The 52,386-nt window shown below is 67.2% G+C and carries 65 protein-coding genes and 2 tRNA genes (2 of these 67 only partly in view); 47 read left to right on the forward strand and 20 right to left on the reverse strand.

Annotation, left to right across the window (positions count from 1 at the left end; all coding sequences use genetic code 11):
- The 7 genes from ACO2Q1_RS02350 to ACO2Q1_RS02380 all read left to right on the forward strand — a co-directional run.
- A protein-coding gene (locus tag ACO2Q1_RS02350) for a cbb3-type cytochrome c oxidase subunit I (RefSeq protein WP_423327937.1) crosses the window boundary here: on the forward strand, positions 1-901 show its 3' end. 1,637 nt of this gene lie to the left of the window's left edge; the window shows 901 of its 2,538 coding nt (coding positions 1,638-2,538); its start codon lies off the left edge, out of view; the stop codon is at positions 899-901.
- 1 nt (position 902) lies between these two features.
- On the forward strand, positions 903-1,211 hold the full coding sequence (locus ACO2Q1_RS02355) for a hypothetical protein (protein WP_423327938.1): 309 nt from the start codon (positions 903-905) through the stop codon (positions 1,209-1,211).
- Positions 1,212-1,319: 108 nt separating this feature from the next.
- Positions 1,320-2,132, forward strand: coding sequence for a TIGR02587 family membrane protein (locus ACO2Q1_RS02360; RefSeq protein ID WP_423327939.1), 813 nt, complete (start codon positions 1,320-1,322; stop codon positions 2,130-2,132).
- 80 nt (positions 2,133-2,212) lie between these two features.
- A complete protein-coding gene (locus tag ACO2Q1_RS02365; RefSeq protein ID WP_423327940.1) occupies positions 2,213-2,515 on the forward strand; it encodes a hypothetical protein in 303 nt (100 codons plus the stop codon).
- 200 nt (positions 2,516-2,715) lie between these two features.
- Positions 2,716-3,153 (forward strand): DUF2231 domain-containing protein, encoded by a 438-nt coding sequence (locus ACO2Q1_RS02370; RefSeq protein ID WP_423327941.1) that lies wholly within the window; start codon positions 2,716-2,718, stop codon positions 3,151-3,153.
- Positions 3,150-4,451, forward strand: a complete 1,302-nt coding sequence (locus ACO2Q1_RS02375; RefSeq protein WP_423327942.1) for a PQQ-dependent sugar dehydrogenase — start codon at positions 3,150-3,152, stop codon at positions 4,449-4,451. Before ACO2Q1_RS02370 ends, ACO2Q1_RS02375 begins: the two co-directional genes overlap by 4 nt.
- A 16-nt stretch (positions 4,452-4,467) precedes the next feature.
- Positions 4,468-4,734: a SemiSWEET family sugar transporter gene (locus tag ACO2Q1_RS02380; protein WP_423327943.1), complete on the forward strand. Its 267-nt coding sequence runs from the start codon at positions 4,468-4,470 to the stop codon at positions 4,732-4,734.
- Between the two features lie 73 nt (positions 4,735-4,807).
- Here the strand turns inward: ACO2Q1_RS02380 and ACO2Q1_RS02385 are convergent, their stop codons facing one another.
- A complete protein-coding gene (locus ACO2Q1_RS02385; protein WP_423327944.1) occupies positions 4,808-5,455 on the reverse strand; it encodes a hypothetical protein in 648 nt (215 codons plus the stop codon).
- 86 nt (positions 5,456-5,541) lie between these two features.
- Positions 5,542-6,576: an alpha/beta hydrolase gene (locus ACO2Q1_RS02390; RefSeq protein WP_423327945.1), complete on the reverse strand. Its 1,035-nt coding sequence runs from the start codon at positions 6,574-6,576 to the stop codon at positions 5,542-5,544.
- 229 nt (positions 6,577-6,805) lie between these two features.
- Between ACO2Q1_RS02390 and ACO2Q1_RS02395 the strand changes: the two genes are divergently transcribed.
- Together ACO2Q1_RS02395 and ACO2Q1_RS02400 are read left to right on the forward strand one after the other, a co-directional pair.
- Complete coding sequence (locus ACO2Q1_RS02395; protein WP_423327946.1) at positions 6,806-7,606, forward strand: SDR family oxidoreductase; 801 nt, start codon at positions 6,806-6,808, stop codon at positions 7,604-7,606.
- A 60-nt stretch (positions 7,607-7,666) separates the two neighbouring features.
- Entirely contained in the window at positions 7,667-8,230 is a 564-nt protein-coding gene (locus ACO2Q1_RS02400) for a type 1 glutamine amidotransferase domain-containing protein (protein ID WP_423327947.1), read from the forward strand.
- Between the two features lie 119 nt (positions 8,231-8,349).
- Here the strand turns inward: ACO2Q1_RS02400 and ACO2Q1_RS02405 are convergent, their stop codons facing one another.
- Positions 8,350-8,517: a hypothetical protein gene (locus ACO2Q1_RS02405; RefSeq protein WP_423327948.1), complete on the reverse strand. Its 168-nt coding sequence runs from the start codon at positions 8,515-8,517 to the stop codon at positions 8,350-8,352.
- A gap of 253 nt (positions 8,518-8,770) precedes the next feature.
- On the opposite strand from ACO2Q1_RS02405, the gene ACO2Q1_RS02410 reads away from it, so the two are divergent.
- Complete coding sequence (locus ACO2Q1_RS02410; RefSeq protein WP_423327949.1) at positions 8,771-9,481, forward strand: Crp/Fnr family transcriptional regulator; 711 nt, start codon at positions 8,771-8,773, stop codon at positions 9,479-9,481.
- On the opposite strand, the gene ACO2Q1_RS02415 is transcribed toward ACO2Q1_RS02410, so the two are convergent.
- Together ACO2Q1_RS02415 and ACO2Q1_RS02420 are read right to left on the reverse strand one after the other, a co-directional pair.
- On the reverse strand, positions 9,464-9,637 hold the full coding sequence (locus ACO2Q1_RS02415) for a hypothetical protein (RefSeq protein ID WP_423327950.1): 174 nt from the start codon (positions 9,635-9,637) through the stop codon (positions 9,464-9,466). The two genes, ACO2Q1_RS02410 and ACO2Q1_RS02415, sit on opposite strands and share 18 nt — an antisense overlap.
- A gap of 67 nt (positions 9,638-9,704) precedes the next feature.
- Positions 9,705-10,490 carry an SDR family NAD(P)-dependent oxidoreductase gene (locus ACO2Q1_RS02420; protein ID WP_423327951.1) on the reverse strand — a complete coding sequence of 262 codons (786 nt, stop codon included), beginning with the start codon at positions 10,488-10,490 and terminating at the stop codon, positions 9,705-9,707.
- Between the two features lie 122 nt (positions 10,491-10,612).
- Between ACO2Q1_RS02420 and ACO2Q1_RS02425 the strand changes: the two genes are divergently transcribed.
- From ACO2Q1_RS02425 to ACO2Q1_RS02440, 4 genes are read left to right on the forward strand one after another with little or no spacing between them, the layout of a single operon-like run.
- Positions 10,613-11,182, forward strand: coding sequence for an SRPBCC family protein (locus ACO2Q1_RS02425; RefSeq protein WP_423327952.1), 570 nt, complete (start codon positions 10,613-10,615; stop codon positions 11,180-11,182).
- Positions 11,183-11,207: 25 nt separating this feature from the next.
- Positions 11,208-12,383, forward strand: coding sequence for a zinc-dependent alcohol dehydrogenase (locus ACO2Q1_RS02430; RefSeq protein ID WP_423327953.1), 1,176 nt, complete (start codon positions 11,208-11,210; stop codon positions 12,381-12,383).
- A gap of 25 nt (positions 12,384-12,408) precedes the next feature.
- A complete protein-coding gene (locus ACO2Q1_RS02435) occupies positions 12,409-12,837 on the forward strand; it encodes a DUF6766 family protein (protein ID WP_423327954.1) in 429 nt (142 codons plus the stop codon).
- Between the two features lie 18 nt (positions 12,838-12,855).
- A complete protein-coding gene (locus ACO2Q1_RS02440) occupies positions 12,856-13,116 on the forward strand; it encodes a hypothetical protein (protein WP_423327955.1) in 261 nt (86 codons plus the stop codon).
- 136 nt (positions 13,117-13,252) lie between these two features.
- Here the strand turns inward: ACO2Q1_RS02440 and ACO2Q1_RS02445 are convergent, their stop codons facing one another.
- The 4 genes from ACO2Q1_RS02445 to ACO2Q1_RS02460 form a co-directional block, all read right to left on the reverse strand.
- Positions 13,253-13,606: a hypothetical protein gene (locus ACO2Q1_RS02445; protein ID WP_423327956.1), complete on the reverse strand. Its 354-nt coding sequence runs from the start codon at positions 13,604-13,606 to the stop codon at positions 13,253-13,255.
- Positions 13,593-14,195 carry a cysteine hydrolase family protein gene (locus tag ACO2Q1_RS02450; RefSeq protein WP_423327957.1) on the reverse strand — a complete coding sequence of 201 codons (603 nt, stop codon included), beginning with the start codon at positions 14,193-14,195 and terminating at the stop codon, positions 13,593-13,595. Before ACO2Q1_RS02450 ends, ACO2Q1_RS02445 begins: the two co-directional genes overlap by 14 nt.
- Positions 14,196-14,201: 6 nt before the next feature.
- A complete protein-coding gene (locus ACO2Q1_RS02455; RefSeq protein ID WP_423327958.1) occupies positions 14,202-14,705 on the reverse strand; it encodes a ferritin-like domain-containing protein in 504 nt (167 codons plus the stop codon).
- A 214-nt stretch (positions 14,706-14,919) separates the two neighbouring features.
- Positions 14,920-15,519 carry a DUF4142 domain-containing protein gene (locus ACO2Q1_RS02460; protein WP_423327959.1) on the reverse strand — a complete coding sequence of 200 codons (600 nt, stop codon included), beginning with the start codon at positions 15,517-15,519 and terminating at the stop codon, positions 14,920-14,922.
- A gap of 176 nt (positions 15,520-15,695) precedes the next feature.
- Here ACO2Q1_RS02460 and ACO2Q1_RS02465 point away from each other — a divergent pair, with 176 nt between their 5' ends.
- On the forward strand, positions 15,696-16,136 hold the full coding sequence (locus ACO2Q1_RS02465; protein ID WP_423327960.1) for a hypothetical protein: 441 nt from the start codon (positions 15,696-15,698) through the stop codon (positions 16,134-16,136).
- Positions 16,137-16,523: 387 nt separating this feature from the next.
- On the opposite strand, the gene cas2 is transcribed toward ACO2Q1_RS02465, so the two are convergent.
- Together cas2 and cas1 are read right to left on the reverse strand one after the other, a co-directional pair.
- Positions 16,524-16,829: a CRISPR-associated endonuclease Cas2 gene (gene cas2, locus ACO2Q1_RS02470; protein WP_423327961.1), complete on the reverse strand. Its 306-nt coding sequence runs from the start codon at positions 16,827-16,829 to the stop codon at positions 16,524-16,526.
- A gap of 38 nt (positions 16,830-16,867) precedes the next feature.
- The gene (gene cas1 / locus ACO2Q1_RS02475; protein ID WP_423327962.1) at positions 16,868-17,695 is read right to left on the reverse strand and encodes a type II CRISPR-associated endonuclease Cas1; all 828 of its coding nucleotides are present in this window, start codon (positions 17,693-17,695) and stop codon (positions 16,868-16,870) included.
- 209 nt (positions 17,696-17,904) lie between these two features.
- Here cas1 and ACO2Q1_RS02480 point away from each other — a divergent pair, with 209 nt between their 5' ends.
- Both ACO2Q1_RS02480 and ACO2Q1_RS02485 read left to right on the forward strand, forming a co-directional pair.
- On the forward strand, positions 17,905-18,327 hold the full coding sequence (locus tag ACO2Q1_RS02480) for a DUF2924 domain-containing protein (protein ID WP_423327963.1): 423 nt from the start codon (positions 17,905-17,907) through the stop codon (positions 18,325-18,327).
- Positions 18,324-19,943, forward strand: a complete 1,620-nt coding sequence (locus ACO2Q1_RS02485; RefSeq protein WP_423327964.1) for a recombinase family protein — start codon at positions 18,324-18,326, stop codon at positions 19,941-19,943. The genes ACO2Q1_RS02480 and ACO2Q1_RS02485 overlap by 4 nt, the downstream gene beginning before the upstream one ends.
- A gap of 400 nt (positions 19,944-20,343) precedes the next feature.
- Here the strand turns inward: ACO2Q1_RS02485 and ACO2Q1_RS02490 are convergent.
- Positions 20,344-20,433 (reverse strand) — tRNA-Ser (locus ACO2Q1_RS02490).
- A 135-nt stretch (positions 20,434-20,568) separates the two neighbouring features.
- Between ACO2Q1_RS02490 and msrA the strand changes: the two genes are divergently transcribed.
- Complete coding sequence (gene msrA / locus ACO2Q1_RS02495) at positions 20,569-21,216, forward strand: peptide-methionine (S)-S-oxide reductase MsrA (protein ID WP_423327965.1); 648 nt, start codon at positions 20,569-20,571, stop codon at positions 21,214-21,216.
- On the opposite strand, the gene ACO2Q1_RS02500 is transcribed toward msrA, so the two are convergent.
- The 5 genes from ACO2Q1_RS02500 to flgF all read right to left on the reverse strand — a co-directional run bounded on the left by ACO2Q1_RS02500 (position 21,217) and on the right by flgF (position 24,752).
- Positions 21,217-21,729, reverse strand: coding sequence for a hypothetical protein (locus tag ACO2Q1_RS02500; protein WP_423327966.1), 513 nt, complete (start codon positions 21,727-21,729; stop codon positions 21,217-21,219).
- Positions 21,730-21,806: 77 nt separating this feature from the next.
- A complete protein-coding gene (flgH, locus tag ACO2Q1_RS02505; RefSeq protein ID WP_423327967.1) occupies positions 21,807-22,565 on the reverse strand; it encodes a flagellar basal body L-ring protein FlgH in 759 nt (252 codons plus the stop codon).
- Positions 22,566-22,573: 8 nt separating this feature from the next.
- Entirely contained in the window at positions 22,574-23,200 is a 627-nt protein-coding gene (locus ACO2Q1_RS02510; protein ID WP_423327968.1) for a flagella basal body P-ring formation protein FlgA, read from the reverse strand.
- Between the two features lie 14 nt (positions 23,201-23,214).
- The gene (gene flgG, locus ACO2Q1_RS02515) at positions 23,215-24,003 is read right to left on the reverse strand and encodes a flagellar basal-body rod protein FlgG (RefSeq protein ID WP_423327969.1); all 789 of its coding nucleotides are present in this window, start codon (positions 24,001-24,003) and stop codon (positions 23,215-23,217) included.
- 11 nt (positions 24,004-24,014) lie between these two features.
- A complete protein-coding gene (flgF, locus tag ACO2Q1_RS02520; protein ID WP_423327970.1) occupies positions 24,015-24,752 on the reverse strand; it encodes a flagellar basal-body rod protein FlgF in 738 nt (245 codons plus the stop codon).
- Between the two features lie 179 nt (positions 24,753-24,931).
- Between flgF and ACO2Q1_RS02525 the strand changes: the two genes are divergently transcribed.
- Genes ACO2Q1_RS02525 through ACO2Q1_RS02540 form a run of 4 tightly spaced genes read left to right on the forward strand, consistent with a single transcriptional unit; the run spans position 24,932 to position 28,171 of the window.
- A complete protein-coding gene (locus ACO2Q1_RS02525) occupies positions 24,932-25,576 on the forward strand; it encodes a flagellar basal body-associated FliL family protein (RefSeq protein WP_423327971.1) in 645 nt (214 codons plus the stop codon).
- Positions 25,573-26,607, forward strand: a complete 1,035-nt coding sequence (gene fliM, locus ACO2Q1_RS02530; protein WP_423327972.1) for a flagellar motor switch protein FliM — start codon at positions 25,573-25,575, stop codon at positions 26,605-26,607. Before ACO2Q1_RS02525 ends, fliM begins: the two co-directional genes overlap by 4 nt.
- Positions 26,607-27,224: a DUF6468 domain-containing protein gene (locus ACO2Q1_RS02535; RefSeq protein WP_423327973.1), complete on the forward strand. Its 618-nt coding sequence runs from the start codon at positions 26,607-26,609 to the stop codon at positions 27,222-27,224. Before fliM ends, ACO2Q1_RS02535 begins: the two co-directional genes overlap by 1 nt.
- Positions 27,225-27,265: 41 nt before the next feature.
- Positions 27,266-28,171, forward strand: coding sequence for a MotE family protein (locus ACO2Q1_RS02540; RefSeq protein ID WP_423327974.1), 906 nt, complete (start codon positions 27,266-27,268; stop codon positions 28,169-28,171).
- Positions 28,172-28,204: 33 nt separating this feature from the next.
- On the opposite strand, the gene ACO2Q1_RS02545 is transcribed toward ACO2Q1_RS02540, so the two are convergent.
- Entirely contained in the window at positions 28,205-28,546 is a 342-nt protein-coding gene (locus tag ACO2Q1_RS02545; protein ID WP_423327975.1) for a zf-TFIIB domain-containing protein, read from the reverse strand.
- Positions 28,547-28,812: 266 nt separating this feature from the next.
- Between ACO2Q1_RS02545 and ACO2Q1_RS02550 the strand changes: the two genes are divergently transcribed.
- From ACO2Q1_RS02550 to ACO2Q1_RS02575, 6 genes are all read left to right on the forward strand, one after another.
- A complete protein-coding gene (locus ACO2Q1_RS02550) occupies positions 28,813-29,055 on the forward strand; it encodes a DUF3297 family protein (protein WP_423327976.1) in 243 nt (80 codons plus the stop codon).
- Positions 29,056-29,132: 77 nt separating this feature from the next.
- Positions 29,133-30,587, forward strand: a complete 1,455-nt coding sequence (locus ACO2Q1_RS02555; protein ID WP_423327977.1) for a M20/M25/M40 family metallo-hydrolase — start codon at positions 29,133-29,135, stop codon at positions 30,585-30,587.
- Between the two features lie 10 nt (positions 30,588-30,597).
- Positions 30,598-30,682 (forward strand) — tRNA-Leu (locus ACO2Q1_RS02560).
- Positions 30,683-30,771: 89 nt separating this feature from the next.
- Positions 30,772-31,308, forward strand: coding sequence for a lipocalin family protein (locus tag ACO2Q1_RS02565; RefSeq protein WP_423327978.1), 537 nt, complete (start codon positions 30,772-30,774; stop codon positions 31,306-31,308).
- 30 nt (positions 31,309-31,338) lie between these two features.
- A complete protein-coding gene (locus ACO2Q1_RS02570; RefSeq protein ID WP_423327979.1) occupies positions 31,339-32,367 on the forward strand; it encodes an SAM-dependent methyltransferase in 1,029 nt (342 codons plus the stop codon).
- The gene (locus tag ACO2Q1_RS02575) at positions 32,364-32,768 is read left to right on the forward strand and encodes a DUF2177 family protein (protein WP_423327980.1); all 405 of its coding nucleotides are present in this window, start codon (positions 32,364-32,366) and stop codon (positions 32,766-32,768) included. The genes ACO2Q1_RS02570 and ACO2Q1_RS02575 overlap by 4 nt, the downstream gene beginning before the upstream one ends.
- Before the next feature lie 6 nt (positions 32,769-32,774).
- Here the strand turns inward: ACO2Q1_RS02575 and ACO2Q1_RS02580 are convergent, their stop codons facing one another.
- Positions 32,775-33,377 carry a response regulator transcription factor gene (locus tag ACO2Q1_RS02580; RefSeq protein WP_423327981.1) on the reverse strand — a complete coding sequence of 201 codons (603 nt, stop codon included), beginning with the start codon at positions 33,375-33,377 and terminating at the stop codon, positions 32,775-32,777.
- A 323-nt stretch (positions 33,378-33,700) separates the two neighbouring features.
- On the opposite strand from ACO2Q1_RS02580, the gene ACO2Q1_RS02585 reads away from it, so the two are divergent.
- The 19 genes from ACO2Q1_RS02585 (at position 33,701) to mmsB (ending at position 49,974) form a co-directional block, all read left to right on the forward strand.
- Positions 33,701-34,390 (forward strand): TorF family putative porin, encoded by a 690-nt coding sequence (locus ACO2Q1_RS02585; protein ID WP_423327982.1) that lies wholly within the window; start codon positions 33,701-33,703, stop codon positions 34,388-34,390.
- 40 nt (positions 34,391-34,430) lie between these two features.
- Positions 34,431-36,368 carry a methyl-accepting chemotaxis protein gene (locus tag ACO2Q1_RS02590; protein WP_423327983.1) on the forward strand — a complete coding sequence of 646 codons (1,938 nt, stop codon included), beginning with the start codon at positions 34,431-34,433 and terminating at the stop codon, positions 36,366-36,368.
- Positions 36,368-36,646 carry an STAS domain-containing protein gene (locus tag ACO2Q1_RS02595; protein WP_423327984.1) on the forward strand — a complete coding sequence of 93 codons (279 nt, stop codon included), beginning with the start codon at positions 36,368-36,370 and terminating at the stop codon, positions 36,644-36,646. Before ACO2Q1_RS02590 ends, ACO2Q1_RS02595 begins: the two co-directional genes overlap by 1 nt.
- Positions 36,643-37,008, forward strand: coding sequence for a response regulator (locus ACO2Q1_RS02600; RefSeq protein ID WP_423327985.1), 366 nt, complete (start codon positions 36,643-36,645; stop codon positions 37,006-37,008). Before ACO2Q1_RS02595 ends, ACO2Q1_RS02600 begins: the two co-directional genes overlap by 4 nt.
- A gap of 1 nt (position 37,009) precedes the next feature.
- On the forward strand, positions 37,010-39,379 hold the full coding sequence (locus ACO2Q1_RS02605; protein ID WP_423327986.1) for a chemotaxis protein CheA: 2,370 nt from the start codon (positions 37,010-37,012) through the stop codon (positions 39,377-39,379).
- 2 nt (positions 39,380-39,381) lie between these two features.
- The gene (locus tag ACO2Q1_RS02610; protein WP_423327987.1) at positions 39,382-39,843 is read left to right on the forward strand and encodes a chemotaxis protein CheW; all 462 of its coding nucleotides are present in this window, start codon (positions 39,382-39,384) and stop codon (positions 39,841-39,843) included.
- On the forward strand, positions 39,840-40,712 hold the full coding sequence (locus ACO2Q1_RS02615) for a CheR family methyltransferase (RefSeq protein WP_423327988.1): 873 nt from the start codon (positions 39,840-39,842) through the stop codon (positions 40,710-40,712). The genes ACO2Q1_RS02610 and ACO2Q1_RS02615 overlap by 4 nt, the downstream gene beginning before the upstream one ends.
- Complete coding sequence (locus ACO2Q1_RS02620) at positions 40,709-41,752, forward strand: protein-glutamate methylesterase/protein-glutamine glutaminase (RefSeq protein ID WP_423327989.1); 1,044 nt, start codon at positions 40,709-40,711, stop codon at positions 41,750-41,752. Before ACO2Q1_RS02615 ends, ACO2Q1_RS02620 begins: the two co-directional genes overlap by 4 nt.
- A 7-nt stretch (positions 41,753-41,759) precedes the next feature.
- A complete protein-coding gene (locus tag ACO2Q1_RS02625) occupies positions 41,760-42,149 on the forward strand; it encodes a response regulator (protein ID WP_423327990.1) in 390 nt (129 codons plus the stop codon).
- Entirely contained in the window at positions 42,149-42,688 is a 540-nt protein-coding gene (locus ACO2Q1_RS02630) for a chemotaxis protein CheD (RefSeq protein ID WP_423328237.1), read from the forward strand. Before ACO2Q1_RS02625 ends, ACO2Q1_RS02630 begins: the two co-directional genes overlap by 1 nt.
- The gene (locus ACO2Q1_RS02635; protein WP_423327991.1) at positions 42,688-43,023 is read left to right on the forward strand and encodes a hypothetical protein; all 336 of its coding nucleotides are present in this window, start codon (positions 42,688-42,690) and stop codon (positions 43,021-43,023) included. Before ACO2Q1_RS02630 ends, ACO2Q1_RS02635 begins: the two co-directional genes overlap by 1 nt.
- Positions 43,024-43,028: 5 nt before the next feature.
- Complete coding sequence (locus ACO2Q1_RS02640) at positions 43,029-43,628, forward strand: response regulator (protein WP_423327992.1); 600 nt, start codon at positions 43,029-43,031, stop codon at positions 43,626-43,628.
- Positions 43,625-44,098: a chemotaxis protein CheE gene (locus tag ACO2Q1_RS02645; RefSeq protein ID WP_423327993.1), complete on the forward strand. Its 474-nt coding sequence runs from the start codon at positions 43,625-43,627 to the stop codon at positions 44,096-44,098. The genes ACO2Q1_RS02640 and ACO2Q1_RS02645 overlap by 4 nt, the downstream gene beginning before the upstream one ends.
- Positions 44,099-44,184: 86 nt before the next feature.
- Entirely contained in the window at positions 44,185-45,687 is a 1,503-nt protein-coding gene (locus ACO2Q1_RS02650; RefSeq protein WP_423327994.1) for a CoA-acylating methylmalonate-semialdehyde dehydrogenase, read from the forward strand.
- A 168-nt stretch (positions 45,688-45,855) separates the two neighbouring features.
- The gene (locus ACO2Q1_RS02655; RefSeq protein WP_423327995.1) at positions 45,856-47,031 is read left to right on the forward strand and encodes an acyl-CoA dehydrogenase family protein; all 1,176 of its coding nucleotides are present in this window, start codon (positions 45,856-45,858) and stop codon (positions 47,029-47,031) included.
- Between the two features lie 54 nt (positions 47,032-47,085).
- Positions 47,086-47,364: a type II toxin-antitoxin system Phd/YefM family antitoxin gene (locus ACO2Q1_RS02660; RefSeq protein ID WP_423327996.1), complete on the forward strand. Its 279-nt coding sequence runs from the start codon at positions 47,086-47,088 to the stop codon at positions 47,362-47,364.
- Complete coding sequence (locus ACO2Q1_RS02665) at positions 47,345-47,758, forward strand: type II toxin-antitoxin system VapC family toxin (RefSeq protein WP_423327997.1); 414 nt, start codon at positions 47,345-47,347, stop codon at positions 47,756-47,758. Before ACO2Q1_RS02660 ends, ACO2Q1_RS02665 begins: the two co-directional genes overlap by 20 nt.
- Before the next feature lie 4 nt (positions 47,759-47,762).
- Complete coding sequence (locus ACO2Q1_RS02670; RefSeq protein ID WP_423327998.1) at positions 47,763-48,812, forward strand: enoyl-CoA hydratase/isomerase family protein; 1,050 nt, start codon at positions 47,763-47,765, stop codon at positions 48,810-48,812.
- A gap of 265 nt (positions 48,813-49,077) precedes the next feature.
- Entirely contained in the window at positions 49,078-49,974 is an 897-nt protein-coding gene (gene mmsB, locus ACO2Q1_RS02675) for a 3-hydroxyisobutyrate dehydrogenase (protein WP_423327999.1), read from the forward strand.
- A 1-nt stretch (position 49,975) separates the two neighbouring features.
- Here mmsB and ACO2Q1_RS02680 read toward each other — a convergent pair whose 3' ends face one another.
- A protein-coding gene (locus ACO2Q1_RS02680) for an efflux RND transporter permease subunit (RefSeq protein WP_423328000.1) crosses the window boundary here: on the reverse strand, positions 49,976-52,386 show its 3' portion. It continues 757 nt past the right edge of the window; only the last 2,411 of its 3,168 coding nucleotides appear in the window; its start codon lies off the right edge, out of view — the gene reads right to left on this strand; it ends in the stop codon at positions 49,976-49,978.

Here is a 52,386-nt window from a genome sequence, read left to right on the forward strand (position 1 = left end):
CCTCTATCCCCTGTGGGAGCAGAAGAATCTGGCCCGCGACGTTGAGGCGGGACGCTATTTCCTGCCGAACGCCCCGACCGGAGGGCGCGAGACCCTGGTCACCTCTACCCTGAACGCGGAGCCCCAATATCTTCAGCGGATGCCCACGCCCTCGGGCTGGCATGTCTGGGCGGCGGCGTTCACGGCGGGCCTCTTCCTGCTGTTGACCATACAAGCCTACGTCGCCTCGGCCGTCAGCGGGGTGCTGGCGGTGTGGTGTGTCATGCGCTGGTGCTGGATGCTGGACAGGCCTCAGGTCGCGGAGACGGTCGATATCGGAGCGGGCATCCGCGTCCCGACCTACGCCAGCGGTCCGTCCAGTCACGGCTGGTGGGCCATGGTGATCACCCTGATCGTGGCGGGAATGGTGCTGGCCATGGCGGCTTTCAGCTACATTTTTTTGTGGAGTCGAAACCCGGACGACTGGATGGCGCCGCCTGACCTGACGTCGCTGTTGGTGACGGTCGGCGGCTATGTCGCCGGCGGTGGGTTGGCCTGGGCTTCCTGTCGGGCCTTGGCGTTCGATCGCCCGCGCAGCTCCGTCATCGCCACCCTGCTGATGATCCTCGCCGCTGCGCTGATCAGCGGCGGTTGGTGGGTGGATCTGCAAAGCTGGATCGCCGCCGGGCTCAAGGCGTCCGCGACAGGGCAGGGGGCGACCGTCTTCTTTCTCCTGTCCTGGCAGGGCTTCTTCGTCGCCATCGTCGCCCTGATGGCCCTCTACGCCGGGCTTCGCTGGATCGCCGGCCATGTCGAGGCCAGGCGCCCGTCGACCTTCGAACTGATCGGCCTGTTCCTCGCCTACACGGCGGGGCAGGGGGGCTTCATGACCCTTCTCGTTCGCCTGTTTCCAGGAGGCTGAGATGCGGGCCTGGGTATGGATGACAAGCGGCCTACTGGTCTGGGCGGCGCACTTCCTAGGCGTCTACAGCCTGGCCAGCCTGGCCGACGTGGTCGCCACGACCGACGATCCGGTCTGGCGTGCTGCGACCTTGGCCTTCAGCCTTGGGTGCGCTCTCACGACGGCGGGGTTGTTGTGGCTCGCCGTGCGCCGGCTCCGGCGGTCAGAGACCGAACGCTTGCGCTTTCAGAACCAACTGGCGGCCTTAGGCGCAGGCGTCAGCTTCGTCGCGATCTGCTGGCAGGCGCTGCCCACGGTGATCGGATACTGACCAAGGCACGATCAAGGGTCTCTGTCATCGGGATGAATGGGGCCAGGTTGGGGAGCAAAGTCTGCTCGAAAGCGTTGCCGGACCATGACCGCGACTGCGCGACTTCCCGTGATCGACGTCAAGCGAGAGCGCGCCTACGCCGCAGCGCTCGGTCGAGCATTCGCCGGGGCCCTGGTGTTCAACATCCCGCTCCTGATGACGATGGAGATGTGGCTCCAGGGCGTAGCCATGGATCGCTGGCGGCTGTTGGCCTTCATGCTGGCGAGCCTGCCGTTGCTGTTCGGCCTGGCCTATTACGCGGGCTTCTCAAAGGCGCGGGGGCTGGGAGCGGATCTTCTCGACACGGCGGTCGCCTTGGGCGTCGGCGCTGTGGTGGTTGCGGTTCTGCTGACCGCCTTCGGCGTCATTCGCTGGGATGCGACCGCTCGTGAGATCGTCGGGCTCATTGCCTTGCAGGCGGTGCCCGGCGCGATGGGAGCGCTCCTTGCTCGCCGCCAGTTAAGCGGAGAAGGCGGAGGTGAAACGGACGAGGACGAGGCGTCATACGGGGGAGAACTGTTCTTGATGGCCGCTGGCGCATTGTTCTTCGCCCTGAATGTCGCACCGACAGAGGAGATGATCCTGATCTCTTACAAGGCGACGGCGGCTCACGCCCTCGCCCTGATCGGCATCTCCCTGCTTTTGCTGCATATGATCGTGTTTAACGCTGGCTTCGCAGGTCAGGAGGAGGCCGGTCACCCCGTCGTCGCCTTCTTTCACTTTACGCTGCCGGGCTATGCGATCGCGCTGGGCGTCAGCTTGTTTGTGCTTTTCGTGTTCGGGCGAACGGCCGGCGATTCTCTGGCCGGCGTAATTCAGACGACCGTGGTTCTTGGTTTCCCCGCGTCGATCGGGGCTGCTGCGGCACGGCTTCTGGTTTGACGGCCATGGCTTCTAAGGCATCACGGCCATCGTCTGGAGCTCCCGTACTGCAGTGGTGTGCAGCGGCCGTGGGGCTGGTAGTGACACTGGCAGCAATCGGCATCGTCGTGTGGGAAGCCGTGCAGCCGACCAGGCCGTCGAACCTGACGGCCAGGATCCAACAGACCTCGCCGACGTCGAACGGCTATGTCGCTGAAATCCGTGTGTTCAACTACGGCGATGAGACTGCGTCCGCCGTGGAGGTGGAGGGGGTGATCGGCCAGGAGGTTTCGCGGGTCACCATCGACTATGTGCCCGGTCAGGGCCACGCCGATGCGCATCTCCAGTTTCATGCCGATCCCCGAACGGCCATCGTTCACGTTCGTGGATGGTCGGCGCCCTAGTCGAGACTTGTCGTCTGAGCCGCGCGTTCGGCAAGGCTTGGCGCTCATAACCCGATGGGCAACGGGCACCACGATCGAGCGATGGCTGGGATTGCCGCCCGGGAAAGTCCTCGTGCCCGAGGCAATCGGCACAGCCTCCCCGATGAAACCATACCGGCCCCAAGGGATTGCCTTTGTCTCGAGGCTGGCTGGAGGCGGGAATGCGGACGACGACATTGGGCATAAGACAAAGCCTGAGAGGGCTCTATGGGCTGATCCTCGCCTTTCCGGCGGCGCTCTTCACCATCGGCGTCCTGACCGACATCGCCTATCTGAAGACGGCCGAGATTCAGTGGACCAATTTTTCCCAATGGCTGATCACCGGAGCTCTGGTGTTTGGCGGGATCGCGGCGGCTTGGTCCCTTGTCGCCATCGTCCTGTCGCTGCGGACCTCGATCCGGCTGTGGCGGGTGGTGGAGTTTGGGGCTCTGGTCCTGATGTTCGTTCTGGGCCTGATCAACGCCTTCAAGCACAGCCAGGACGGCTGGAGTTCGGTCGGCGCCTTCGGCCTCACCCTGTCCATCCTGTGCAGTCTGCTGGCACTGATCGCCGGCTTCATCGCTATCTCCGGCGCGTCCGATGAGGAGATCGCCCGATGATCCGCACCACCCTCGGCGTCTGCCTCGCCACCCTCGTCCTGGCTGCCTGCGGTCGCAGCGATCCCAACCTCAACGAGACGGGCGCCCAGCCCGATCTGCCGGACATCCGCGAGACCCTGATCCCACCCATGCGGGTGACCGGCCCGACCGGTTGGGACGGCCAGACGCCGACCGTGCCCGCCGGATTCACCATCACGGCCATGGCGACCGATCTGCAGATCCCGCGCCAGATGCTGGTCTTGCCCAATGGGGACATTCTGATCGCCGAAGGGCGCGGGGGAAATGCGCCGCCCCTGCGACCCAAGGACGTCCTCGCCGGTCCGATCAAGAAAAAGGGCAACACCCAGGTCGAGAGCGGCGACCGCCTGACCCTGCTGCGCGACGCGGACAACGACGGGAGGCCCGAGGTCCGGACCGTCTTTGCCGACAATCTCGACGCCCCCTACGGCCTCGCCTTCGTCGACGGCTTCATCTACGTCGCCAATCAGGACGCCCTGGTGCGTATCCCCTGGACGCCGGGGCAGACCCGCGCCACCGCCGCGCCGGAGGAGGTCACCAAACTCCCGTCCCGGATCAACCACCACTGGACCAAGTCGCTGACCGTCAGCGCCGACGGTCAGACCCTCTACGTCGGTATCGGTTCCAACTCGAACGTCGGCGAGCGCGGCATGGCGGTGGAGGAGGAGCGGGCGGTGGTCTGGGCTATAGACCGTGCGACTGGGGCCCGTCGCACCATGGCGACCGGCATCCGCAATCCGACCGCCCTGGCCATCGAACCGAGGACCGGGGCGGTCTGGGCGGTGGTCAACGAGCGCGACGAACTGGGGCCGCAACTGGTGCCCGACTATCTGACCTCGGTCCGGGAAGGGGCCTTCTACGGCTGGCCCTACAGCTACTGGGGCAAGAACATCGACCCGCGCGTCCGGCCGCAGAAGCCGGAGTTGGTCGCGACCGCCATCGCGCCGGACTACGCCTTGGGCGCCCATGTCGCGGCTCTTGGCCTGTCGTTCGCGACCCAGGGCGGCTTCGGCGGAGCCTTCAGCGAGGGCGCCTTCATCGGCGAGCATGGAAGCTGGAATCGCCAGGATCCTTCTGGATACAAATTGACCTGGGTTCCCTTCTCAGGCGGTCGCCCGTCGGGTCCGCCGGTGGATTTCGCCACTGGTTTCCTGACCGAAGCCGGCGCGCGCGGACGGCCGGTCGGGGTGCTCTTCGATCCGACGCGGCGCATCCTTCTGGTCGCCGACGACCTGTCCAACACCATCTGGCGCATCGCCCCGGCGCAGACCAGACCGTGATGGGGAGCGCCCGCCGTTGACGCCGTCGACTGTCGATCTGATCGGCGGCGCTGCAGCCCTTTGCTCGATCGCCAGCTTCGCGCCCCAGATCATTAAAATCTGGCGGGAGCGAGACGCCTCCTCGGTCAGCCTCAAGACCTACGCCCTGACGGTGACCTGCTTCGTGCTCTGGACCACCTACGGCGTCGCGGCCGGGGTCTGGCCGGTGGCGCTGGCCAACGCCTGCGCCCTGGTGATGGCCAGCGCCGTTGTGATCATGAAGTGGCGGTTCAGGTCGGACTGAGGTTACCCCCAGAGCCGCATGTGAAAAGGGCCCCGGCGAACCGGGGCCCTTTCGTTTAGCGAACCCGAAGGGCTCAGCTGTTCTTGACGTCCTTCTGGCTTCCGGTGCCGCCGTCCGAAACGTTCTCGACGATCGCATTGCCGCGCGTGCTGCGCCAGGTGTCGAAGTCGGACGAGAATTTCTGACGTCGCTCGGAGCGCCAGTCGTCGTAGTCGCGGTCGAACTTCGACATCTGCTGCTCACGCCAGTGCAGATAGTCGGGCTCGTAATCTCGCTGACCGAACGCACGACTCTGGCCTTCCCAGATCTGGGCGCCTGGCGCATAGCCATGATCAGGATAGGCTCGTGAGCTATCGCCGCGATCGCGGTTCAAGCCGACATCGCGTCCATAGGCGCGAGTATAGCCGTAGTCCTGGCCGAACTCGCCGGACCGTGAGGCTTGGCCGAGGCGGTCGCCGCCGTCACGGTCCGATCGGCCGCGATAGCCTCGCTGGGCGCCATATCCATATTGTTCCGCGGATGAGCGCTCGCGGTCGTCGCCGTACCGATCGCCGCGCGAATACTGGCCATAGCCTTCCGTGCGGCGGAAGTCCCGCTCGGCGCCGCCTGACCAGCTTCGACCTTCGTCACGGCTGCGGTCGCGGCCTTCCCAGGTCATATCGTCATCGCGGCGATGCCCGTCATCGCCGTAGTTCCGTTCTCGATCATATCGGTTCTGCATCGTGTTTCTCCCTGATGAACCCCGGCTATTGGGCCCGTGGGCCGGGGTATGCTGTTCGTCACCACGAGCCTCAGACGACTGAACGCTCAGAACGGCAGAATGGCTGTCCCGAACGCGCGCTTCAGTTCATGTGCCGCGAAGGTTTGGGCGACCGCCGCGTCGGGCACCACCAGACCCATGCCGAAGAATTCGTGGGTGGAGCCGTGGAAGGTCTTGGAACGCACGTCGACGCCGGCGGCCTCCAGCTTCTCGGTCAGTTGCTCGCCTTCGGTGCGGAGCGGGTCGATCTCGGCCAGGATGACGGTCGATGAGGGCAGGCCGTGCAGATCGGCGGCGCCCACGACATTCACGCGTGGATCGGCGGTCTGGGACGGATCGTCGAAAGTATGCTTCACGAACCACTCGATCATGGGTTTGTTCAGCGGTTTGGCGGTCGCGTTCTCGACATAGCTCTCGGTGTTCAGGTTGTTGCCGACGAGCGGATAGACCAGCACCTGGTGCTTCGGCGCGGTCAGGCCCTGATCGCGCGCCACGATCGAGACATTGATCGCCAGATTGCCGCCGGCGCTTTCGCCCATGACCGCGATCCTTTGCGGATCGCCCCCGATCGTCTGGGCGTTCGCCAGCGCCCATTTCCAGGCGGCGATCGCATCGTCATGAGCGGCCGGAAACTTGTTTTCGGGCGCCTGGCGATAATGGACCGACAGGACCACGACGTCAGCAAACCGCGCGACGCCCCGCGGGCCTCCGTCGTAGACGTCCAGATCGGCGATGACGAAGCCGCCCCCGTGGAAATAGACGACCACGGGCTTCAGGTCGTCGCTGTCGAGGTTTGGCGAGTAGACCCGGGCCTGAAGCGGGCCGGCCGCGCCGTCGATGGTGATGTCGCGCGTCTGGATGCCGAGCGTCGGGTCCTGATCCTTGATCGTCTCTTCTAGGATCGCCTTGACCGCGTCGGTCGGCGTCGGCTGCAGACGCGCTTCCTGCGGCGTCAGGGTCTCGATGGGCTTGCCGTTGAGACGCGCCAAATGATCCAGCACGTGCTGCATCGGCATGTCGGGTTTGTTCGGCGTGGATCGCGGCTGGTCGTCGCGGCCGAGGACCTTGTCGAGGATGGACATGGAAAACTCTTCTCTGCGGGGAATGTCCAGAAAGGCGTCCCGCGCCGGCAAGGTTCCTCCGTCGGTCGGCGAAGGTATTCATTTTGCTTTGGAACCTGCTCGGCGGCCTTTCGGTTGATCCGAGACACTCCGGAGCGCTCCAATGGCCGACGCCTCGTCCCCCACGCCTGACTATCCGACCCCGCCCTTCAAGACGCAAAGGCAGCCTTGGCCCGGGTTGGCGTCAAGGATGGAGCCGCGCCCCGACCACGGCGAGACCACCTATGAGGGGTCCGGAAAACTGACCGGCAAGCGCGCCCTGATCACCGGGGGAGACAGCGGCATCGGGCGGGCCGCCGCGATCGCCTTCGCCCGTGAGGGCGCGGACGTCGTGATCAATCACCTGCCCGAGGAGCAGTCGGACGCGGATGAGGTGATCGCCTTGATCGAGGCCGAGGGGCGAAAAGGAATCTCCATCGCCGGTGATCTTCGGGAGGAAGCGTTTTGCCGACGACTGATCGAAGAGGCCGTCAAGGCGCTCGGCGGCCTCGACATCCTCGTCAATAACGCCGCACGCCAACAGACTCGGCCGTCGATCACCGACATCACCAGCGAAGATTTCGACGCCACCTTCAAGACCAATGTCTATGCGCCCTTCTGGCTGACCAGATCGGCACTGGAGGTGTTGGGCGAGGGGGCGGTGATCATAAACACGGCTTCCGAGCAGGCCGGCGATCCCTCCGAGGACATCATGGACTACGCCATGACCCGGGCGGCGGTCCTGAACTTCACCAAGAGCCTGGCGACCCAGCTCGCGCCGCGCGGCATTCGTGTGAACGCCGTCGCGCCCGGACCGTTCTGGACACCGCTTCAGGCCAGCGGCGGAGCGACGCCGGAGAAGCTGGAGAATTTCGGATCCACCAGTCCCTTCGGCCGCCCCGGCCAGCCGGCCGAGATCGCCGGCCTCTATGTCGCGGCCGCCGACCCGGCCCTCAGCTATTCGACAGGCCAGATTTTCGCGGCGACGGGCGGCAATCGCCAACCCGCGTGACGCGCTGGATGGCGGCGAACTGCTCACTCAGAGCCTCACAAACATGGAAGGGACAGGATCATGGCTGGACGACTCTCGGGTAAGCGCGTTGCGGTGCTCGCGACGGACGGTTTCGAAGAGGTGGAGCTGATCGATCCCACCAGGGCGCTGAAGTCCGAGGGCGCGACGGTAGAGGTGGTGGCGCCGGAGGGCGGAAGGATCCAAGGCTTCAAACATCATGACAAGGGCGAGACCGTCGCCGTCGATCGCCCCCTGTCCGAGGCGACGTCGGCTGACTACGACGCCCTCGTCCTGCCGGGCGGGGTGATCAATCCGGATGCCCTGCGCCTCGAGCCCGAGGCAATCACCTTCATCTCCGAGATCTACAAAGCCGGAAAGCCGATCGGCGCGATCTGTCACGGACCCTGGACCCTGATCGACGCCGACGCCCTCGACGGTCGCCGTGTGACCTCGTGGCCCTCGTTGAAAGCGGACCTGACGAATGCAGGCGCTCAATGGGTGGATGAAGAGGTTGTCGTCGATCAGGGGCTGATCACTTCGCGCAAGCCGGACGACCTTCCGGCCTTCTGCGCCAAACTCATCGAAGAAATCGCCGAGGGGCGGCACGACGTCGTCGTCACGTGACGGGCGTGGCGTAAGCCGTGGTTCGCGGATCCATTCCAAGTCTGCCCGAAGAGGTGGCTCTCGCAGGCCAGGCCTTTCGACACGGGCGGCGGTGACGAACAGCCAGACTGAAAGCTGAGCTAGCGAGAAATCCTAGACACGGTGTGTGGACCCTGACAGACCTCCACCAGCGCGAAGCTCGAATGTTCGTTCAGTTCGCGCGTGGCGGTGGCGATCGCCGCCTCGTCGTCATCGGCCGTGAAGAACAGCGTCAAACCGATCGCCCCGTCGGGGCGCTCGAAATGCATCTGATAGTCTTTTGACATCCGTTGGCCCCCAGCCTTGGCGAAGGTGCAACTATATCGACGACCTGTCTGTCGGACGCCTGACGTAACGGCCGCCGGGGCGAGATCAGGCAGGGGGCAGGGCTCATGACCTGTCAAGCAACTGAACCGCGGATGATCCGTTTGCTCCATGTCGGCTAGCCGACGGTTGGTATAGCGGCGGCCTGTTACGTCCCCTTCAGACCGAAGCCGATTTGCGCTCGAGTCGGAGCGTAAGATGACCGGTAATGGATTTCTGGACATGCTGTCCCCGGAAGATACGGAGCGTTTGGCGCCGTATCTGCGGCGGGTGTTCTTGGCGGCGGGTTCGCTGCTTGTCGAACAGGGTTTCGACGTGGAGACTGTGCATTTCCCGATCGACGCCCAGATCACCAATATTCTCACCCAGGGCGACGGGTCCGCTATCGAGGTTTCCGTGGTCGGCGCTGAAGGCGTGACGGGGCTGTTGCCCTTCATCGCCCATGCGGCGTCAGCCTGGAGAACCGTGGTGAGATTGCCGGGAGACGCCTGGATGATCTCGGCCAGTACGTTGCGCCTGCTTGCCGATCAGAGCGCAACCCTGCGCCATGCGCTGATTTCGCTGGGCTACTACTACCAGGTTCAAGGCGTCTACAACGGCGCCTGCGCGGCGACGCATCCCATCTCCGCCCGCGTGGCGCGCTGGGTTCTGACGGCGGCGGATCTCGCGGGCGCGCGGGAGATCCGGTTCACGCAGGAGGAAATGGCGTCACTGCTGGCTGTGCAGCGAACCTCGGTCGTGGAAGCCTTCGGCTCTCTCAAGTCAGCCGGCTCCATCCGCCATCTTCGGGGCAAGATCCTGATCCTGGATCGCGGGAGCCTGACGCGTCAGTCGTGCAGTTGTTACGGCGCGCTGAAGCAGCAGGCTGTTGAACTGGGCGTCCTGCCGAAATCACTCGTTGTCGGGTGACGGCAAACGGGCGAGGGCGGCGTTCAGGGCCGCAGCCAACTCCTGAGCCGCCCATCGACTGTAGACGGTGTCGCCTCGTGGGGTGCGCAGGATGATCTCGTCGTCCACCACGAGGATTTCAGGCGGGCTGTCGTAAGTGGCCGTGAGCGAAACCATGGCGCTCTCCTTACGGTCCCATACGCCTCACGTCGCGGATTGGATGACGCCACCTGGGTTTGCCCCGTCAGGCTGAGCCCGGTTCGGCCATCTTGCGGTGCTGTTCCGCGAGAACGGTCTGAGGCGTGACGGCGGCCATCGCCGCCTGGACCTTGTTGCCAAAACCGGCGACGACATCGCCGTCTCCCCGCTTCATGGCCTCATATCCGACTTTGGCGACATCGGCGGGGTCGGCCTTGTTGTCGTCCTGACCCACCTTGGTGTCCATCAGATCGGCGCGTTCAAAGAACTGGGTATCCGTAACGCCCGGCATCAACACGGTCACGGTCACGCCCGTGTCCTTCAGTTCGTTGCGAAGGGCGAAGGAGAAGCTGTCCACGAAGGCTTTCGAGGCGTTGTAGACCGCCTGGAAGCTGCCTGGCATCAGGCCGGCGATGGATCCCGTGAACAGGATCATGCCCCGGTCGCGCTCGCGCATCTCCCGTCCGACCAGATAGGCCAGTCGAAGTGTTCCGGTGATGTTGGTGTTGATGACCCCGACGATCTCCTCGAAGTCCTGATCCAGGAAGCCCTTGCCGAGCCCATGGCCGGCATTGGCCGCGAGGGCGTCGATCGAACGGCCGGCTGCCGCCGCGTAGACGCTCTGGACGCCCTCCTCGTGCGCTAGGTCCGCGTGGACGGCCGTGACGTGGGCTCCCATGGCGGTCAGGGCCTGCGAGGCTTCGGCCAGCGAGGTGTCGGCGGCGATGACCAGATCGTATCCGTCCTCAGCGAACAGTTTGGCGAGCTCATAGCCGATGCCGGAGGAGGCTCCGGTGACGATAGCGAGCGGACGAAATTCGGCGTCGGTCATGGCGGTTCTCCGGGAATGGGACGCCAGATCAACCCCTCGTGGAAACGCCTGTTCCGTCGGGTACCCGACGCAACCAAGCCGCAGAGCGACCGGTTCTTCAGGCTCCCCCGCCGGAGTTTCCCATGCCCGCCCACGAGGTTTCCACCGACGCCGATGTCGGCTCCACCGCCTTCCTCGACAAGGACCTGCAGGAGGGTGAGTTCGCGGCCTCAAGCCTCCGCGCGGTCCTGATCAATCGGCCGCGTGAGGCGCTTTACGCCTATTGGCGGGACGTCTCGAAGCTTCCGACCTTTTCGGAGACCGTGAAGGCGGTCGAGGTGCTCGACGCCCGGCGGTCACGCTGGCTGGTGGAGGGACCAGGTGGCAAGGATGTCGAGCTGGTCAGCGAGATCGTCGAGGAGCAGCCGGGCGACCGGATCGCCTGGCGCTCCAGCGAGGGGTCCAACATCGATCACGAGGGCTGGATCGAGTTCCGGGATAACGCCTTCGGGCGGGGGACGGAAGTCCGGGTGTTCATCAGCTACGATCCGCCGGGCGGCGTCATCGGCAAGGTCGTCGCCAAGGTGATGCAGCGCGAGCCGCGTATCCAGGCCCGTCGCGAGCTGCGCCGGTTCAAACAGCTGATGGAGACGGGCGAGGTTTCCACCTCCCGCGCGCCCGACGCCGCGCCCCGCGCGTCGCGGCACTTCTGATCACCCCTTCAACGAGGAGACGCCGATGCGCGCCCTGACCTGGCACGGCAAACACAATGTTCAGGTGGATACCGTTCCTGACCCCGAAATCGTCAACCCTCGCGACGCCATTATCAAGATCACGGCGACGGCGATCTGCGGGTCGGACCTGCACCTCTACGACTCCTATATTCCGGGCATGTCCAACGGCGACATCCTCGGCCACGAGTTCATGGGCGAGGTGGTCGAGGTCGGCCGGGGCGCCACCAGTTTGAAAAAGGGCGACCGGGTGGTCGTGCCCTTCGTCATCGCCTGCGGCCAATGCTTCTTCTGCGAGAAGTCGATGCCGGCGGCCTGCGACAACTCCAATCCGGCCGAAAAGGCGGACGCGTCGGAAATCCTCTACGGCCAATCGATGACCGGCGCCTTCGGCTACTCCCATCTGACGGGAGGCTACGCCGGCGGGCAGGCGCAGTACGCGCGCGTGCCCTATTCCGACTACGGTCCGATCAAGATCCCCGACGGGATCGAGGACGAGAAGGTCCTGTTCCTGTCTGACATCTTCCCCACGGGATGGATGGCGGCAGAGAACTGCCAGATTCAACCGGGCGATACGGTGGCGATCTGGGGCTGCGGTCCCGTCGGTCTGTTCGCTATCAAGAGCGCGGTGCTCCAGGGCGCTGGCCGGGTAATCGCCATCGACCACCACCCCAACAGGCTGGCGCTCGCCAGGGCCAATGGAGCGGAGGTGCTGAACTATCATGAGGTGAAGGTCCGAGAGGCTCTGCTGGAAATGACGGCGGGTCTGGGTCCGGACAGCTGCATCGATGCGGTAGGCATGGAGAGCCACGGCTTCTCGCCCGACAACATCGTCGATGCGATCAAGACCACGACCAGGCTCGGCACCGATCGCGCCCATGTGCTGCGCGAAACCATCATGGCCGTGCGCAAGGGCGGCACGGTCTCGGTGCCCGGCGTCTATGGCGGCTTCGCCGACAAATGGCCGGTCGGCGCCTTCATGGAGAAGGGACTGACCCTGAAGACCGGCCAGACCCATGTGCAACGCTATCTGCCTGATCTGCTGCAGATGATCCTGGAAGGCCGGATCGACACCACGGACCTCATCAGCCACCGCCTGCCGCTCGAGCAGGCGCCCGAGGGCTACAGGAACTTCAAGGAAAACCAGAACGAATGGACCAAGGTGGTGCTCAGCCCCCACTAAGCCCTTAGGCCCGGGAGGCCCTCCCATGCTGAAACGCTACGCCTACGCCTGGATCACCCTCGCCTTCTTCGTCGTGTCCTTCGGCCTACACTGGCTGTTCGGCTGGTTCGCTTTCGTCGAAGAGGCGCGCACCCACGGCCAGCCCGCCCAACTGGGGGCCTGGCTCGTCGAAATGGGGCGGGACACCTTCGAGAACTGGCAGTCGGAGTTCCTGCAACTGCTGTGGCAGGTCGTGGGCCTGGCCTATTTTCTCTACGTCGGTTCGCCGTCCTCCAAGGAAAACGATGACCGCGTCGAGGCCAAGATCGACGCCCTTCTTGAACTGGTGGGGCGTGAGAAGGGTCTGGCTCTGGTCGAGGCCATCGACCGCGACCATGAGCGACGCAGCGGTCATTCCGATCTGCACAAAGAGCCCCCTTACGCTCGTATCGATATGCCCGCCCCCGTGAGCTGATCACCTTTGGAGAACGCCATGACCCTCAAGACCTACGACGTTACGCTTCGCGGCCCCTTAGGCGACCGCCTTGTCCGTGTCGCCGCCGAGATCGATGTTCAGGCGGGCGACGCGGCCGCCTCCCTGATGGCTGAAGACGAGGCCATTGTCGGCATCGCGCGCGTGGACGGCGACCCGGGCGCAGTTCAGGCCGGGCCGCCCCTTTCCCAAGCCGCCGAGTTCGCTGGCGAGACCGAGGGGGCGGCGGCGAGCGACGCCGGCCAGCCGCCTTTCTCATGAAGCCTTCGCCGGAGGTTCGGGAGCTGAAGGGACGGGACGCGCATCCGTCGGCGCCGCCCGTCGGCAAACGCAGGTCTACAGCGCCTGCTTCCGACGACGACCTGCCTCAGGATCGCGGGTTCAAGTCGGTCCGGAATCAGCGGGATTCGATCCTGTCCGCCTGACTGGCGACAGACGAGGCGTGGAAGTCGTTAAAGTCTGTCTCTTCTGGACCACCCACCACATACCATCCGGCCGCGGCGAGTTGCTCCAGCAGCTCACGGGAAGGCGCCGCATTTGAGGCGAGCGAGCGGGAAGGGATTTCCGCCAGACGTCGGCCGTTTCGCCAGAGGGACGCGCTGCACTGGCAGGCGAGGGCGCGTTCGTGGGCCTTCGCCAGCGCTTCGGCGAGGTCGACGGCGATCAGGGTCTCGGGGTCATGCGGACCCTCGAACCGGAGGCCCCAGGACAGGCCGCCGGTGCGCCGGGGCGGACCGTCACCGCCAGGCATCGAAGAGCTCCCGGCTGTCGGTCGTTTCGACCTGCTGGTCGTAACGGGCGTTGTAGAGATCGATGAGCTTGTCATGCGTGTCGTCCGCCGAGCTGCACAGGGCGTCGGTCACCACCACGGTCCGGTAGCCCAGGTCCACGGCGCCCAGGACGGTCGCCAGAACGCAGACATCCGTCTCCGCGCCGGTGACCACGAGTGTGCCCGCCCCGCCTTCCCGCAACGCGGCGTGAAGTCGTCCGTCTCGCCACGGTGAATAGCTGGCTTTATTCAGGATCCGCGCGGGCGGGACGAAGCGCTGAAGGGACAAGGCCAGATCGACCATCTCCGGGCCCATCGCCTCCAAGGTCATTGAGGCCCAGCGCTCCCAATAGGCCCGCCACATCCCTTCGCCTTCGCCCGGACGCGTGGCGGGAATGAAACGTGTGAAGATGGTTCGATCCGCCTTGCGGGCGCAGACCTCCTCGATGACTGGGAGGACACGACCGGCCCATGGAGTGCGCCAAGCCGTGTCCTCCGTGAACATCCGCTGCATGTCGATGCAAAGATGCACCGCCGACAAGGGGAGTTTGGATTTGAGCCCTGCGCCCATGGGCGGTCAGGCGGCTTCTGCGCCCTGGGCCTTGTCGTTGGCCTTGGCGTCCGCGAGGGCGGTCAGGCTTTCATCGGTCGCGGATTCCTCCTGAAGGGTCTGGTCGAGCAGGGCCACGGCGTCCTGGAAGCCAAGCAGGCCGGCCCAGCGTTTGAGCGTTCCGTAGCGGGTGATCTCATAGTGTTCGACGGCCTGGGCCGCCGCGATCAGTCCGGCGTCCAGGGCGTCGGTGTCCTTGTATTCCTCGAGGATCTCGTCGCCTTCAGCCAGGATGCCTTCGATCGCGTCGCAGGTCTTGCCCTGGGCGCGCTTGCCGATGATCTCGAAGACCTGCTGGAGGCGTTCGATCTGGCCCTCGGTCTCCTCCCGGTGCTTCTCGAAGGCGGCCTTCAGTTCGGGCGACTGGGCGCCGCGCGCCATTTTCGGCAGCGCTTTCACGATCTTCCGCTCGGCGTAGTAGATGTCCTTCAGCGTGTCGTAGAACAGGTTGTCGAGGGTCTTCTCGGCCATGGTCAGGTCTCCTTTGATTTAGGGGTTTTCGAAGTCTCAGCGGGCTTGCGCTTGAAGGTTTCGCCGATGATGGACGCCTCGGGACCATCCGGACCCGCGCGTTCCCGGGACAGGCGTCCAGTCTTGAGGACGTCGCGGTCGGGGATGTCTGGGGACGGGCCGCCGTCCGGCGTCGCGCCGTTTCCGCGGCGACCGTCTCTGTCGACTGGCGCGGTCATTTCGCCGCGTCGGCGTTGGCTTCGTCCAGGCGGTCGATCAGTTGCTGATGACCGTGGACGACCGCGACGGTCTTGGTCGCCCAGGCCTTGAGATCCGCTTGGCCGCCCATTCGCTCGTAGGTCGATAGGAGAGATGCGGTTTCGTTATGGGCCGCCTCCTGCTGTTGGAGATAGACCCGGTCGAAATCCTGATCCGTGGCGCCGCGCAGGTTGTCGATCAGGCCCTGGTGGCGCTGATCGAGCGCCGCCGGGACGGCGAGGTTCAGCCGGGCGGCGATCGGTTTCAGTTCATCACCCGCCCGGGTGTGATCGGTGACCATTTTCTCGCCCAACGACTTGATGGCGGGGTTGGTGGAGCGTTGAGCCGCGATGCGTCCGGCCTCGACCTCGTAAAGGCCCCCGACGATCGCATTGGTGACGAATCCGCCGTCGGTAAGCGCGCCGGCAGGTCCCGCCGCCGTTCCGACCACGCCGGCGGTGTGATCCTGCACCGTGTTGGCGGCCTGGTTCTGCTGATCGGGGGCGCCGCCGGTTTCCGCGGGATTGCAGGCGACGAGTACAGCCGCTGTGGCGATGATGGCCGATGTCCTGAGCATATTGTCCTCCTGGGTTGCAGGAAGAACCGCCATCGGCCGTACCGGTTTCTATGTCGGGGACCAGACAGAAACCGGTCCGACTTCCTGGTCCCATTCGACTGGGCTGGAAGCTTTCGGGACCAGGTTTCGAGGGAACCCTGAAACCCCACGCCCGCTAGGAGCGGATGGCTCCTCGATTGAAGGTCTTTCGTTGGTCGGACGGCTTCCACGCCTATTCCGTGGCCGTGAGTTCTCGACCCAAGGCTCTGGACGCCTGGGGCAGCGATCAGGACCTTTTCGCTACGGGCCTGGCGTCGGAGATCAAGGACGGACCGGACTTCGACGCCGCGATAGCGGCACCGGGAAAGGTAATTCGTCGAGCCGAGAGCGTCGATATCGGCAAGATCGAAAAGGCATTCAAACGTAAGGCGGCCAAGGGACCATCGGCGGTGCAGAAGCGGAAAATCGAGGCCTTGCAGCAGGACGTCGAGCAGATCGACCGGGAGCGAGATCAGGCCTTGAAGGCGTTGGACGAACAGATAGCCGCCCTTCGACAGCGCTGGGCGGCCGCCGAGATTGATTTCGGCGTGCGACGAGACAAGGCGATGACAGAGCTGCGGAAGGCTCGCGACCGGTGACCGGAGCGCACGGCATTCGAACTGCAGGTCTGATTTCCGACAACGCCCCTTAGGCGCAAAAGGGAAGGGCAGCGGCTTCCGGAATGGGCTCAAAGCGGCGGTTGGTGAAGTCCGGTCTAAGGCGACACGTACAGGCTGTGAAGACCTGTCTGCCCTAGCCTTCGATTTCTGAACTGCTAGGCTCCTGGCGCAGAATGGCGCCCGCATGGTGCCGCTGCCGCTGGCCTTCGATTTCTGAACTGCTAGGCTCACGATCGGCACGACCATTGCGGGCCTGGGGCTGCCGCTGGCCTTCGATTTCTGAACTGCTAGGCTGGATGTCTTGTCAACGTTCTGAACGGGAACGAAAAAACAGGATATCCAGCCGGTTCAATTCTCCGGACAAAACTAGAACAGCGCCAGTTGGTCGGGGTTTTCCCGGCGGCGTTTTCGCTTCTGGCTCGAGAATCGGACGATCCCTTCGTACTGGCGGTCCGTGAAACTAAGCACATGGACGTCGCCCTTCTCCGGAAGATTCGACTCGATTCGCTTAAGCCGCGCCTCATAGGCGTCCAGTCCGTTGCAGAAGCGAGCATACACCGAGAACTGGCTCATCTCGAATCCCTCGTCCAATAGGAACTCGCGAAACTTGGTCGCTTCGCGCATCTGCTTCTTGGTACCGACGGGCAGATCAAACATGACGAAAATCCACATCAGACGATATCCGCTCAGATGAAGAGCCTCCCGCCGGCTCATGCATCCTCGGCGGCGGATGAGGGAGATCCGGTGGCGAGGCGGTCCAGATCAGGTGCGCCGACGACCGCCCATTCCACGGGGGTGGGCGGATCGAACAGAGCCAACTCCGGTCGGCCGATCTCGAATGATCGGGATAGAGACCGGGCCAGCCTATGGGCCGCCATCGACACCGGCGAGACCTCGCCTGCGATCCTCAGATCGAAGGCGATCAAGCGCGCGAACCGCAGCTTCACCACGGGATCCAGCGTCGTGGTTCCGGATCGCAGCATCTGATCGACCAAGGCGTCAACCAAGGGACGGAACGGCTCGACCAGGTCGTCGGCCAGAGCGAAGGCGTTGCCTCGATTGGAATGCTGTATGCCGAGGCTGGGGTGAAGGCCGGCGGCCGCTACGGCCCGGGCGCAGGTCGCCCGCATCACCGCATAACCGTAGTTCAGCAGGGCGTTAACCCCCACGGCGTCCCTGTCGCGGCGGAACCCGACGCCCATCAGCAAGGGCCAGTAGCGCCGCGCCGCCTGGGCTTCCAGATTCTCCTTGTCGCCTGACGTTACCCGCGCGGCCATGAAGGGAAAGGCTTGGGCGCCCTCTATGCCCCGCGCTGCGAGCAGGGAGCCCTGCATGGCGATCTTGGCCGAGACGATCCGTCGCCACAGTTGTTTGGACAGAGGTCGGGAGGCGTTCAGCTGATCCTGAATCCGCCCGCCCTGGGCGTGATGCCCTTCCAGCGGCAGGGTGACGGCTATGGGGGAATGATTGGTCCCACAGAAGACGATGGGGGCGCCCCGCTCGGCCAGGCGCGCCACCACTGTTCCGCTCCAGGTCACGCCGTGGGCGTGCGACGGTGTTCATGGGGTGAACGTAGCACGAACATTGATTCGCCTAGTCCTTGATGCGGCCATTGTCCACATAAGCGTCGAACTGAGTGGCGGCGACTGGACTGTCGGCCTGGGTGGAGCGTTAGTGTCTGCGCGCCCGGTCCATACCGGGCTTGCTCCGGTGGGGGCGAGCAGAGCCCTTGAAGACAGGGCCTGCCATGAAAACCACGGCTTCAAGAGACATCGACTGCGCGACCCTCGGCGACCTGGGTCTGGAGCCGCTTCGAGCGATCTGGCGCGATCGCTTCGGAGCACCGCCGTCGATCCGCTCGCCAGAGATTCTCGCCCTGATGCTGGCCTGGCGCCTGCAGGCAGCCCGTGACGGTGGTCTCGACGGGGAGTTGCGACGTGCTCTGCGCCGCGCGTCCTCGGCGCCGTCGCCAACGGCCCTGACGCCGGGGACCCGGCTCGTCAGGGAATGGCAGGGTGTTCGGCATGAGGTGGTGGTGGAGCCGGATGGGCGATTCCGGCACCAGGAAGAGCTACACCGCAGTTTGTCGCAAGTGGCCCGCAAGATCACCGGCTCACGTTGGAACGGACCGCGGTTCTTCGGCCTGAGGGAAGGCGAGGGCGCGCCATGACCGTCCCTCGCCCGATGGTTCGCTGCGCGATCTACACCCGCAAGAGCACCGAGGAGGGTCTGGACCAGGCCTTCAATAGCCTGCATGCGCAAAGGGAGGCATGCGAGGCCTATGTCCGCAGTCAGGCCAGCGAGGGCTGGAAGGCGCTGCCTGACGCCTACGATGACGGAGGCTTTTCCGGCGGCAATATCGAACGCCCCGGGCTGAAGCGGCTTCTGGCGGATGTGGACGCCGGGCGGATTGACACCATCGTGGTCTACAAGATCGACCGCCTGACACGTTCGCTGGCTGACTTTGCGCGCATCGTCGACCGGCTGGACAAGGCGCAGGCGTCGTTCGTGTCGGTGACGCAGTCATTCAACACCACCACCTCCATGGGCAGGCTGACCCTGAACGTGCTGCTGTCGTTCGCTCAGTTTGAGCGGGAGGTGACCGGGGAGCGTATCCGCGACAAGATCGCCGCGTCCAAGGCCAAGGGCATGTGGATGGGTGGGCTTCCGCCCATGGGTTACGACCCGCCGATCGATCGGGCGACCCGCACCCTCGTGCGAAACGACGCCGAGGCGGAGCAGGTGCGGGCGATCTTCGACCTTTATCTGGAGTTGGGTTCGGTCTCGGCGCTGGAGGCGAAGCTCGCTCAGCAGGGAACGCGGTCCAAGGTCTGGGTGAGTGCGAGGGGAACGCGGTCAGGCGGGGTCCCGCTCAGCCGAGGCGCCCTGTTCCACATGCTGCGCAACCGCATCTATCTCGGCGAGATCGTGCACGGTGCGAGCAGCGTCCCCGGCTGTCACCCGCCGATCATCGAGCCGGAAGTGTTCGCCAGGGTGCAGGCGCAGATCGCCGCCAACACCCGCACCCGAAAGGACAGGCCCTTGCGCTCGGCCCAACTGCCCCTGAAGGGGTTGGTCTTCGACGCCGACGGGCATCCCATGAGTCCATCGTTCGGCTACGGCCGGGGCGGCAAGGTTTACCGCTACTATGTGTCGGCGCCGCTGCAGCAAGGTCGCCAGGTGGAGGTGCGGGAAGGCGTGCTGCGCCGGGTCGCAGCCGAGGTGCTGGAGGAGGCGGTGCGGACGCACCTGGCGACGGTGATGGCAGGCGCCGCTGAACGGCCGCTAGCGGAGATGCTGAAGCCGGTACGGCGGGTGGAAGTGCTGCCGCAGGACCTGCGCATCGCCTTCGAAGCCCAGGCGCTGCCGCGGGACGTACGCGAGCGGCTCCTCCCTTGCGACACCCACGCGGACCTCAGGGTTCTGATCGCGCCGGTCCGATGCCAGGCGCGCGGCGGCCGGACATGGGTGATGACCCCAGCCTGCGGATCGGCGGTCCGGAAGGCCCGCCGCGATCCAGTTCTAATCAGGGGCGTGCGCAAGGCGCATCGCGTCGCGGCGGATCTCGGCTGGAGGGCGGCAGACGGGTCATTCTCAGGAAGCGGGGTGCCTAAGAACGAATATGACCGGCGCCTCTGGCGGCTGGTGTTCTTGGCCCCCGACATACAGCAGGCGATCCTGGAAGGTCGCCAGCTGCCAGGGCTCACCCTCGACCAGCTGCTCAAGATGCAGCTTCCTACCTGCTGGGCCGAGCAGCGGCGCTCACTGCGCTTCGACGGAAAATGATCCCTGTTCCGCTCAGGGACATTCGCTGTTCCGCGAAATGTCGGTCCCTGTTCCGTTCAAATGGTCCCTGTTCCGGCGAGATATCGTTCCCTGTTAAATTCGGGCCCGACCGCCAGGCCATTCGGGCCGACCGCCCGCGCTGAATGGGTTTGCGAGGCGAGGCGGTTTCCTGGCCGCACAATCGCGCGTCCAGGAAACAACTGATTTCCCTGTTCGGGCCCATAACAGGGAAACTCCACCAGATGCGGTTCGCGCAGAGACTGGCCGGCCAACCGCAGCCGATAGGCCGCTCCGAAGGCGGCTAAACAGCGGGCGGTAGGCGAGTTTGGTGGCGAATTGTCTCGACGTTCCGGGCTCTTATCGGGCCGGGATCAGATCAGAGAACTGTTTCGGGGGTGCGTGGCGGACAGAGAGGGATTCGAACCCTCGGTAGGCTTTCACCTACACACGCTTTCCAAGCGTGCGCGATCGACCACTCCGCCACCTGTCCGTTCCACGACCAGCGTAGAGCCGTCGGACGGTCGATCCGACGGGAGGCAGGCTGATAGAACAAGCCGTGCCCCTCGGCAAGTCGTGGATGACGCCCCATATGGGTGTAAATCCCTCCCCCTCGACGGAGATCATCATGCTGACCCAGAAAACCACCCTGCCGACCGCGACGACGGCCTTGCCCGGGCGCGATCAGCCCGTGCGGACCGACGAGAGCCACTTCGTTCTGGGCCATCCGCTGAAGGGGCCGTATCCCGAAGGCTTCCAGACCGCGATCTTCGGCATGGGCTGTTTCTGGGGCGTGGAGCGGGTGTTCTGGCAGACGCCGGGCGTGTGGGTGACGGCGGCGGGATACGCGGGCGGACTGACGCCGAACCCGACCTATGAGGAGACCTGCACCGGCCTGACCGGCCACGCCGAGGTGGTGAAGGTGGTCTTCGATCCGGCGGTGGTCAGCTATGAAGCGCTGCTGAAGCTGTTCTGGGAGAATCATGATCCCACCCAGGGCATGCGCCAGGGCAACGACATCGGCACGACCTACCGCTCGGCCATCTATTATCTGGACGAGGGTCAGAGGGACGCGGCCGAGGCGTCGCGAGACGCCTATCAGGCGGCCCTGACCCGCGCCGGTCAGGGGACGATCACGACCGAGATCGCGCCGGCGCCGACGTTCTATTTCGCTGAGGACTACCACCAGGGCTATCTGGCCAAGAACCCCGCCGGCTATTGCGGCATCGGCGGTACGGGCGTGACCTGTCCGATCGGCGTCGGCGTCGAGGCCTGATCAGCCGCAGAAGGCGAAGAAGCGTTCGATGTCGGGGGCGGAGGCGGCGTGGGGCGCATAGGTCTCGCGCCGATCGCCCTGAAGGTCGGCCAGCCAGCCGACCTTGCGGAACCGCTGGAACACGGGATGGCTGGTGCGGGACTGGGCCGACAGGAACACGCCCTCATGCAGTTCCGACGGTTCGGCGCGCGCCGAGAACCGCTCCGTCTCGCCGCCGGATTCCAGATACAGGTCGCGCGCTCCGGCGGGCCGCATGGCGTTGATCTCCAGCCGGCCGGAGCCCTTTTCGCAGGTCAGGCCCAGCTTCAGTTCGTCGCTCTCGGCGATGCCGTAGGCCAGCTTGGCTTCCGGCTCGTCGACGGTCAGGTGCCAATCCAGGCCGGCGACCGGCATGGGGGCGCCGGAGGCGGCGGGCGGCGTGGGCGCGGGCGTCGTGGTGGAGCAGGCGGCGGCCAGGACCGAGGCCGCAGCGAGGGCGGCGAGGGGCGCGAGGCGGGTGGAAACGGCGGTCATCGACCTCTCCAACGCGAGGAAACGGCGGAGGTTCGGTCAGCCCTCGCCGTTTGACAAGCGTGTTCCCGCGCCGGTCGTCAGAAGGGGCTGAACCGCTCGACCAGGGACTGGGCCGCGGGTGTGGCCTGCATGCGGCTGATGTCGCCGCGCCCGCCGTAGCTGATGCGCGCCTCGGCGATCTGGGTGTGGTTGATGGTGTTGGCGCTGGAGATGTCCTCGGGCCGCACGATGCCGGCGACGGTCAGTTCGCGCACCTCGCGGTTGGTGCGCACTTCCTGCCGACCCTGAATGATCAGATTGCCGTTGGCCATCACGTCGGTGACCACGGCGGCGATGGTCAGGTTGACCCGCTCGGACCGGCTGACCGAACCGGAGCCGGAGGCGTTGGCCTCGCCCTGGACGCCGACCATGTTGGCCGGGTCGAAACCGCCGGGGAAGGCGCGGCCCAGGCTGTTCTCCAGGCCGAAGAAGTTGGTCACGCCGCCAGAGGCGTCATTGGTGCGGGCGCGCTGGGTCGAGTTGGAGGTCTGGGCCCGATCGTCGATTGAAATGGCGACGGTGACGATGTCGCCGATGCGGCGGGCGCGCTGGTCGCCGAAGAAGGTGCGGGCGCCCGTGCGCCACAGGCTGTTGGCGCTGGCGGCGCGCTGGGCCGCCTGCTCCTCGGCGCTGGGCAGGTAGGTCTGGCTGGTGGGCACCAGGGCGGCCGGATAGCCGATCGGCGCAAGTTCAGGCCCGCGCACCGCTTCGACGGCGGTCGAGCAGGCGCCCAGGGACAGGGTCAGGGCCAGGGCGCCGGACGCCAGGATCTGGATCGAGGGGGTCTTGCGGGTCATGCGGGATCTCAACGGATATGCTGGGCGGCGAGGGGGGCGTCTGCGCGGTCGGCGGCGTCCCGGAAGGTCTGGGCGGCGGGGCCGGTCACCGCACGTCCGGGGCCCATGGCGACGGCGTCGATCGTACGTCCGGACTGAAGGTTCAGGATCGGCACGGGCTCGCCGACGGCGGCGTTCCGCAGGGCGCGGCCGGTGATGGTCAGTTTGACGCCGCCGGAGATGAACTCGACCCTGACCATGTCGTTGCGGCTGATGGCGCGGGTCGCCGCCGTGGTGCGGGCGGCGGGGGCGCGTGTCGGCGTGACGACAGGGGTCATGGTCACGGGCTCGCCTCCCGCCGGGGCGGCCGAGGCGGCGCGCACCACGACCCGGCTCAGGCCGGCGGCGTTGTCCCAGCGCAGCCCCGCCCGCAGGGCCTGGGCCTGGAGCGCGCCGGCCTCGAAGATGACGGACGGGCCGGCGCGGGTTCCGATCACCGTTCCTGCGGCCGCGCCGGTCGCGCCGTCGAAGATGTCGCCCAGGGTGACGCGGCCGTCGTCGTCGACGGGGTTGGCCTTCAGGGTCACGGGCCCGGCGAGGGCGGGCGCCGCCGCCGCCGTCACGATCAGGGCCAGCAGGAGGGGCGAGGTCTTCATGGTTCAGCGCGCCCCTAGTTCTTGATCTGGGCCGTGACGGCCATCATGTCGTCGGCCGTCGAGATGACCTTGGAGTTCATCTCATAGGCGCGCTGGGCGATGATCAGGGCGCTGATCTCGGCCACGGCGTCGACGTTCGAGGCCTCGGTGAAGCCCTGCAGAAGTTGCCCGAAGCCCGGCTCGCCCGGCGCCGCCACGGTCGCCGGACCCGACGCCGCGGTCTCCAGCAGCAAATTGTCGCCCACCGCCTCCAGCCCGGCCTCGTTGAAGAAGTTGGCGAGTTCCAGTTGGCCGACGGTCTGGGGTTCCGCCTGTCCGTCCAGCGTGACCTGGACCAGGCCGGTCTTGGACACGGTCACATCCACCACGTTCTGCGGAATGGTGATGGCCGGTTCGACGGCATAGCCGTCCTCGGTCACCAGCTGACCCTCAGGATTGACCGAGAAGTTGCCCGCGCGGGTGTAGGCCGTCTCGCCGGACGGCAGGGTGATCTGGAAATAGCCCTTGCCGTCGATGGCGATGTCGTAGCGGTTGTCGGTTCGGGTCGGGGTGCCGTTCTCGGTGATGCGGTAGACGCTGCCCGCCTTGACGCCGAGACCGACCTGGATGCCGGTGGGAACGACGGTGCCGGCGCTGGACGACTGCGCGCCCATCCGCTCGACGTTCTGATACATCAGGTCCTGGAACTCGGCGCGCTGACGCTTGTAGCCGATGGTGTTCATGTTGGCGATGTTGTTGGAGATGACCTCCACGTTCAGCTGCTGGGCGGCCATGCCCGAGGCGGCGGTTCTGAGTGCGCGCATGATGGCTCTCCCTAGCTGACGCGGCCCAGCCGCTCGACGGCGCGGCGGGACAGGTCGTTGGTGTTGTCGATCATCCGGCTGACGCTCTCATAGGCGCGCTGGATTTCGATCAGATTGGTGATTTCGATCAGAGGGTTGACGTTGGAGCCTTCCAGCGCCCCCTGGCGGATCTTGGCGCCCGTGGCCTCGATGGTCTGGGCGTTGGAGCGGTTGCGGTACAGGCCGTCGCCGTCCTTCGACAGCGCGCCCAGGGTGTCGAACCGCACCAGGGTCATGCGGCCGACCAACTGTCCGTTCTGGCTGATGGTTCCGTCCTGACCGACCGCCACCGCGCCCAGTTCCGGGTTCAGGATGATGTCGCCGGCGTCGCCCTGAACCGCCAGGCCCCCCTGGGTGACCAGTCGGCCCTCGGGGTCGGTGGTGAAGGCGCCGTCGCGCGTATAGGCCGTTCCGGCCCCGTCGTTCACGGCGAAGAAGGCGCCTTCGCCCTCGATGGCGAAGTCCAGAACGCGTCCGGTCTGCTGTACGGCGCCCTGGGCGAAGTCCCGGCCGACGCCGTTGTCCAGCACGAAGCTGGCGGACGGGCGGACCTGGTCGTTGCGGGCCCGCCGCCCAAGCTCCGCCGAGGTCAGCAGTTGCTCGACCTTGAACCCGGTGGTGTCCGCATTGGCGATGTTGTTCGCCACGACGTCCAGTTCGCGGCGCAGCGTCATCTGGCGGGACAGTCCGATGTAGGCGGCGTTTTCCAAGGCGGGCTCCTTCGCCCACCCTCCCTGCAACCGTCGTGCCAACGTGGTTAACGCCCGTCCAGTGGGGATTCTGGGACCGTTTCGAGCCGCCGGGCCCGGCAGGATTTGCCGATTGTTAGCGCGCCGTTAACCAAACCGGCCGCATCTGGAAGGCGGAATCATCCGGGGGCCGCAACGGTATGTTGAAGCTGGGCAAGAAGAAGGGCGGGGACGCCCAACCGCCGGCCGTCGCCGGCGGGGAGGGCGCTGCCGAGGGCGAGGCTCCGGCCAAGAAGAAGCTGCCCCTTCTGTTGATCATCATCCCGGTCGCCGTCCTGGTGCTGGGCGGTGGCGGCGCGGCCGCCTTCTTCATGCTGCAGCCCAAGTCGGCCGCCGCGGAGGGCGAGCACGGCGAAGAAAAGGCGAAGGACGACGGTCACGGCAAGAAGGCCGAGAAGAAGGGTGGGGGGCACGGCGAAAAGGGCGGCGACGAGGCTGCGGCCAATGTCGGAACCATCTCCGAGGGCGCTGACGGCGTCACCTTCTACAGCCTGCCCGACCTGACGGCGAACATCCAATCGCCGGACGGACGTCCGACCTACCTCAAGCTGAAGCTGACGCTGGAGATGCACGACGCCGAGGCGGCCACGATCCTGCAGGAAAACTATCCCCGGGTCCGCGATATGTTCCAGACCTTCCTGCCGGAGCTGAGGACGGAGGATCTGTCGGGCTCGGCGGGCACCTACCAACTGCGGACCGAGATCCTGCGGCGGGTCAATCTGATCGCCGCGCCGGGCAAGGTCGACGCGGTCCTGATCGAAGAAATGCTGGTCGCGGGCCAATGACCGACGCCGCCTTCGCCGATACGGGGGAAGAGTTTCGCGCCGTCAACGAGCGCGTCCTGAACCAGGATGAGATCGACAGCCTGCTCGGCTTCGATCTGGGGGACGACGACGGCTCGGAACGCAGCGGCATTCGCGCCATCATCAACTCGGCCCTCGTCTCCTACGAGCGTCTGCCGATGCTGGAGATCGTCTTTGACCGCCTGGTGCGGTTGATGACGACGTCGCTGCGCAACTTCACCTCGGACAACGTCGAGGTCAGCCTCGACAACATCTCGTCGATCCGGTTCGGCGACTATCTGAACTCCATTCCCCTGCCGGCGATCCTGTCCGTTTTCCGCGCCGAGGAACTGGACAACTATGGCCTGCTGACGGTCGATTCCAACCTGATCTATTCGATCGTCGACGTGCTGCTGGGCGGACGTCGCGGCACGGCCGCGTTGCGTATCGAGGGACGACCCTACACCACTATTGAGCGGATGCTGGTCCAGCGCATGGTCGAGGTGATCCTGGCTGATGCCCAGTCGGCGTTCGAGCCCCTGACGCCCGTCCACTTCAATCTGGATCGTCTGGAGACCAATCCCCGTTTCGCCGCCATCGCGCGCCCGGCCAACGCCGCCATCCTGGTCAAGCTGCGCATCGACATGGAGGATCGCGGAGGGCGCGTCGAGTTGCTGCTGCCCTACGCCACGCTGGAGCCCATCCGGAAGATGCTGCTGCAGCAGTTCATGGGCGAGAAGTTCGGCCGCGACAACATCTGGGAAGGCCACCTGGCCACCGAGCTCTGGACCACGGATACCGAAGTGCGCGTGGTTCTCGATGAGCAGCAGGCGCCGCTGTCGACCGTTCTGGATCTGAAGGTCGGCGACACCTTCATGCTGAACGCGACACCCGATTCAGATGTGTCGATCCGCTGCGGAGCCATTCCGGTCACCACCGGCCGCATGGGCCGCAAGGGCCAGCACATCGCCGTTCGCGTCGAGGCGCCGATCAATATCGACGCCGCCGCCGCTCTGTCCAAGGGAGTTCGCTGATGATCGGCGTGGTTCTGGATGCCGTCCTGATGCTGTTGCTTGTGGCCGCCCTGGCCTACGGGCTGCGGCTCGAGCGCAAGCTGACGGCTCTGCGCGAGGGCCAGCTGGCCTTCGCCGGGGCGGTGGGCGAGCTCAACGCCGCGGCCGGCCGCGCCCAGTCGGCCCTGGCCGATCTGCGCGCCGCCGGCGAGGACGCCGATCTGCTGCACGACCGGATCATCAAGGCCCGCACCCTGAAGACCGAGCTCGAAACCCTGATGTCGCGCATGGAGCGCGCCGAGGGCCAGATCGGCGCCCGCAGCGACGCCCTCGCCGAGACCCGACGTCCTGCGACGCGCCCGGCGCCGCTGGAGCCGTCGCGCCAGACGCCGGCTCGCGAGGTCGAGGTCTCGGACGACGCGGCCGACGATCGCGCCCGTCGCATGCAGGCCCTGGCCGACCGCATCCAGGGCCTCGGCGCCGGCGCCGCGCCGGGACAGGCGAACGTCAGCGCCATCCTGGGCGCGCTCAACGCCGGCCGGTCCGCCGCTCCGACCGCCGCCGCCGGTAACCACGCCGTTCAAGACCGCATCAACCGCGCGCGTCGTACCCTGGACGAAGACCTCTTCGCCGCCTGAGCCCGCCGCGCCGTTCCGCCCGCCGTCCGAAAGACCCTGACATGGCCCGTATTCCCCGTCTCCTGCCGCTGATCGCCGTGGCCATCGGCGGCGTGGTCGCCGTCCGCGCCGTCGGCGCCGGCCCGGACCTGTTCAACGGCGCGCGCGCCTGGGCCGAGGAGGCCGCCGGAGCGGTGGCCCCGGCGCCGGCCAAGCCCGCCCCGACCGCCGCCTGCGCTCTGACGCCCGAGCAACTGGCCCAGCAGGTCGGGGTGTCTCCCGCCGAACTCAACATCATCCAGTCCCTGATGAAGCGCCGCACCGAGCTGGACGCGCGCGACACCGACTTCGCCACAACCCTGCCGCTGATGGCCGCCGCCGAGCAGAAGCTGGACGCCAAGGTTCAGGCGCTGAACGCTTTGAAGGGGGAGATCCAGGGTCTGCTGGGACAGGTGGACGCCAAGGAGAAGGCCGAGACCGATCGCCTGGTCGCCGTCTATTCCGCCATGCGTCCGCGCGAGGCGGCGGCGGTGTTCGTGAGCCTCGACGACTCGGTCCGACTGCCGGTCGCGGCCGCCATGCGTCCGCGCAGCCTGGCGGCGGTCATGGCCCAGATGCCGCCCGCCGCAGCGCGGGAGCTGACGGAAAAGCTCGCGCGCCGGTATCAGGCGCAGCAGATGGCCGCCAAGGCCGCCGTGGCCGCCGCCGCCGAACCGGCGCCGCAGCCTGCCGCCCCGGGGCCGGGTCAGACGCAGCCGCAAGCCCAGACCGCCGCAGCGCCTGCGGCCGAAACCGCCAAACCGGCCGCCCAGCCTGCGCGTCGTCCGGCGGCCAGACCTCCGGCCCGTCCGGCCGCCCGAACGCCCGCGCCGACCCCGTCCGCCGCAGGTCCTCAGCCGTATCAGGCGTCAGCGCAGACCCCCGCCGCCCAGCCGGCGGCGCAGGCCCCGCGCCAGTCGGTCCAGTGACGGCCTGACGCCGGCGAGTCGGCTGACCCGAGGTCAGTCAAAGATGTCGAAGATCGAATCGCGCTTCTTGCGACGGCGATAGAAGTCGTCGTCATCGCGCCGGTACTTGTCCTTGCGATAGTCGTCAGGGCGATAGTTTTCCTGACGGTAGCCGTCCGGCCTGGACTGTCCCCAGGGCTGGCTCATGGGCTGGGAGGCCTGGGGCGGCGGCGCGACTGCGGCGGCGCCGTCGGCCGTCGCCGCCTCCATCAGTTTTTCCAGTTCTCCCCGGTCCAGCCACACGCCACGACAGGTCGGGCACATGTCGAACTGGACCCCGCCGCGTTCCAGCGTCTGCATGGCGGCGTTGTCATTGGGGCACATCAGAAGGGGCATCGAGGGCTCGCTTGCTCAGAGGTCAGTTTGCGCCGACGTCAGAGGCCGCAGAGGGAGGAGAGGGGCCCCGGACGCCGGCGCGTCCGTCACGATCCGACATCGCGAAGTCGCCCTGAGGAGGGGACGACCGCGCCAGAGGGGCCCGCATCGCCGCCCAGATGTGCGAAGCCGCCCGCGTGTCCGCAAGGGGACGGGATGTCGCGGCGCGGTTGGCTTCATCGCCCGGCCCGGCTATGGAGCGCCCTCGCACGAGACCAGAGCCGCCCATGTCCGACGTCCTTCCCGACCGCCTCTCCGTCGATCCCGACAGCCCCTTCCACGACGCCGACCTTCTGGCGCGCGGCATCGGCATCCGCTTCAAGGGCGAGGAAAAGACCAATGTCGAGGAATACTGCGTCTCCGAAGGCTGGGTGCGCCTCGCCGTCGGCAACCGCGTCGACCGCCGCGGCAAGCAGCTGACCGTCAAGCTTCAAGGTCCGGTCGAGCCCTATCTGAAGGGCGAAGCCTGACTGTGACCTCGCGTCTGGCCCGGGGACGGGAACACGCCTAAGACGGTGGCCTCAATTTGAGTCTGTCGAGGTCGCCCGTGCGCCGTTCCCATCCTCTCGCGTCCGCCCTGTTGGCCGGTGCCTGCGCCCTGGCTGTCGCGACGGCGGCTTCGGCCCAGTCGGCCGAGACCGTCCGCACGGCGGAGGTCCTGCGCGACGCCGCCCTCAGGGACAATGTCGCCCTCGACTACGTCACCCAGGTCACGACCCGGTTCGGCGCCCGGCCGGCGGGGTCGCCGGCGGAACAGGCCGCCGCCGCCTGGTCGGCCGAGTATCTGAAGTCGATCGGTTTCCAGAACGTCCGCATCCAGGAATTCCCGCTGGTGGGCTGGGAGCGGGGAGAGGACAGCGCCGCCCTGCTGGGCCACAATCCCCAGTCCCTGGTCGTCGCGGCCCTCGGCCACTCCATTCCCACGCCCGCAGGCGGCGTCGAGGGCGAGGTCGTCCGCTTTACAACCCTGGAGGCCCTGCAGGCTGCGCCTGACGGATCGCTCCGGGGCAAGATCGCCTATGTCGACGCGGGCCAGCTGATCCCCATGCAGGACGGCTCGGGCTACGGCCCCCTGACCCGCATCCGCGGCGCGGGTCCGGCCGAGGCCGCCAGGAAGGGCGCACTGGCCTTCGTGATGCGTTCGGTGGGCTCCGACATGCACCGCATGCCGCACACCGGCACCACCCGTTATGTCGATGGCAAGGTGCCCCTGCCGGGGTTCGCCCTGTCCGGTCCCGACGCCTCGCAGCTCAGTCGCCTGATGGACATCTCCGAGCGGGAAGGCGGCCCCGCGCCGCGGCTGCGGCTGACCTCGACCGCCCGCATCTACGAGACCCGGTCCCAGAACGTCATCGCGGACCTTCCGGGGCGCACCCGCCCGCAAGAGGTCATCGTCCTGGGCTCTCACCTCGACAGCTGGGATCTCGGCACGGGCGCCATCGACGACGCGGCCGGCGGCGCCATCACCATCGCGGCGGCCAAGGCGATCATGCAGCACGGCGCGCCGGCCCGCACGATCCGCGTCATCCTGTTCGGGGCCGAAGAGGTGGATCAGCCGAACAACACCGGCAATGGCGGCGGCGCCTATCTGCGCAGCCTCAGCGCCGAGGAACTGGCCAACCATGTCTTCACCGGCGAAAGCGACTTCGGCGCCGATCGGGTCTACGCCCTGGGTCTGCCGGTCGGCGCGCAGAGGTCGGATTTCGCCCGCGCCGCGGCCCGGGTTCTGTACCCGATCGGCGTCCTGCCGTCGGCGGATCCGGAAACCAGCGGCGGCGCCGACATCGGTCCGATCGTTCAGGCCGGTGTGCCCGTCTTCCGTCTGAACCAGGACGGCACGCGCTATTTCGACCTGCACCACACGGCCGATGACACCCTGGACAAGATCGATCCGGCCCAGATGAGCCAGAACGTCGCCGCCTGGACCGCCCTGATCTGGCTGGCGGCCGACAGCGACGTCGATTTCCGCGCCATGCGCCCCGCCGCCCCGGCAGGACGCTGACCCGCGCGCCGCGAGCGTGGCGAAATTGGTAGACGCAACGGACTTAAAATCCGTCGACTTCGGTCATGCGGGTTCGACCCCCGCCGCTCGCACCATCATCTGATCCGCCGGTCGGGCATCCGATCGCGGCCCTCGTGCGTAGTGCTCGTGAAGGCCCCGCTGGGGATTGGCGACGAGGTGCGACATGGGTGTTTCGAAGGTCACCAGTCGGTCGGTTCTGGCGACAATGGCCGCCGCCGTTTCGCTGGCGACGCCGGCCTGGGCCGAGGCGCCGGAGCCGCGTCGGGTGCTGGACCTGGATCGCTTCATGGGGCGCTGGCACGAGATTCTGCGGACGCCCAACAATCACCAGCGCGACTGCTGGGCCGCCAGCCAGGTCTGGAGCCGGGCCGGCGACGGACGTTTCTCGATCCGCCAGACCTGCCATCGGGGATCGCGAACCGGGCCGGTGCGCACCATCAACACCGCCGCGCGGCTGTTGGACACCCGCACCAACGCCAAGTTCGAGGCCAGTTTCTTCGGCGGGCTGATCCGCCAGCGCTACTGGGTCATCGACGTGGCGCCAGATTACAGCTGGATGATCGCCACGACGGCTGACGGCGACTTTCCGGCGCTCCTGTCCCGCAATCCCTCGATGCCGGAGGCTGAGCGCACCCGTCTTGTGGCGCGCATGGCCCAACTCGGCCTGCCGACGCGCCAGCTCGAACCGTCGGGCGGCTGACGCCGCCATTTCAGTGGAGATGACCCTCGCATGACCTTCATCGCCGACAGCGTCAATCGCCTGCAGGATGCGCCGTTTCCCGACTTCCTGACGCGGCCGGCCATCGGCCTGCTGGTCGCCAACGCCCGGCGTCGCCTGGCCCAGGATCCGGCTGACGCGAGCGGATTTGCGCGGGAAATGGCGGCGCGCCCGGTGGCTGAACACACCGACGCCGCCAACGCCCAGCATTACGAATTGCCCGCCCGCTTCTTTGAGCTGTGCCTCGGGCCGCACCGCAAATATTCGTCCTGCTGGTTCCCCACGCCCGACGCGGATCTGGGGACTGCGGAAGCCGCCGCCCTGGGCCTGACCTGCGAACATGCCGACCTGCATGACGGTCAGGAGGTTCTGGAGCTTGGGTGCGGTTGGGGTTCGCTGTCGCTGTGGATGGCCGAACGCTATCCGGCGTCGCGGATCACGGCTGTCTCGAATTCACGCAGTCAGAAGGCCGAGATCGACGCTCTGGCCCGGCGACGAGGTCTGGGCAATCTGACCGTCGTCACCGCCGACATGAACGTCTTTTCGACCGACCGGACGTTCGACCGCATCGTCTCGGTCGAGATGTTCGAACACATGGCCAACTGGCGCGAGCTGCTGGGCCGGTGCCGCGGCTGGCTGAAACCCGACGGGCGGATGTTCGTCCATGTCTTCAGCCACCTGGATCGGCCCTACCGCTTCGAGGTGTCGGACGACAGCGACTTTATCGCCCAGCATTTCTTCACCGGCGGGGTGATGCCCAGCCATGATCTGATGCACCAGTACGCCGACCTGATGCAGGTCGAGGCCGACTGGCGCTGGGATGGGACCCACTACCAACGCACCGCAGATCTTTGGCTGCGGAACTTCGATCAGAACCGGACGGAGATCCGGACTTTGATGAACGAGGTCTATGGCGCGGACGCGGCCCTGTGGATGCGGCGCTGGCGTCGGTTCTTCATGGCGACGGCAGGCCTCTTCGGCGACAGCGACGGCAAGGTCTGGGGCGTCAGCCATTATCGATTGAAAAGGCGCGAGGCATGATGCGGGCGATTGCGGCGATCGGCGCCACGGGCGTCGTCTTTCTGATCCTGGATGCGATCTGGCTGACCGTGGTCGGCGGGCGGCTGTACCGGCCGATCCTGGGCGATCTGCTGGCGCCGAGCGTGAACTGGCCTGCGGCCGTCGCCTTCTACCTGATCTATCTGGGAGGGATCGGCTTCTTCGCCGTCTGGCCCGCGCTCGATCAGGGACAGTGGACACGCGCGGCCCTGAACGGCGCCGTTCTGGGGCTTGTCGCCTACGCCACCTATGATCTGACCAATCAGGCGACCCTTCGCACCTGGAGCACCACCATCACCCTGGCCGACATCGCCTGGGGGACGTTCGTCACCTGCGCTGCGGCCACGGCAGGGTATTTCGCGGGACGGATGGTGGGGCGCTGAGAAAGCTCAGGCCAGGTCCACGCTCATCCTGACCAGGGCGGACAGGTTGGCGGCTTCCATCTTGGCCATGACCTTGGCGCGGAAAATCTCGACGGTGCGCGGACTGATGTCCAGTTCGGCCGCGATCTCCTTGTTGGCCCGGCCGGCCGCGAGGGCGTCGAACACCTGACGTTCGCGCGCCGTCAACTGGGCCAGGTTGAGGGCGTTGCGGGCGCGCGCCTCGATCCGGGGGCGGTCCTGCATCAGCCCTTCGACGCAGTTTAGGACCGAAGACACCAGGCGCTGCGGTTCAAAGGGCTTCTCGATCAGGTCGCGGACGCCGGCCTTCATCAACTCCACAGCAGACGCGACATCGGCCCGGGCGGTCAGGACAATCACCGGCCAGGCTTCGCCATGTAGGTCCAGGACCTGCCGCGCGACATCCACGTCTTCGGCGGAAGACGCCGGCATCTCTGTCACAACGCAGGCCAGGCTGTCCGAGGGTAGATGATCAAGGAACAGGCGACCGCTGGAAAACCCTCGCGCCCTCAACCCTGCCGCGCGCAAGTGACCGATCACCGCGTCACGGGCCGTCGCCTCCTGATCAATGACGAAAACGGAGGGTCTCATGTTCGCACTCTCGCCCCAGGCGCTGTGCGAAGAGGGAAGACGGCGGCGCGATCCATCCCACAATACTCGCGACCAAACTGTCACGCTAACCTATCAGCCCGCGCGAGGACCGTAAACCGGACGGCGGCCACGTCGGGACGATGGCCGAACGGCCGGCTCCTGCAGCGGAATTGCGGGGATTTCCGCTCTTTTCACGCAGGACGCCGCCGCGTGAAAATCGGGGTTAGGTAATCCTACGTAGGTCGGGATTCACGAAGAATATTCAGTCCTCCCGTCAACCTTAACAGCGTGGGGGCCAGAACGGTCCCGTTGTGGATGGGACTATGACTTACGACTGTGTTCGCCTGTGCGGCGTGTTGTCCGCCGGCATTCTGGCCGTTTCGGCCGGTGCGGCTTCGGCCGAAGATGGAGTTTCGGTGCAGCTGGGCGTGGCCAGCGAATATGTGGGCAAGGGCCTCGGCAAGAGCGACGAGAAGCCTGCGGTGTCGGGGTCGATCGAGTACAGCCGCGGCGGCGCCTACGCCAGCCTGTTCGCCTCGACCGCCAAACTGTCGCAGGGCTCGGATTCCGAAATCCTGACCACCGTCGGCTATCGCTTCGAGGCCGCCGGGACCGACTTCGACGTGGCGATCATCAATCGCGACCTGCCCGGCACCCGCAAGGGCGTGGACGCCAACTACACCGAGTATCAGGCCGACGCGTCGCGCAAGTTCGGTCCGGTCTCGACGCGGTTCCGCGTCAACTACACCGCCGACGGGTTCTCGGCGACGCAGGAGGCCTGGTGGGTCGAACTGCAGGGCGGGATCGCCCTCGACAAGTCCACGCGCGCGACTGCGGCGATCGCGGATCGCAGCGCCGACGGCGGCGCCGAATACACCGCCTGGAATGTCGGCGTGAAGCGCAAGCTCGGCGACCGGTTCGCCCTGGATGTGCGCTGGTATGACACCGATGGACATCGCTACGGCGCCAGCTACGAGGGCCGCCTCGTGGCCGGCCTGACCTTCTCTCTCTGACAACTTCCTGATCGCAATCCGGACCGGCTGAGGATCTGCAATGCATCTGAGTAATGTTCCGATCGGCAAGAAGCTGATCCTGGCTTTCGGCGCCGTGCTTCTGGCGATCGGCGTCATGGGCGCGACCCTGGCGTTCAACTTCCAGTCGCTGAAGCGTTCCGACGCCGCCCGCACCGTCGCGAACGAGATCGTTCGCGACACCTCGGCCGCCGAGTTCGCCATGGCCCGCCAGGAGAACAGCTTCCGCGGCTATCTGATCTCGGGCGACGACTACTATATCGAGCGGGCCAACACCCACCGCGCCACCTTCAAGGCGATGCTCGCCGAGCTTCGTCAAACGGACGACGGATCGGCGCTGGCCGATATCGACGCCGCCGAAAAGGCGGGCGACGTCTGGTTCGACGGCGTGGTGGTCGCGGGGCAGGCGCTCTATCGCGATCCTGCGACCCGGGCCCAGGCTGTCGCCCTGGTCGGCCAGGACGGCGCCGCCGACGCCCTGATGGGCACGGTCGAAGGCTCGATCGACAGCCTGAAGGAAAAGACCGCGGCCAAGCTGGACGCGGCCCGTGAACTGCAGCGCGGAGCCACGGCAGCCGCCCAATGGGGTCTGTGGATCGGTCTGGCCTTCGCCCTGCTGATCGCCTTCGGCGCCAGCTGGGTGCTGCAGCGCGGCATCGCCCGCCCGGTGCTCACCATGACGGGCTACATGCGCAAGCTGATGGCCGGCGACAACGCCATCCAGATCCCCGAGGCCGCCCGCAAGGACGAAATCGGTCAGATGGGGCTGGCGGTCATCGCCTTCCGCGACTCCGCTGTCGAGAAGCTGCGCGTCGAGGCCCAGGCGGCCGCCGACCGCAACATGACGGATGCCGAGCGGGCCGCCAACGAGGCCGAGAAGGCGCGCATCGCCGCCGAGGACGCCGTGACGGTCGAGGCCCTGGGCAAGGGGTTGTCGGCCATCGCCGACGGCGACCTGACGCATCGCTTCACCGCCGATGTCGCGCCGCGCGCCCAGCAGCTGAAGGACGACTTCAACCGCGCCGTGTCCCAGCTTCAGGAAGCCATGGGCGTGGTGGTTCAGAACGTCGCCGCCATCCGCTCCGGCTCCGGCGAGATCAGCCAGGCCGCTGACGACCTGTCGCGCCGCACCGAACAGCAGGCGGCGTCGCTGGAGGAAACCGCCGCGGCCCTCGACGAGATCACCGCCACGGTCAATCGCACCGCCTCGGGCGCGCGCCAGGCCTCGGACACCGTCCAGGCCGCCAAGAGCGACGCCGAAGCCTCCGGCGTGGTCGTCCGCGACGCCGTCAGCGCCATGGGCGACATCGAGAAGTCGGCCCAGGAGATCAGCCAGATCATCGGCGTGATCGACGAGATCGCCTTCCAGACCAATCTTCTGGCCCTGAACGCCGGGGTCGAGGCCGCCCGTGCGGGCGACGCCGGTCGCGGCTTCGCCGTCGTGGCCTCGGAAGTCCGCGCCCTGGCCCAACGCTCGGCCGAGGCCGCCAAGGAGATCAAGTCGCTGATCTCCCACTCCAGCACCCAGGTGAACTCGGGCGTCACCCTGGTCGGCCAGACGGGCGAGGCGTTGCAACGCATCGTCGGCCGTGTCGCCGAGATCGACGGCCTGGTGTCCGAAATCGCCGCCTCCGCCCAGGAGCAGGCCACCGGCCTTCAGCAGGTCAACACCGCCGTCAACCAGATGGATCAGGTGACCCAGCAGAACGCCGCCATGGTCGAGCAGTCGACGGCCGCCAGCCACTCCCTGTCGCAGGAAGCCCAGGTTCTGGCCCAGTCGGTGTCGCGCTTCCGCATCGGCGCCGAACGTGCGGCTCCGGCCGCCCGCCAGGCCCCGGCCCGTCCCGCCGAGCCCCGCCCGGCGGCCCGTCCGGTCGCGGCCCTGCGCACCACCGGTCGCGGCGGCGCCGCGCCCCGCTATGAGCCCGCCGCCGCCGAAGACGGCTGGGAGGAGTTCTGATGACGGCGGCCTGCTACAGCCTGCCGGCCGTGCTGGACCTCGGCCAGGCCCCCGTGCTCAGGAGCGAGCTCCTGGCGCGGCGGGGGTCGGCCCTGACCCTGGACGCTTCCGCCGTCGATCGTCTGGGTGGTCTGTGCCTTCAGGTCCTGCTGGCCGCCCGTCGCACCTGGGACGGCGACGGCCACGCCCTGGCCATCGCCTCCGCCTCGGAAGCCTTTCTCAATCAGTGGACCGCCTTCGGCGCCGACCCGAGCGCCGTTCAGGGAGACGCCGCGTGACCAAGACCGTTCTCACCGTCGATGATTCCCGCACGATGCGCGACATGCTGCTGATCGCCCTGGCCGACGCCGGCTACAAGGTGATCCAGGCGGTCGACGGCGTGGACGGGCTCGAGACCCTCAGCGCCCAGGGCGCCGATGTGGTCATCACCGACATCAACATGCCCCGCCTCGACGGCTTCGGCTTCATCGAGGGGATGCGCGCGGATCCGAACCACCGCACCACGCCGGTGCTGGTCCTGACCACCGAGAGCGACGCGGCCAAGAAGCAGCGCGCGCGCGAGGCCGGCGCCACGGGCTGGATCGTGAAGCCCTTCGACCCGGCCAAGCTGGTTGACGCCGTGCGTCGGGTGGCGGCCTGAGATGACTGACGCGGTCGATCCGTTCGAGGCGGTCAAGATCGTCTTCTACCAGGAGTGCGACGAACTCCTGGGCGATCTGGAGGCGGGCCTGCTGGCGCTCGAGGCCGACACGGGCGATGACGAGACGGTCAACGCCGTTTTCCGCGCCGTGCACTCGGTCAAGGGCGGGGCAGGGGCCTTCGGTCTCGACGCCCTTGTGCGTTTCGCCCACGTCTTCGAGACGCTGCTGGACGAGATCCGCGCCGGTCGCAAACCCTGTGACGACGTCACCGTCCGCACCCTGCTGCGCGCGGCCGATGTCCTGGCCGACCACGTTTCCGCCGCGCGCGGCCAGTGCGCGCCGGTCGATGAGGCCCGTTCGGCGATGATGGTGGGCGAGCTTGAGGCCCTGACGTTCGGCGACGGGGCCGTCATCTCGTCCTCGGCGCCTGGCGACGCGGCCGAGCCGTTCGATCTGCCCGACTTCACCCCGATGGCCGCCGTTCTGCCGGGCGCGGAGGGTTCGACCGGTCCCGAACCGGACGAGTTCGGCTTTCAGCCCGTCGCCTTCGACTTCGCCGCGCTCGGCTCCGCCGATCCGGCGCCGGAAAACGTCGAGACCGCCGCGCAGCGCGGCTGGCGCATCCGTTTCCGGCCGCATGGCCGGATGTACGCCAGCGCCAACGAAACGGGACTTCTGCTGCGCGAGCTGGGTCGATTGGGCGAGATGCAGGTGACGCTCGATGACAGCGCCCTGCCGGACCTGGAAACGCTCCAGCCCGACGAGGGCTATCTGTCCTGGACCGTCGATCTGCAAGCCGCCTGCACTGAAGCCGACGTGCGCGACGTCTTCGACTTCGTCGAGGCCGACTGTGATCTCAGCGTCGAGCCGCTGACGGCAGGCGCTGAACTGGTCGAGGCCGCAGCCCCGGCCAGCCCTCCGAACGACGACCTCGACATCGCCGCCCTGCTGATGCGCGCCCAGTCTTCGCCGGTCATGGACCCTTCGACAGCTGTCGCGCCGCCCGCCATGCCGCCGGTCGCGCCTCCCGCCGACGTTACCGTCGCCGACGTGCCCGTCGCCGCGGCTTCGGCGCCGGTCGCGGCGCCCGTGGCCGCCCCTGCTCCTACCGCTCCTGCCGCCTCTGCGCCTGCCGCCTCCGGGCCGGCGGCGCCGGCGCCGGCCACCATTCGCGTCGATCTGGATCGCGTGGATCGGCTGATCAACGTCGTCGGCGAACTGGTCATCCAGCAGGCCATGCTGGCCCAGCGCGTCACCGAAAGCGGCCTGACCCGCGCCTCCGGCGTGCTCGGGGGCCTCGAGGATCTGGAGCTGCTGACGCGCGAGATCCAGGACAGCGTCATGGCCATCCGGGCCCAGCCGGTGAAGTCGGTGTTCCAGCGCATGACCCGCCTTGTGCGCGAGGTCGGGGACATGACCGGCAAGCGCGTGCGCCTGGTCACCGCCGGCGAGGACACCGAGGTCGACAAGACGGTGGTCGAGCGGCTCGCCGAACCGATCACCCACATGCTGCGCAACGCCATCGACCACGGGCTGGAGACGCCGGACGTGCGCCTGGCGGCCGGCAAGCCCCAGGAGGGCACCGTCCGTCTGGCCGCCCTGCATCGCTCGGGCCGCATCGTCATCGAAATCAGCGACGACGGCGCGGGCATCAATCGCGACCGCGTGCGCGGCATCGCCGTCGAGCGCGGCCTGATCGCGGCCGACGCGGCCCTGACCGACGAGGAGATCGACAATCTGATCTTCATGGCCGGCTTCTCGACGGCGGAGTCGATTTCCGACATCTCCGGCCGAGGCGTCGGGATGGACGTGGTCAAGCGGTCGATCCAGTCGCTCGGCGGCCGCATCTCCATCACCTCCACCCCGGGCCGGGGTTCGACCTTTACCCTCAGCCTGCCGCTGACGCTGGCCGTTCTGGACGGCATGGTGGTCACCGCCGCCGCCCAGACGCTGGTCGCGCCACTGAACGCCATCGTCGAAAGCCTGACGCCGCGTTCAGGCGACGTGCACCGGATCGGCGGCCGCGACCCGGTGATCCGCTTCCGCGACGCCTTTGTGCCGTTGATCGACGTCGCCCACGCGATGGGCTTCAGCGACGAACCGATCGCCCCGGAGACCGGCGTCGCGGTGGTGGTCGAAACCGAGGCCGGCACGGCCGCCGCCCTGCTGTTCGACGCCATCCAGGGACAGCGCCAGGTGGTGATCAAGAGCCTCGAGACCAACTACCAGCAGGTCGACGGCGTGGCCGCCGCCACCATTCTGGGCGACGGCCGTGTGGCCCTGATCCTGGACGTGGACGCCCTCGTCGGCGCCTCGCGCCGCCGTTCCCGGCCCGACACCCCCCGTAACGACCTCAAACTCGCGAGCTGAACATGACCGATCCGCTTCAAGCCGGCGCCGTCCGCGAACTGATCGCCTTCCGCATCGGCGACCAGGAGTTCTGCGTCGACATCATGGCCGTGCGGGAAATCCGCGGCTGGACCCCGGCGACGCCTCTGCCGCGATCGCCCGCCTTCATGAAGGGCGTGATCAATCTTCGTGGGGCCGTGTTGCCGATCGTCGATCTGGGGGCCCGCTTTGGCCTGAGGACGGGGGAACCCTCGGCCCGCCACGTCATCATGGTGGCCCATATCGCCGGCCGACTGGTCGGCCTGCTGGTGGACGCCGTGTCCGACATCATCCAGCTGACCGACGAGGCCGTGCAGCCGACGCCGGACGTGGCCAGCGATCAGGTGCGTCTGTTCGTCAAGGGCATCTTCGCCATCGACGGTCGCATGGTCAGCCTCATCGATCTCGATCACATCCTGCCGGAAAGCGAAGCCGAGGCCGCATGACCCGTCCCGCCAGTCGGGAATCCCTTGTCGAGGGCGAGTTCGTCTTCACCGCAGAGGATTTCCGGCGCATCGCCCACATCCTGCACAGCCACGCCGGCATCGCCCTGAACGAGGGCAAGGCCGCGCTGGTCTATTCGCGCCTGGCCAAGCGGTTGCGGGCGCTTGGGCTGCGCAGCTTCCGGGATTACTGCTCGCTGATCGACGGCGTGGAGGGGGTGGACGAGCGTCAGGCGATGACGGCGGCCCTGACCACGAACGTCACCCGCTTCTTCCGCGAACCCCATCATTTCGATCACCTGCGCGATGTCGTCATGCCCGTCCTGGCCGAGCGCGCCCGTCGCGGCGAGCGCCTGCGTCTGTGGTCGGCCGCCTGTTCGAATGGTCAGGAACCCTATTCCATGGCCATGACGGTGCTGTCGGTCCTGCCCGAGGCTTTGGACCTGGACGTGCGCATCCTGGCGACCGACATCGATCCCAACATGGTCGCCGAAGGCGCCGCCGGCCTCTACCCGGAAGAGGCGCTGGAGGCCGCGCCGCCGCTGCTGCGCCATCGCCATTTCGAGAAGGCCGGGCCCGGCGTGCACGGTCGGCCGATGCTGTCGGCCGGACCCGAGCTGCGCGAGTTGGTGACGTTCCGGGAGCTCAACCTGATCGGCGACTGGCCGATGCGCGGCAAGTTCGACGTGATCTTCTGCCGCAACGTCGTCATCTATTTCGATGATGAGACCCAGGAAAAGGTCTGGAGCCGCTTCCTTCCGACGATGACGGCGGACGGCGTGCTCTACATCGGGCATTCCGAGCGGGTCAGCGGCCCGGCGGCGACGCAACTGCGGACCAGCGGCCTGACCACCTATCGGAGGGCGTCATGACGGCGCCGGTCCGGGTCCTGATCGTCGATGACTCGCCGACCATGCGCGGCCTGATCTCGGCCGCCCTGCGTCGCGATCCGGACATCGAGGTCATCGGGGCGGCCGCAGACCCGCTGGAAGCGCGCGCCCTGATCAAGGAGTTGAATCCCGACGTCATCACCCTGGACGTCGAAATGCCCAATATGAACGGGCTGGAATTCCTCGAGAAGATCATGCGGCTTCGGCCGATGCCGGTCGTCATGGTCTCGACCCTGACCCAGGCCGGAGCTGAGATCACCCTGGCCGCCCTCGAAATGGGCGCCGTGGACGCGGTCGGAAAGCCGGGCGCGGGCGCCAGCGCCGCCGAGGCATTCGCCGAACTGGCGCTGAAGGTGAAGTCCGCCGCCCGGTCGCGTGTGCGTCAGCGCGCAGAGCCCTTCGTGCCCAGCCGGCGCGAGGACTATCGCCCCCAGGCCGATCACGTCCTGGCCATCGGCGCCTCCACCGGCGGGGTCGAGGCCCTGCTGACCATCGTCTCGGCCTTTCCGGCGAACTGCCCGGCGACCGTCATCACCCAGCACATGCCCGGCACCTTCACCGGCAGCTTCGCGGCGCGTCTCGACAAGGCCTCGGCGGCCGTGGTCACCGAAGCGCGCGACGGCGACATGCTGAAGCCGGGCCATATCTATCTCGCGCCCGGCGGCGCGGCCCATCTCGAAGTGGTCGGCGCGGCGCCCCGCTGCCGGCTGGTGGCCAGCGACCCGGTCAACGGGCATCGCCCGTCCGTCGATGTCCTGTTTCGATCGGTCAGCCGCCTGCGTCGGCCTATGACCGGCGTCATCCTGACCGGGATGGGCCGCGACGGCGCTCAGGGCCTGCTGGAGATGCGCCAGGCCGGCGCCCACACCCTCGGACAGGACGAAGCCAGTTCCGTCGTCTACGGCATGCCGCGCGCCGCCTTCGAGCTCGGCGCCGTCGAGCGCCAGTTGCCGCTTTCCCGTCTCGCCAACACCATTCTGGATCTGTGCGTCGCCTCCGCCGACGCCCGACCCGCCGCCTGAGGATCCGATGCCTGCCGCCAGCGCCATTCATACCCTGATCGTCGATGACCAGATGTCGATGCGCGGCCTGATCCGCAACAGTCTGCAGCAGATCGGGATTCAGGAAATCCGCGAGGCTTCGGACGGGGAGGCGGGCCTGCGCGAAATGATCAGCCGTCCCGCTCACCTGATCATCTCCGACTTCAACATGCCCAAGCTGGACGGACTGGGTCTGCTGCGCGCCGTTCGCGCCCATGAGCCCACGCGGGGCTCGGCCTTCATCATGCTGACCGGCCGCGCCGACCGCGAACTGGTGCAGCGCGCCGTCCAGTTCGGCGTGAACAACTATCTCGTCAAACCCTTCACCGTCGCCCAGCTCAAGGAGAAGCTGGAGGCCGTGTTCGGACCCCTGACATGATGTCCGCCGCCGCCCTGGCGACCGAGCGGAGGATCCACGTTGGTCAGGGTGAGCACCATGTGACCTCCGATCCCGACGTGCTGCTGACCACGATTCTCGGCAGCTGCGTCGCCCTGTGCCTGCGGGACCCGGTCGCCGGCGTCGGGGGCATGAACCACTTCCTGCTGCCCGAAGGCGCGGGAGCCGGCACCGACGCCGGCCGCCGTTACGGCGCCTATGCGATGGAGTTGCTGATCAACGACCTGCTCAAGGCGGGCGGACGTCGCGACCGGCTCGAGGCCAAGCTGTTCGGCGGCGGCCGGATGTTCGACTCTCTCCGCGATGTCGGTCGGGCCAACGCCGATTTCGCGGAGCGTTTCCTGCAGGACGAAGGCATTCCGCTGGTCGGCGGCAGCCTGCGCGGTCAAGGCGGGCGTCGGCTTCACTACTGGCCGGTCTCCGGGCGGGCGCTTCAACGAGCCGTGACCGACAACCATGTGCCCGCGCCGGTCGCGTCGCCGGCCCCGCCCTCGGGCGGCGGCATGCTGGAGCTGTTCTGATGCCCCAGGATCCACTGCACAGCCTCCTGTCGGCCGTGGGCGACGAACTGGGCGACATGCGGATCGACCTGGACGATCTCGCCGCCCTGACCTCCGAGCTGATGGCGGACGTCCCGGATGCGGCGCGTGAGACCGCCATGGTCCGGGCCCAGGCCTATGACCTGCTGCTCCAGCGTCTGGACGAACTCAGCGGCCTGCTGGCGGCGCTGGGAGCCGGCGCGCCGGTCGACCTGTCGCTTCACGCCCTCAGCCTGTCCGACCTGTCTGCGCGCCTCGGCGGCGCCGCGGCCGCCCATGACCCGGCCTCCGACGGCGGCGAAGTTCATCTGTTCTGACGACGATGGCCAAGGCGTCCCCCTCTGATCGTGTGAACCTCGCCCAGTCCGCCGTGCTGCTGGTCGATCACAATCGTCAGTCGCTGGACATGCTGAGCTCGATTTTCCACGGCTTCGGCGTGCGCGAGCAGGTCAAGTGCGAGGACTCGGCGGAGGCCGCCAAGCTGGTGCAGAGCCGGGACTTCGATCTGATCCTCATCGACTGCTCCATGCCCGGCATGGACGGCTATGACTTTATCAAATGGCTGCGCCGCGAGACGGCTCCGCCGCTGCGCTACACGCCGGTGATCATGCTGACCGGCCACGCGGCCCAGTCGAAGGTGCAGAAGAGCCGCGACTGCGGCGCCAGCTTCATCGTCGCCAAACCCCTGACGCCCAGCGTCCTGCTGCAACGGGTGCTCTGGCTGGCGGCGGACGAGCGCCAGTTCGTCGAATGCGACACCTACGTCGGGCCGGATCGTCGCGTCCGCAACTTTGGGCCGCCGCCCGGACAGGCGGGCCGCCGGTCGGGTGATCTGTCCGCAGAGGTCGGCGTCGCGACCGAGGCCAATATGGACCAGTCTGACATCGACCAGATGTTCAAGCCGATGAAGGTGTCGATATGAGCGAAGCGCGCCTGCTGAAGATCAAGTCGCCCCTGGCGCGCCAGGTCCACGAGCCCGGCGGCCGCACTGTGCGCGACGCCGAGATGCGCGCCAATCGAGAGCTCGAGGTTCACCGCGCCCCGGTGATGGCCGCCATCGCCGCCGCCGTGGACGAACTGGAGGCCATCAGCGCCGAGGCCTCGCCCGACGCCGGTCCGCGCGTCTACGCCACGGCGTCGCGGATCATCGACATCGGCGGCTACTTCGACACCGGTCCGCTGCACGAGGCGGTCTACAGCCTGTGCGATGTGGCCGACCGGATGATCGGCGCCCAGATGTGGCACTGGCCCTCGGTCGACGTGCATCTGCGCGCCCTGCGCCTGATCCTGGCCGGCGACTGTCGCACCAGCCGGTCCAGCGCCGTGCTGCTTGACGGCCTGCGTTCTGTCGCCGAGCGGATCAATCAGCTCACCGCCCCGCCCGCGGACTGACACGCCCTTCGACGGCGCGCGAATTCCGTCTATAGGACGCGCAAACAGCGGCGGTCGAACCGCTTCTTAGCGTCCAGGAACCCATCATGCGCGACATCAACCACTTCATCGGCGGGGCGAGCTTCGTCGGCGGGTCCGGCCGTTTCTCGGACGTTTTCAACCCTTCGACGGGGGAAGTTCAGGCCCGCGTTCAACTCGCGACGCCCGAGGAACTGGATCGCGCGGTTCAGAACGCCCAGGCGGCCTTCGACGGCTGGTCCTCGACCAACCCCCAGCGCCGCGCGCGGGTGATGTTCGAGTTCAAGCGGCTGGTCGAGGCCAATATGCAGGACCTGGCCGAACTGCTGTCGTCCGAGCACGGCAAGGTCATCGCCGACTCCAAGGGCGACATCCAGCGCGGGCTTGAGGTGATCGAGTTCGCCTGCGGCATCCCCCATGCGGTGAAGGGCGAATACACCTGGGGCGCGGGCCCCGGCATCGACGTCTATTCGATGCGCCAGCCGCTGGGAGTCGTGGCGGGCATCACCCCGTTCAACTTCCCCGGCATGATCCCGATGTGGATGTTCGGCGTGGCCATCGCCGTCGGCAACACCTTCATCCTGAAGCCGTCGGAGCGCGATCCGTCGGTGCCGGTGCGTCTGGCCGAACTGATGCTGGAGGCCGGGGCGCCCGAGGGCGTGCTGAACGTGGTCCACGGCGACAAGACGGCGGTGGACGCCATCCTGACCCATCCGCAGGTCCACGCGGTCAGCTTCGTCGGCTCGTCCGACATCGCCAACTATGTCTATCAGGTCGGCGCCCAGCACGGGAAACGCGTCCAGGCCATGGGCGGGGCCAAGAACCACGGCATCGTCCTGCCCGACGCCGACATGGATCAGGTCATCAAGGACCTGTCGGGCGCGGCCTTCGGTTCCGCCGGCGAGCGCTGCATGGCCCTGCCGGTCGTGGTGCCTGTGGGCCAGAAGACCGCCGACACCCTGCGCGAACGGATGGTCGCCGAGATCGAATCCCTGCGCGTCGGCGTCTCGACCGACGCGGGCGCCCATTACGGCCCCGTCGTCACCGCCGCCCACAAGGCGCGTGTCGAGGGCTGGATCGATCAGGGCGTCAAGGACGGCGCCGAACTGGTGGTCGATGGTCGCGGCTTCAGCCTGCAGGGCCACGAGAACGGCTTCTACGTCGGCCCGTCCCTGTTCGACCATGTCACCCCGACGATGGAGTCCTACAAGGAGGAGATCTTCGGACCCGTTCTGCAGATCGTCCGCGCTAACAGCTTCGAGGAGGCCCTGGCCCTGCCGTCCAAGCACCAGTACGGCAATGGTGTAGCCATCTTCACCCAGAACGGTCGCGCGGCCCGCGACTTCGCCGCCCGGGTGAACGTCGGCATGGTCGGCATCAACGTCCCCATCCCGGTGCCGGTCGCCTATCACACCTTCGGCGGCTGGAAGCGCTCGGCCTTCGGCGACACCAACCAGCACGGCATGGAGGGGGTGAAGTTCTGGACCAAGGTCAAGACCGTCACGGCGCGGTGGCCGGACAGCGAACTGGAACACGCGGACAGCTCGTTCGTCATTCCGACGATGGGTTAAGCCTGCTCCGCCGCTCCACCTCCGTCATCCTCGGGCTTGTCCCGAGGACCCATGGCGGAGGAAGCGCGGATGGCGGTCCGGGGCGGCGTTGCTCAACGCCAACCCGTCGCGCGTGCTGAACAATGGGTCCTCGGGACAAGCCCGAGGATGACGATTTAAGGGGTACCGATGCACTTCGCCCTCACCGACGACCAGCGCGCCATTCAGGACGCGGCTCGCGCCTTCGCCGAGGCGGAGCTGGCGCCCCATTCGGCCCATTGGGACGAGGAGAAGATCTTCCCCGTCGAGACCATGAAGGCCGCCGCCGAGATGGGCTTCTGCGGCATCTACGCCGGGGAGGAACATGGCGGCATGGCGCTCGGCCGGGTCGAGGCGGCGGTGATCTTCGAGGAGCTGGCGCGCGGCGATGTGGCGACCGCCGCCTTCATCTCGATCCACAATATGTCGACCTGGATGATCGACAAGTTCGGGTCGGACGACTTGCGGGCGCGCTATGTGCCGTCGCTTGTGGCGATGGAACGGCCCTCAAGTAGCGAAGCGATAGGGCCACAAAGCTGCATCGCGTCGTATTGCTTGACCGAGCCCGGTTCGGGATCGGATGCGGCGGCCATGCGGACGACGGCGGTGCGCGACGGCGACGACTGGGTCCTGAACGGCTCCAAGGCCTTCATTTCCGGCGCGGGCGTGTCGGACGTCTATGTCGTCATGGTCCGCACGGGCGGGGACGGGGCGAAGGGGATTTCAGCCTTCGTCGTCGACAAGGGGACGCCCGGCCTGTCGTTCGGCGCCAATGAGAAGAAGATGGGCTGGAACGCCCAGCCGACCGCCGTGGTCAGTTTCGACGACTGCCGCGTGCCGGCCGCCAACCTGCTGGGTGTCGAGGGCGACGGCTTCAGATACGCCATGGCCGGGCTGGACGGCGGCCGGCTGAACATCGCCGCCTGCTCCATCGGCGGAGCGCGGCTGGCCCTGGAGACGGCTCAGGACTACGTCGCCTCGCGCAAGCAGTTCGGCAAACCCATCGGCGACTTCCAGAACACCCAGTTCAAGCTGGCCGACATGGCGACGGACCTGGACGCCGCCCGGCTGATGGTCCAGCGCGGCGCCTGGGCGATCGACACCGGCCATCCGGAAAAGACCAAATGGTGCGCCATGGCCAAGCGGCTGGCGACCGACAGCTGTTTCCAGATCGCGGACGCCGCCCTGCAACTGCACGGCGGCTATGGCTATCTGAAGGACTATCCGCTGGAGCGGATCCTGCGCGACCTGCGGGTGCACCGGATTCTGGAAGGCACGAACGAGATCATGCGGGTGATCACCGCGCGGGAGCTGGCGCGGGGATGATGGTCAGCACACCCGCAATCTGCTATTCTGACCATAATGGTCAGGAGGTTGGCTGTGCGTGAAGTGGGCATTCTGGAAGCCAAGACAGGTCTGTCCAGCCTCGTGGCTGAAGTCGAACGGACGGGGCAGGAGATCATCCTCACCCGGCATGGCCGCGCGGCGGCCAGGATCGTGCCGGTCGATCCGGCGCCGCAACGCGACCCTGCGACATGGCGAAACACTGTCGAGGGCATACTGGCCCGTCGTGACGCCCAGCCTGTCGTGCCGGGCTTTGATGACCTGAGTTGGGATGAACTGAAGCGGATCGGGCGCGGTGAAGATCGTCACGATTGATGCGTCGGCGGCGGCCAGTTGGATATTCCCGACACAGGCGACGCACGCAGGCGACGCCTTTCTCGCCGCATCGGACGCGCACCGCCTGATCGCGCCGGCCATCTTGCCGTGGGAGCTCGGCAACCAGATTCTCAATCGATCCCGCAAGGCAGGAGTGTCGCCCGCGGCCATGCTCGACGACCTCAGGGCCCTGAATGTCGAGATTGATGCGCCGCCGGCGTCCGAGGCGGTCTTGACGTCTGTGGAGGCGGCCTTGTCGCGTCGGCTCAGTCTGTTCGATAACGCCTACCTCCAACTCTGCCTTGATCGATCGGCGGCTCTGGCCAGTCGCGATGCGGCCCTGCTTCAGGCGGCCCTAGTCGTCGGCGTTGAAATCATTGACCTGCGGGACTGATCCCATGACCGACCAACCCGAAGTCCTGACCCGCATCGACGGCGCGGTCGGCCGCATCACCCTGAACCGGCCCAGGGCGATCCACGCGCTGAACCGGGCCATGTGCGAGACGATGATCTCGGCGCTGCTCGCCTGGCGCGACGATCCGGCCGTGGCCTCGGTCCTGATCGACCACGCGGGCGAGCGCGGCTTCTGCGCCGGGGGCGACATCCGCATGATCGCCGAGAGCGGGGCGGGGGATGCGTCGGAGGCGAAAGCCTTCTTCCAGGCCGAATACCGGTTGAACCACCTGATGTTCGAATACCCCAAGCCGATCACCGCCATTGTGGACGGGATCGTCATGGGCGGCGGTGTCGGGATTTCGGAACCGGCCGACGTCCGCATCGCCACCGAACGCACCACCTACGCCATGCCCGAGACCGGCATCGGCCTGTTCCCCGACGTGGGCGGCGGCTGGTTCCTGCCGCGCCTGCCGGGCCAGACCGGCGTCTGGCTGGCCCTTACCGGCGCGCGGCTGAAGGCGGCGGACACGGTCGCCCTGGGCATCCACACCCACTATGTCGCCTCGGACGCCACGACGGCGCTGACGCAGGAACTTCTGGCCGCTCCCGCCGATCCGAAGGCGGTGGCGGACCGCGTGTCGGGTGATCCCGGCTCGTCGCCGCTGGCCCCTCACCGGGAGGCAATCGACCGGCTGTTCGCCCCTGACACGGTCGAGGCGATCTTCGCGGCGCTGGAGGCCGACGGGTCCGAATGGGCGTCGAAGCAGCTCGAAATCCTGAAGACCAAGTCGCCCCAGTCGTTGAAAGTTTCGCTGCGCCAGATCCGCACCGGGGCGACCCTGGCGACCTTCGCCGACGACATGGCGATGGAGTATGCGCTGGGCGGCCGGGTCGTCCGCACCCACGATTTCCAGGAAGGCGTTCGCGCCGTGATCGTTGACAAGGACAATGCGCCGAAGTGGTCGCCGGACACGCTGGAAGGGGTCAGTGACGCCCTGCTAGACGAATTGTTCGCGCCCCTGCCGCCCCCAGAAGCCTGGACGCCGCTTTGAAAAATTTCACCGAGCCTCCCGGCGAAGGCCGGGATTCAGCTCACTTTCCGGATCGCCGGACGGGCCCAGGAAACGCGAATATGCAGAGACCATCCGAGCTGCATCGCGTTTATCTGTGACGATTGCGCGGCGTCCATCCGGCCGAGGTCTGGAATGGGTGTATGATGGCGCCTATGGCCCCTGACACGCCTTCCCCCGGTGATCTGGACTCTACGGACTATCTCAACCCTTTTTCAGAGCCCCGCAGAGGGCGGAGGAACGTGACATGACCCGCATCGCCTTCATCGGCCTCGGCAACATGGGCGGCGGCATGGCCGCCAATCAGGCGAAGGCCGGGCATCGGGTCGCCGCCTTCGACCTGTCCCAGGCGGCGCTGGAGCGGGCGGAGGCCGCAGGTTGCGTCCCGACCGCTTCGGTCACAGAGGCGGTCAGGGACGCCGATATCGTCATCACCATGCTGCCCGCCGGGCCGCATGTGCTGAAGGTCTATTCCGAGCAGATCATCGGCGCGGCGCCGTCCAGCGCCCTGCTGCTGGACTGTTCGACCATCGATGTCGAAACCGCGCGCAGGGTGGCGACCCTGGCCAGGGACGCGGGCTACGCCTTCGCCGATGCGCCGGTTTCGGGCGGCACGGTGGCGGCGGACGCGGGAACCCTGGCCTTCATGGTCGGCTGTGACGAGGGAGATTTCGCCCGTATCGAGGCGGCTCTGGAGCCGATGAGCCGCGCCACCATGCGCGCCGGGGATCACGGCGCGGGTCAGGCGGCCAAGATCTGCAACAACATGATCCTGGGCATCACCATGATCGGCACCTGCGAGGCCGTGGCCCTGGCCGAGAAGCTGGGTCTGGACCCGGTGAAGTTCTTCGACATCGCGTCGAAGTCGTCCGGCCAGAGCTGGAGCGTCAGCAGCTACTATCCCTGGCCCGGCCCGGTGCCGACCGCGCCGTCCAACCGCGACTATCAGGGCGGGTTCGCGACGGCCATGATGCTGAAGGACTTGAAGCTGGCCCAGGAGGCGGCGGCCAAGGCCGGAGCGACCACGCCGATGGGCGCCCAGGCCGAAGCCCTGTACGCCCTGTTCGACGGGCTGGGCCATGGCGGCCGCGACTTCTCCGCAATGTTGCAGATGCTGCGCGGCCGCCTGGACGCCTTGTCCTAACTCAGTCGTTCAGCCTGGCTCTGGGCCGCCAGGCGGCGGCCAGGGTCGGCAGGACGATCAGGGTCAGCAGGGTCGCGGTGGTCAGGCCGCCGATCACCACCGTGGCCAGGGGCTTCTGCACCTCGGCTCCGGGCCCGTAGGCGAAGGCCATGGGCACGAAGCCCAGCACGGCGACCAGGGCCGTGGTCAGGACGGCGCGCAGCCGGCCCACGGCGCCTTCCAGCGCCGCCTGACGGGGCGGCGTCCCCTCGGCCTCCCGCTGACGGATGGCTTGCATCAGCACAAGGCCGTTCAGGGTCGCCACGCCTGATACGGCGATGAAGCCCACGGCCGCCGAGATCGACAGCGGCATCCCCCGCGCCGCCAGCGCCAGGGCGCCGCCGACCAGGGCCAGGGGCACGCCGGCGAACACCAGCGCCGCGTCTCGCCAGGACTTCAGGGCCAGGGCGAGCAGGCCGCCGATGATCAGGAAAACCACCGGCACGATCAGCGCCAGCCGCAGGGAGGCGCGACGCAGGTTCTCGAACTGACCGCCCCAGGAGATCCAGCCCGAGGGCGGCGGCTTCACGCGCTCGGCCACCGCCGCCTGGGCCTCCGCGACGAAGCCGCCCAGGTCACGGCCCCGAACGTTGGCCTGGACCATGATGCGCCGCTTGCCGTCGGCGCGGCTGATCTGGTTCGGCCCCTCCGCGACGTCGAACCGCGCCACAGACGACAGGGGCAGGGTAGGGGCGCCTGCCTCGGCGTTCTCCGGCATGACCGGCAACTGCTCCATGATCGCCGGGTCGTCGCGGAACGGCTCGCCGAGGCGAACCACGACATCGAACCTCCGGTCGCCTTCGTTGACCTGTCCGGCGGCGCGTCCGGCCAGGGCGATGGCCAGGGCGTCCGCGGCATCGGACGCATGCACGCCCTGCGCCGCCGCAGCGGTCCGATCGACGGTCGCCGTGATGGTCGGCTGGCCCGAGACCTGCTCGACCCGGACATCGGCGGCGCCGTCGATCGCCTTCAGCACCGCCGCGACCTCATTGGCGGTCCGTTCCATGGCCGCGAAGTCGTCGCCATGGATCATCACCGCGACGTCGGACCTGACCCCGGCGATCAGCTCGTTGAACCGCATTTCGATCGGCTGTGTGAACTCATAGGCGTTGCCCAGCAGAGGCGCGAGCTCCCCTTCCATTCGGGAGACCAGTTCGGCCTTCGGCAGGCCTGGGTCCGGCCAGTCCCGGCGATCCTTCAGCATGATGAAGGTGTCGGAGATCGACGGCGGCATCGGGTCGGACGCCACCTCGGCGGTGCCAGTTCGGGTGAAGACCCGCGCCACCTCGGGCAGGGCCGCCAGGGTTCGTTCGACGCGGAACTGCATCTCCTGGCTCTGCTCCAGCGAGGTCGAGGGCGCGCGCAGCGCCTGAACCAGGACGTCGCCCTCATCGAGCTGTGGTGCGAACTCCCGGCCCAGGCTCAAAAAGGCGATCAGCCCCACGGCGAAGGCCAGGCCGGCCGCGATGACCACCTGGCGCGGATGGGCCAGGGCGCGATCCAGCATTGGCGCATATCGCGATTTGGCCGCGCGGGTGAGCCGCGTCTCTTCGTGGTCAGCCTTCGGCGCCTTCACGATCAGCGCGGTCATCGCCGGAACGAAGGTGAAGCTCAGGACGAAGGCCGCCGCGAGCGCCAGCATGACGGTCGCGGCCATCGGGCCGAACATCTTGCCTTCGACGCCCTCGAACATCAGCAGGGGCGCGTAGACCAGCAGAATGATCGCCTGGCCGAACGCCGCCGGTCGCGCCATTTCCCGCGCCGCCGCCGCCGCGACTTCCAGCCGTTCCTGGACCGTCAGGTCGCGGCCGACCGCCGCGCGCCGCAAGCCGAGACGGCGCAGGGTGTTTTCGATCACCACCACGGCGCCGTCGACGATCAGGCCGAAGTCCAACGCCCCGAGGCTCAGCAGATTGGCGCTGACCCCCAGCCTGTTCATCGCCGAGGCCGCGAACAGGAAGCTGAGCGGAATGACGAGGGCGGTGATGACGGCCGCCCGGACGTTTCCAAGGGCGAAGAACAGCACGGTGATGACCAGCAGCGCGCCCAAGGCCAGGTTGTGCTCGACCGTCCGGATGGTGGCCTCGACCAGTTCGGTGCGGTCCAGTTCAGGCCTGAGGACCACGCCTGGCGGCAGACTGGGAGCGATGCCGGCCAGCTTTTCACCGACACGCCTGGCGACTTCACGCGAGTTCTCGCCCTGAAGCATCAGGGCGGTGCCGAGGACGGTCTCGCGGCCATCGGCGCTGGCAGAGCCAAGGCGAGGAGCGCGGCCGATCTCGACCTTGGCCACGTCGGAGACGCGGATCACCTGACCGCCGCGATTCAGGATCGGCGTCTGGGCCAGGTCTTCCAGGCTTTTCAGCCGGGCGT

The sequence above is a fragment of the Brevundimonas sp. VNH65 genome, assembly GCF_049445955.1.
In the GTDB taxonomy this organism is placed as follows: domain Bacteria; phylum Pseudomonadota; class Alphaproteobacteria; order Caulobacterales; family Caulobacteraceae; genus Brevundimonas.

Bases quoted from the DNA above. Each gene is read 5' to 3' on its own strand.
- ACO2Q1_RS02355 (WP_423327938.1), top strand. From the start codon at position 903: ATGCGGGCCTGGGTATGGATGACAAGCGGCCTACTGGTCTGGGCGGCG.
- ACO2Q1_RS02370 (WP_423327941.1), top strand. From the start codon at position 2,716: ATGCGGACGACGACATTGGGCATAAGACAAAGCCTGAGAGGGCTCTAT.
- ACO2Q1_RS02375 (WP_423327942.1), top strand. From the start codon at position 3,150: ATGATCCGCACCACCCTCGGCGTCTGCCTCGCCACCCTCGTCCTGGCT.
- ACO2Q1_RS02385 (WP_423327944.1), bottom strand. From the start codon at position 5,455: ATGCAGAACCGATATGATCGAGAACGGAACTACGGCGATGACGGGCAT.
- ACO2Q1_RS02390 (WP_423327945.1), bottom strand. From the start codon at position 6,576: ATGTCCATCCTCGACAAGGTCCTCGGCCGCGACGACCAGCCGCGATCC.
- ACO2Q1_RS02395 (WP_423327946.1), top strand. From the start codon at position 6,806: ATGGAGCCGCGCCCCGACCACGGCGAGACCACCTATGAGGGGTCCGGA.
- ACO2Q1_RS02400 (WP_423327947.1), top strand. From the start codon at position 7,667: ATGGCTGGACGACTCTCGGGTAAGCGCGTTGCGGTGCTCGCGACGGAC.
- ACO2Q1_RS02405 (WP_423327948.1), bottom strand. From the start codon at position 8,517: ATGCATTTCGAGCGCCCCGACGGGGCGATCGGTTTGACGCTGTTCTTC.
- ACO2Q1_RS02410 (WP_423327949.1), top strand. From the start codon at position 8,771: ATGACCGGTAATGGATTTCTGGACATGCTGTCCCCGGAAGATACGGAG.
- ACO2Q1_RS02415 (WP_423327950.1), bottom strand. From the start codon at position 9,637: ATGGTTTCGCTCACGGCCACTTACGACAGCCCGCCTGAAATCCTCGTG.
- ACO2Q1_RS02420 (WP_423327951.1), bottom strand. From the start codon at position 10,490: ATGACCGACGCCGAATTTCGTCCGCTCGCTATCGTCACCGGAGCCTCC.
- ACO2Q1_RS02425 (WP_423327952.1), top strand. From the start codon at position 10,613: ATGCCCGCCCACGAGGTTTCCACCGACGCCGATGTCGGCTCCACCGCC.
- ACO2Q1_RS02430 (WP_423327953.1), top strand. From the start codon at position 11,208: ATGCGCGCCCTGACCTGGCACGGCAAACACAATGTTCAGGTGGATACC.
- ACO2Q1_RS02435 (WP_423327954.1), top strand. From the start codon at position 12,409: ATGCTGAAACGCTACGCCTACGCCTGGATCACCCTCGCCTTCTTCGTC.
- ACO2Q1_RS02440 (WP_423327955.1), top strand. From the start codon at position 12,856: ATGACCCTCAAGACCTACGACGTTACGCTTCGCGGCCCCTTAGGCGAC.
- ACO2Q1_RS02445 (WP_423327956.1), bottom strand. From the start codon at position 13,606: ATGCCTGGCGGTGACGGTCCGCCCCGGCGCACCGGCGGCCTGTCCTGG.
- ACO2Q1_RS02450 (WP_423327957.1), bottom strand. From the start codon at position 14,195: ATGGGCGCAGGGCTCAAATCCAAACTCCCCTTGTCGGCGGTGCATCTT.
- ACO2Q1_RS02455 (WP_423327958.1), bottom strand. From the start codon at position 14,705: ATGGCCGAGAAGACCCTCGACAACCTGTTCTACGACACGCTGAAGGAC.
- ACO2Q1_RS02460 (WP_423327959.1), bottom strand. From the start codon at position 15,519: ATGCTCAGGACATCGGCCATCATCGCCACAGCGGCTGTACTCGTCGCC.
- cas2 (WP_423327961.1), bottom strand. From the start codon at position 16,829: ATGTGGATTTTCGTCATGTTTGATCTGCCCGTCGGTACCAAGAAGCAG.
- ACO2Q1_RS02480 (WP_423327963.1), top strand. From the start codon at position 17,905: ATGAAAACCACGGCTTCAAGAGACATCGACTGCGCGACCCTCGGCGAC.
- ACO2Q1_RS02485 (WP_423327964.1), top strand. From the start codon at position 18,324: ATGACCGTCCCTCGCCCGATGGTTCGCTGCGCGATCTACACCCGCAAG.
- msrA (WP_423327965.1), top strand. From the start codon at position 20,569: ATGCTGACCCAGAAAACCACCCTGCCGACCGCGACGACGGCCTTGCCC.
- ACO2Q1_RS02500 (WP_423327966.1), bottom strand. From the start codon at position 21,729: ATGACCGCCGTTTCCACCCGCCTCGCGCCCCTCGCCGCCCTCGCTGCG.
- flgH (WP_423327967.1), bottom strand. From the start codon at position 22,565: ATGACCCGCAAGACCCCCTCGATCCAGATCCTGGCGTCCGGCGCCCTG.
- ACO2Q1_RS02510 (WP_423327968.1), bottom strand. From the start codon at position 23,200: ATGAAGACCTCGCCCCTCCTGCTGGCCCTGATCGTGACGGCGGCGGCG.
- flgG (WP_423327969.1), bottom strand. From the start codon at position 24,003: ATGCGCGCACTCAGAACCGCCGCCTCGGGCATGGCCGCCCAGCAGCTG.
- ACO2Q1_RS02525 (WP_423327971.1), top strand. From the start codon at position 24,932: ATGTTGAAGCTGGGCAAGAAGAAGGGCGGGGACGCCCAACCGCCGGCC.
- fliM (WP_423327972.1), top strand. From the start codon at position 25,573: ATGACCGACGCCGCCTTCGCCGATACGGGGGAAGAGTTTCGCGCCGTC.
- ACO2Q1_RS02535 (WP_423327973.1), top strand. From the start codon at position 26,607: ATGATCGGCGTGGTTCTGGATGCCGTCCTGATGCTGTTGCTTGTGGCC.
- ACO2Q1_RS02540 (WP_423327974.1), top strand. From the start codon at position 27,266: ATGGCCCGTATTCCCCGTCTCCTGCCGCTGATCGCCGTGGCCATCGGC.
- ACO2Q1_RS02545 (WP_423327975.1), bottom strand. From the start codon at position 28,546: ATGCCCCTTCTGATGTGCCCCAATGACAACGCCGCCATGCAGACGCTG.
- ACO2Q1_RS02550 (WP_423327976.1), top strand. From the start codon at position 28,813: ATGTCCGACGTCCTTCCCGACCGCCTCTCCGTCGATCCCGACAGCCCC.
- ACO2Q1_RS02565 (WP_423327978.1), top strand. From the start codon at position 30,772: ATGGGTGTTTCGAAGGTCACCAGTCGGTCGGTTCTGGCGACAATGGCC.
- ACO2Q1_RS02570 (WP_423327979.1), top strand. From the start codon at position 31,339: ATGACCTTCATCGCCGACAGCGTCAATCGCCTGCAGGATGCGCCGTTT.
- ACO2Q1_RS02575 (WP_423327980.1), top strand. From the start codon at position 32,364: ATGATGCGGGCGATTGCGGCGATCGGCGCCACGGGCGTCGTCTTTCTG.
- ACO2Q1_RS02580 (WP_423327981.1), bottom strand. From the start codon at position 33,377: ATGAGACCCTCCGTTTTCGTCATTGATCAGGAGGCGACGGCCCGTGAC.
- ACO2Q1_RS02585 (WP_423327982.1), top strand. From the start codon at position 33,701: ATGACTTACGACTGTGTTCGCCTGTGCGGCGTGTTGTCCGCCGGCATT.
- ACO2Q1_RS02590 (WP_423327983.1), top strand. From the start codon at position 34,431: ATGCATCTGAGTAATGTTCCGATCGGCAAGAAGCTGATCCTGGCTTTC.
- ACO2Q1_RS02595 (WP_423327984.1), top strand. From the start codon at position 36,368: ATGACGGCGGCCTGCTACAGCCTGCCGGCCGTGCTGGACCTCGGCCAG.
- ACO2Q1_RS02605 (WP_423327986.1), top strand. From the start codon at position 37,010: ATGACTGACGCGGTCGATCCGTTCGAGGCGGTCAAGATCGTCTTCTAC.
- ACO2Q1_RS02610 (WP_423327987.1), top strand. From the start codon at position 39,382: ATGACCGATCCGCTTCAAGCCGGCGCCGTCCGCGAACTGATCGCCTTC.
- ACO2Q1_RS02615 (WP_423327988.1), top strand. From the start codon at position 39,840: ATGACCCGTCCCGCCAGTCGGGAATCCCTTGTCGAGGGCGAGTTCGTC.
- ACO2Q1_RS02620 (WP_423327989.1), top strand. From the start codon at position 40,709: ATGACGGCGCCGGTCCGGGTCCTGATCGTCGATGACTCGCCGACCATG.
- ACO2Q1_RS02625 (WP_423327990.1), top strand. From the start codon at position 41,760: ATGCCTGCCGCCAGCGCCATTCATACCCTGATCGTCGATGACCAGATG.
- ACO2Q1_RS02630 (WP_423328237.1), top strand. From the start codon at position 42,149: ATGTCCGCCGCCGCCCTGGCGACCGAGCGGAGGATCCACGTTGGTCAG.
- ACO2Q1_RS02635 (WP_423327991.1), top strand. From the start codon at position 42,688: ATGCCCCAGGATCCACTGCACAGCCTCCTGTCGGCCGTGGGCGACGAA.
- ACO2Q1_RS02640 (WP_423327992.1), top strand. From the start codon at position 43,029: ATGGCCAAGGCGTCCCCCTCTGATCGTGTGAACCTCGCCCAGTCCGCC.
- ACO2Q1_RS02645 (WP_423327993.1), top strand. From the start codon at position 43,625: ATGAGCGAAGCGCGCCTGCTGAAGATCAAGTCGCCCCTGGCGCGCCAG.
- ACO2Q1_RS02650 (WP_423327994.1), top strand. From the start codon at position 44,185: ATGCGCGACATCAACCACTTCATCGGCGGGGCGAGCTTCGTCGGCGGG.
- ACO2Q1_RS02655 (WP_423327995.1), top strand. From the start codon at position 45,856: ATGCACTTCGCCCTCACCGACGACCAGCGCGCCATTCAGGACGCGGCT.
- ACO2Q1_RS02670 (WP_423327998.1), top strand. From the start codon at position 47,763: ATGACCGACCAACCCGAAGTCCTGACCCGCATCGACGGCGCGGTCGGC.
- mmsB (WP_423327999.1), top strand. From the start codon at position 49,078: ATGACCCGCATCGCCTTCATCGGCCTCGGCAACATGGGCGGCGGCATG.